The following is a 54,605-nucleotide window of genomic DNA, read 5'->3' on the forward strand; positions in this document are numbered from 1 at the left end:
GGCTTCCTGGCGGCCTGCAGAGGTGCGGTAGCGCCGAGCCATGCTCGGCGGCTGTGCCGGGATCAGAAGCTGGCCTGCAGGGCCACCTCCAGGCGGGAGCCGGCATTGCCGGGGAACAGCTGGCGTGCGGCGTTGTCGGTGGCGTGGCCGGTGGCACGCAGCTCCCACTTCGGGGCGATGGCGTGGATCACGCTGAGCTGCACGTGCTGGTAATCGGCGGCCTGTGCGCTGGCCAACCGGTAATGGCCGTAGGCCGCTTCCAGACGCGTCGCGTCTGACAACGGCAGGCGCATGCCGATCTGTGCATAGGTGCCGGGATGGCCGCCGGCCAGCGCGTCGCGCGAGTGCGCCAGTTGCAGCCAGGCGCGCTGCTTGAAGGTCGCGGTGGCGGACAGCTCGGTCCAGTCCAGCGCGCGTCCCGTTCCCGGATACAGATAGCGCGTGGCGTTGGCATCCAGGCTCCAGTCCGGGGCCAGCTCGCCACTCCAGCCCAGCACCGCATCGAACTCGCTGCGTGCGCCGCTGTCCGGTTCGAACGATACGTTGGATCCCCACAGGCTGGCATACAGCCCGCTGCCATGCGTGGCACGTACGCCTGCCTGCACGGCGGCCTCTTCGCCGGTCTGGGAGCTGCCACGCCAGATGTAATCGCTGGCAAGCGCGAGGGTGCCGGTGACATCGGCCTTGGCGTCCCCCACGGCCACCAGGTTCATTGCCATCACGCCGGCCATGCCCACGCTGCCCATTGCCTGCCACTTCATCCCATCACCTTTGTCTGCTGGGTGGCCCTGCCACCGGAGCTGCGCAGTGTGGGATCCGGCGGCGTAAATGATCGAGGGCGTCAGCGGCGGTTGCGCGCAAAACCTGCGTAAACCGTGGCATCGCATCGGCATGGCGGCTGCGCGCTATCATGCAGGCCTGTTGAACGGAGCACCTGCGTGGACGCGATCCTGACCCCTGTATCGATCGGTGAGCTGATCGACAAGATCACCATCCTGGAAATCAAGGCCGAGCGTATCGACGATGCGGCCAAGCTGGCCAACGTGCGCACCGAACTGGACGGCCTGCTGCCGCTTTACGCGACGCAGCGCAGCAACCAGCCGGCGTTGGAGGCACTCAAGCAGCAGTTGAAGGTGATCAACGAACGCATGTGGGACATCCAGGACCAGCTGCGCGACAAGGAAGCAGCGCAGGTGTTCGACGATGCCTTCGTGCAGCTGGCGCGCGGGGTGTACCGCACCAACGGTGAGCGCGTGCAGGTCAAGAACGAGATCAACCGGGTGGCCGGCTCGGCGCTGGTGGAAGAGAAGCAGTACCAGGGCCAGTAAGCTGGCGTACGCGCCGCGCGGAATCGGAAACCAGACAGGCCCGGCAATGCCGGGCCTGTCTGTTCAAGCAGGCTGCATGCGCGGGGCATGCAGCGGCGGTATTACCAGCTGAAGCGCGGGCCGACCGACCATTCCTTGTCGCCGTCACGGTTCATCTTGATGTCACCGTTGATGCCCCAGTTCTGGTTCAACTTGACCTGCGCACCCAGACGACCGTACCACTCGCCTTCCGGGCTGATGCCGTGCTTCTTGCTGTAGTCTTCGTAACCGGCCAGTGCGTAGACTTCGGCGTGCTGGCCGAACGCGGTGCGAATACCGGCTTCAGCGCTGTAGCCGTTGAAATCCAGGCCGTGCTTGGCGTCGAACTTGTTGTATGCAGCGCGCGCGACGAAGTCGGTCGACGGTGCGATCTCAACGTTGTAGCCCACGCCCACGCGCCACTGGTCGACGTCCTGCTTGGTCGCATCCACTTCCTGCTGGTTGAACTCACCGAACACGTGCATGTTCGGCAGCACGCCGTAGGAACCCTTGACGCCCCAACCATCGGCCTTGCCGCCATCGGCATCGGTCTTTACGTAGTTGCCTTCGGCGTAGTTGTAGGACAGGTTCTCGGCAGCCGAAGCAGCGAACGGCAGCGCGGAAGCCAGGGCCAGGGCAATCAGGGACATCTTCATGGGAACAACCTCTTGTCTTTCTGGTTTTGTTGCAGCAGCGCCGGAACGCCGTCGCATCGGGGGATGTAAAGTTTCCGTTTTTTGACCTAACCCCATCCTGAAAGCAGGAAAGCGATTTTTGGCTGCTATTCAGCTGTTTTCAGGCATACGCGCGCGCTTTCCCTTTCCTGGTGTGCATACGGCATTCACGCGCATCGAGGGTGTCCGGGCGTAAACAGCCAGGACACGGTGGATGACGTCGCAGCATGTCGTTCTGGAGACCACTCGTTCGTCGTACCCATGAAGGCCCTGCATCCGCAGGCCATCCGGAGAACAGGCAATGAGCTACATCGACGGGTTCGTCCTGGCGGTACCCACGGGCAAGAAACAGGCGTTCATCGACCACGCGCGCAGCATGGATCCGGTATTCCTGGAGCTGGGCGCGACGCGCGTGGTCGAGTGCTGGGCCGACGACGTACCGCACGGCAAGACGACGGATTTCTACGGGGCAGTGAAAGCCAAGGACGAGGAGACCGTGGTGTTTTCATGGGTGGAGTGGCCGGACAAAGCCACCCGCGACAGCGGCATGGCCAGGATGATGGACGATCCACGGATGGATCCGACCAACAATCCCATGCCGTTCGACGGGCAACGGATGATCTTCGGCGGCTTCACGCCGATCGTCGAATTACCGTAACGCGGACGGGTCAGGGAGCGTCCGGCGTGTCGCCGGGGGCCTGGGTGCCGACTGCCATGCCGGCACCCAGGCCGCCCATCGCGCCCATGCCGGCGCCGCCACCGCCACCGCCGCCACCAGCCTTGCCGCCGCGCTCGCCTGCATCGGCGCGGCCCTTGGCGGCGCCGCCGGATGCAGGACGTGTCGGCCCTTGGTGCGGAATCTCCAATCCGCTGGGAATGGGCGCCAGGTCCAACGCGCCACGGATGAAGTCACGCAGCGAAACCACCAATGCATGGGTGTGCACGGGGCGGCCCTGGGCCAGTTCGGTGGCGGCATGCGCAGCCAACCGCACCTGGTCGTCGGTGCCCAGCAGCAGGATGTCCGACAACGCCGCTTCCACGGCATCGCGGATGCGCCGCGCCCGATCCGAACCGGGCTCGCTGATGCCGTGCTGGTGTGCGCGCTCGCGCAGCTGGCGCAGGTGCGAAGGATCGACATCGAGATCGCCGGTGAACGATCCGCCCAGCACTTTGTAGGCCGCCATCAAGGTACGCAGCCGTTCATTGATCTGGCGGTTTTCGCGCTCGCGGCGCGCTTGCAGGGTCTGCATCACCAGCAGGCGGATACCCACGCCCAGCAGGGTGATGAGGGCCAGTCCACCGAGGGTGGACAGCACGGCCTGCCATGAACTGAAATCGAGACCACGCATGAGGGGCACTCTTTGGCGAGGCCCCCATGATGCCCTGCCACGTGTGTGCAGGCGCGTCATCATCGACATCCCCTGGCGCCAGCCGGCGACAGGGGTGCCCGGCGCGCTTACTTGCCGCGCTTGGTCACGGCCTTGCGGGTGGCGACCTTCTTGGCAGGCGCCTTGCGGGCGGCCTTCTTCACCGGCGCTGCCTTCTTGGCAACGGCCTTGCGGGCGACAGCCGACTTCTTGGCCACGGTCTTCTTGGTAACCGCGGTCTTCTTGCCGACGGCCTTCCTGGCGACGGCGGTCTTCTTGCCGACGGCCTTCTTGGCAACGGCGGTCTTCTTGCCGACGGTCTTCTTGGCAACCGCGGTCTTCTTGCCGACGGCCTTCTTGGCAACCGCGGTCTTCTTGCCGACGGTTTTCTTGGCAACCGCGGCCTTCTTGCCGACGGTCTTCTTGGCAACCGCGGCCTTCTTGCCGACGGTCTTCTTGGCAACAGCGGCCTTCTTGCCGACGGCCTTCTTGGCCACCGCGGCCTTCTTGCCGACGGTCTTCTTGGCAACCGCGGTCTTCTTGCCGACGGTCTTCTTGGCAACAGCGGCCTTCTTGCCGACGGTTTTCTTGGCAACTGCGGCCTTCTTGCCGACGGTCTTCTTGGCAACAGCGGCCTTCTTGGTCGCGGTCTTCTTGGCCACGGCAACCTTCTTGGCGACGGGCTTCTTGGCTACGGCAGCTTTCTTGGTTGCGGTCTTCTTCACTGCGGCAGCCTTCTTGGCAACGGTCTTGGTGGCGGCGGCCTTCTTCTTGGCGACGACCTTCTTCAGCGCGGCCGATTCGGCCTGTGCGTTCTGCTTGGCGGCTTCCAGCTTCTGCTTGGCCTTGGAGATCGACTTGCCCACCGACCTGGCGGCCTTGTCAGCCTGCTTGGCGACGGTCTTCTCGACCTTGGCAACGGCGTTCCTGGCGGCATCCACGCGGGTGGTGGCGGCCTTGCGCACGCGCTTGGCGGTGGTCTTGACCGCAGCCACGGCGTCTTCGGCGGTGTGGGCGATGGTCTCGCCAACGTTGGTTGCAGCTTCCTTTACAGTCTCGACGGTCTCGCTCAATGTCGTCGTCACACCATTACCGTTGCTCATGATTTGCCCTCCTGAGGGGCTGGAATGTCAAAACGGAGGCGATGCTATACCGGCAGGGTGCATCGTGGAACGGGAAACTGCGCAGGCGCAAGCGCGCGCCACCACGATGGCTGCGACCAGGCACGACCATCGACGCGCATGGCAACTCGAAAACCTGCGTTTTCAAGTGGTTTGGCGCCAGGCGTCCTGCACGGCGGGCGTCATCGTGGGCAGCCGCCGCGATCCTGCAGGACCGCTTGCCGATACGACACCGGCAGCGGAGTTTGCGCGGAACTGCGCAACTTTCCATGTGCCGGACCGCATCTTTCATGGCATGTTTATCCAGCGCGGGAGACACTTCTGCGGCCCTGCCGCAGCTCCCTGCGGGCCTCGCCTGCAGCATCGAGCGCGCCCTACTCCACCTTCCTGCCCGGACACCGATTCCCATGCGACCGATTCCGACCCTGCTTACGCTCGCACTGGCCGCAGCCTTCGGCGGCTTCGTCGCCAGCGGCATCAATGCACACCTGGACAACCGCGCCGAAGCAGCGCCGGCGCCGATCACCATCCCGGCCACCAGCGCGCTGCCCGCTGCGGTCGCCGGGCAGCCGGTTCCCTCGCTGGCACCGATGCTGGAGAAGGTCACCCCAGCCGTGGTCAGCGTCAACACCAAGCAGGTGGTGCGCGTGCGCAATCCGTTTTTCGAAGACCCGTTCTTCCGCCGCCTGTTCCCGGACGTACCGCAGGAACGCATCAACGAATCGCTGGGTTCGGGCGTGATCATCGACGCCGCCGAGGGCCTGGTACTGACCAACCACCACGTCATCGACAACGCCGACGACGTGCAGGTCACCCTGTCCGACGGGCGCACGGTGAAAGCCGAATTCCTCGGCTCGGATGCGGACACCGACATCGCGCTGATCCGCATCCCCGCGCAGGGCCTGACCGGCATCACCCTCGGCAACAGCGACCAGCTGCGCGTAGGTGACTTCGTGGTCGCCATCGGCAATCCATTCGGTTTCACCCAGACCGTGACCTCGGGCATCGTGTCGGCCGTCGGCCGCAGCGGCATCCGCGGGCTTGGCTACCAGAACTTCATCCAGACCGATGCATCGATCAACCCCGGCAACTCCGGCGGCGCGCTGGTCAACCTGCAGGGGCAGCTGGTGGGCATCAACACCGCCAGCTTCAACCCGCAGGGCAGCATGGCCGGCAACATCGGCCTGGGCCTGGCCATTCCGTCCAACCTGGCGCGCAACGTGGTCGACCAGCTGGTCAAGCATGGGGTGGTGGTGCGCGGCACGCTGGGCATCGAAAGCCAGAACCTGACCCCGCAGCTGGCGCAGGGCCTGGGCCTGAGCGAGGCGCGTGGTGCGCTGGTCACCCGGGTGCTGGCGGGATCGGCGGCAGCGGCGGCCGGCGTGCGTGCCGGCGACGTGGTGGTGACCGCCAACGGCCAACGCGTGGACAGCGCGCAGGCGCTGCACAACATCGAAGGACTCGCGGCGGTCGGCAGCACGATGACCCTGGGACTGCGTCGCGATGGCAAGCCGGTGCAGGTCAAGGCCACCCTGAAGGAGCAGGCACGCGCGATCAGCGGGGACACGCTGGATCCGCGCCTGGGCGGTGCCACCTTCGTTGACCTGCCCGAGTCGCTGCGCCAGTCCGGGCTCAGCGGCGTGATGGTCAACGAGGTCACCCGCGGCAGCCGCGCCGCCGCTTCCGGCCTTGCCAAAGGCGACATCGTGACCGAGGCCAGCGCAGGTGAGTTCGCCGACCTCGCCAGCTGGCGGGCCAATTTCCAGCAGCCTCCGCAGCAACTGGTGCTGCGCATCGTGCGGGGCAATGCCAGGGGGCAGTTGGTCATGCGCTGACGGCATGACGTACCGTAACGCCCCCTATACCCGGGCGATGGTATCCATGTCGTCCGTGGCCATCCCGCATGTCGGGATGGCGGCCGCCTTATTCACTGAAGCAGGAGATTGCGATGAGCCCCACCAACACCGAAAACCTGAAGGACCACCTGGGCGAAGCCTCCACCCACCTGAAGTCGGCCGCCAACGCGGCTGGCAGCGCCATCAAGGGTGCCACGGGTGCGGCCGGCGATGAACTGCGGATCGGCAAGGCCAACGTCAAGGCTGAACTGTCCGATACCGCCCTGTCCGGCCTGGCTGCTGCCGAGTTCGGCGGTGCCGCTGCCAAGGAACAGGTCGATGCACTGATGGACAAGGGCAAGGACCTGGTCGACAGCGCCGCTGAACTGATCCGCGAGCGTCCCCTCGCTTCGTTCGGCGTCGCCTTCGCTGCCGGCTGGCTGATCGCCAAGCTGGCCCGTAGCGGCGGCGACAAGTAAGCCGCGGCGTGAGCGAAAGCGACAACACCGCCAACGGGCCTGATCCAGCGGCTACCCCGCCGCTGGATGAGAGCATCCGGCAGGTCAGCCAGGCCAGCCGCGCAACGGTGGATGCCGCAAAGCATTCGTTCCGTTCGCTGCGTCGGTTGGCGTCAGCGGATTTTGCCCTGGCACGCAGTGCCTTCGGCCGTGCCCTCGCGTGGGCGGGGGTGGCGATCGTGTTCGGCGCGTCGGCGTGGCTGCTGATGGCGGCCACGTTGATCGCCCTGCTGCAGAGCTGGGGCATGTCCTGGCTGCATGCGCTGCTGATCACTTCACTGCTGAGCCTGGCGACAACCGGCCTGGCCGCGTGGCGGGTGTCCTACTTCTTCCACCACACCGGCATGCATTCCACCCGCCGACAGCTGTCCAAGCTGGGCCTGTTCGACGAGCCCGGCGATGAAGAAGACCCCGACGCCGGCGTCAAGATTCCGGAGGGCAAGCCATGAAGTTCAGCGTATTGCGCAGCCGGGTGAAGCGCTGCGAACAGGTGGTTGCGGTACGGCTGGCCGATACCCAGGACAACTGGGGCGTGCTCAGCCAGGTGTGGCGCAGTGGCTGGTCGCCGCTGCGCATCATCATTGCCGGCGTGGCCAGCGGCTTCGTGGTCGGCAAGCTGGAAGTGCCCGGCAAGATCAATGGCGCACGCTGGCTGCAGATGATCGGCTCGGTCTCCAACCTGCTGGCCAGTGGCCAGGCCGCGTTCGCTTCGGCGATGGCCGCGCACGCGGCCGGTGCGGCAGACGATGCCGCCGAGCAGGCCGATGCTGCCGCCGACAAAGTCGATGATGCAGTCAGTCCCGGGGCAGCCGCTGCTGCGGGTGCGGCCGCTGGCGCGGCGGCCGCGGCATCCGTGCAGCGGTCCCCTGCGCCGCAGGCCGGCCCGGGCCGCCAGCAACCACAGGACGCCAACGGTCCCCGCCCGGCCGAAGCCGCTACGGAATTGTCCGAGCGTTGACACGGTGAACCCGCCGCGTTGATCGCGGCGGGCAGATAATGGGCAACTTTTCCCCTGTCGGTGCGACGATGAGCGAGTCCCTTTCCAGCGTCCCCGTCGAACCGATCGCGTCCGCGCCACTGCCCGCGCGCCCCCGCGCGCCGGTGTCATTGGTCGTGCTGGCAACGCTCGCCGTGGCATTCACGCTGTGGGCGGCGCAGCCGGTGGTGCTGCCGATCCTGTTGGCGATGTTCTTCGCATTGGTGGGCAACCCCATCCTGCGCATGCTGGAACGCATCTGGGTACCGCGCGCGCTCGGTGCCATCCTGGTGATCGTGGTCGGCCTGGGTGCCACCACTGCACTGGCCGTGCAACTGGTCGTGCCGACCATGGAGTGGGCGCAGGAAGCCCCGCAGCAGCTGCGCAAGATCGGCCGCCAGGTGCAGAACCTGACCAAACCGGTGCAGCAGGCCAACCAGGCCGCCGAGAACTTCGCACGCGTGGCCGCCGGTGAAGGCAACCGCCGCGTGGAGGTGGTGCGCACCCAGCTGGATGACCCGTACCGGGCGATCACCCAGGCCCCGCGCCTGCTCGCCTCGGTGCTGGCGGTGGTGCTGCTGACGCTGTTCTTCATGATCTACGGCCAGGACCTGCAGCGGCATGCCATTGCCTTGTTCCCCAGCCGCCAGCAACAGCGCTTCACCACCGATATCCTGCGTTCGATCGAACGCGAAGTGTCGCGCTATGTGCTGACCATCACCGTGATCAACAGCCTGGTGGGCCTGGTGTTCGCCGGCACGCTGATGCTGCTGGGCCTGGAAATGCAGGATGCCCTGCTGTGGGGCACGATGGCCGCACTGCTCAACTTTGCCCCGTACGTGGGTCCGCTGATCGGCGTGGCGCTGATGCTGCTGGTCGGCTTCGTCGAATTCCCGGATCCGCTCAAGGCGATCCTGCCGGCCGCCTGCTACCTGGCCCTGCACGCGCTGGAGGGCCAGCTGATCACCCCGATCGTGCTGGGCCGACGGATGAAACTTTCGCCGCTGGTGCTGATCCTGGCGCTGATGATCTTCGGCTGGCTGTGGGGCTTCGTCGGCCTGCTGCTGGCGGTGCCGCTGCTGGTCTGCGTCAAGCTGGTGCTGGCACGACTGGAGGGCATGCAGGGCTGGTCGCGGCTGCTGGAATGAAAGCCGATAGCGACGGGCGTAGAATGACCGGGTGAACTTCCCCATCCAAGCCATCACCCTCGACCTCGACGACACCCTGTGGCCCTTCGCTCCGATCGGCGCACGCATCGAGCAGGTCCTGCACGACTGGATGCTGCAGCACAGTCCCGCCACGGCCGCGATGTTTCCGCAGGCCGCGATGCGTGAACTGCGCGAGCGCGCCTACCTCGACAATCCCCACCTGCACCATGACCTGAGTGCGCTGCGCCGGCTGGCACTGCAGCAGGCGCTGCAGGACAGCGGCGCCGATGCGGCCCTGTTGGAGCCCGCTTACGAAGCCTTCTTCGCCGCGCGCAACCAGGTGGAGTACTACCCCGATGCGCTGGATGCCCTGCAGCGCATCGCCGCCCGGGTGCCGGTGGCGGCGCTGAGCAATGGCAACGCCGACCTGGAACGGATCGGCGTGGCGCACTTGTTCGCCTTCCAGCTGGGAGCCCGCGAACACGGTGCGGCAAAGCCGGTCGCCAGCATCTTCCATGCCGCCTGCGAGCGCCTCGGTGTTGCACCGGAGCACGTGCTGCACGTGGGCGACCACATTGAAATGGACGTGGCCGGGGCGATGTCCGCCGGCCTGCGCGGCTGCTGGATCAACCGCGAAGCGGCCCGCTGGAACCATCCTTCGCTGCAGCCCGACCTGCAGTTCGACACCCTCACCGGGCTGGCCGACTGGCTTGATGCCAACCCCGCCGCCAGCGCAACCAGGAGCGCCTGACCCCATGACCGAGATCACCGGTTTCGTTGCCACCTCCGACCAGGCACTGCCGCTGCACGTGCTGGACCGGGCGCAGTTCATGGCATGGAATGCCGCCCAGCCACCCACGCTGCAGGCGTGGCTGCAGTCGCAGAATTTCACCGCCAGCGGCCACAGCGTGGCACTGCTGCCGGGCGAAAACGGCATTGCCGGTGCGGTGATCGGGATCGGCGATGCAGGCGATGCGTACAGCTATGCCCATGCACCGCACGCGCTGCCCGAAGGCACCGTGTGGAAGGTGGCCACCGCACTGGAACCGGCGCAACAGGACCTGCTGCAGCTGGGCTGGGGACTGGGCAGTTACCGCTTCGACCGCTACAAGGCGCGCAATCGTGCACCGGCCCAGCTGCTGGCCAGCCCGTCGGCCGAGGTGGCCGCGCTGGTCGCCGCCAGCCTGCGCGTGCGCGACTGGGTCAACACGCCCGCCGAAGACATGGGGCCGCAGCAGCTGGAAGACGCCGCGCGCGCACTGGCGAACGCACATGGCGCGCAGCTCGAGGCGATCACCGGTGAGGCGCTGCTGGAGCAGGATTTCCCGGCCATCCACGCGGTGGGCCGTGCCTCCCACCGTGCGCCGCGGCTGATCGTGCTGCGCTGGGGCAAGGACACCGATCCGTCGCTGGTGCTGGTCGGCAAGGGCGTGTGCTTCGATACCGGCGGGCTGGACATCAAGCCGGCCGACGGCATGCGCAACATGAAGAAGGACATGGGTGGGGCGGCACATGCGCTGGCGCTGGCCGGGCTGGTGATGGCCCAGGCCCTGCCGGTGCGGCTGACGCTGCTGGTGCCAGCGGTGGAAAACGCGATCGGCCCGGATGCATTCCGTCCGGGCGAAGTGATCGCCACCCGCAAGGGCCTGAGCGTGGAGATCGACAACACCGACGCCGAAGGCCGGGTGATCCTGGGTGATGCCCTGACCTTCGCCAGTGAACAGCAGCCGGACCTGGTGCTGGACTTCGCCACCCTCACCGGCGCGGCACGCATCGCGCTGGGCCCGGACCTGCCGGCGCTGTTCAGCAACGATGACACGGTGGCCCAGCAGTGGCTGCAGGCCGGCGAGCAGACCCGTGACCCGGTGTGGCGGATGCCGTTGTGGCGGCCGTACCTGCGTTACCTCCACAGCGGCGTCGCCGACCTGGCCAATGCCGGTTCGCGGATGGGTGGCGCGGTCACCGCAGCGCTGTACCTGGAACGCTTCCTGGCCGACGGCCAGCGCTGGGCCCACCTGGACGTGTATGCCTGGAACGACGGCGAACGCCCCGGCCGCCCCGCCGGCGGCGAAGCCCTGGCCCTGCGTTCGGCCTGGGCCATGCTGAAAACACGCTACGCCTGACTCCTGAAAAAGGGGACGGAGGGGATTTAAGTCGCGGGTGACCAGATAGGGTCGTTTGCGACTTAATCCCCTCCGTCCCCTTTTTTGCTTAGGATGTGGGCACCGCGCATTTCCATGCCAGGCAGGAACCGTCGATGCCCTTGTTCCGCTTCACCCGCAAAGGCGGCTTATCGCGCGGCCCACGGCCGCATTCGCCGCTGCCCTGGATCGCGCTGATTGCGTTGATCGTGGGCCTGATCGCGCTGGCCTTTGCATGGCTGGCCGGCTGGATTGGTCGTGATCGGCCCACGGCGCAGCGCTTCACCGACACCATCGAAGCCACCGGCCCGGCGCATCCCGGCTTCCGCCGCGCGCATAGCAAGGGCGTGTGTGTGAGTGGCTGGTTCGAACCCACGCCGCAGGGTGCGGCGCTGTCCCGCGCCCAGGTGTTCCACCAGGAACGGGTGCCGGTGCTGGGGCGGTTGTCGATCGGCGGCGGCGATCCGCACGGTGCCGATGCGCAGGCACGGGTGCGCAGCATCGCCCTGCAGCTGGTCAGTGACAACGGGCAGGAATGGCGGATGGCGATGAACAGCTTCCCGTTCTTCGCCGTGCCCAGCCCGGAGGCCTTCCTGGAACAGACGCAGGCGCAGCTGCCCGACCCGTCCAGCGGCAAGCCGGACCCGGCGAAGATGGCCGCCGTGCTGCAGAAGTATCCCAGCGCGCGCGCCTTCCAGCAGTGGGCAAAGACCGCGCCGTGGACCACCAGCTGGGCCAACACGCAGTTCAACAGCGTCAACAGCTTCTGGTTCACCGCCGCCGACGGCACCCGCCAGGCGGTGCGCTGGAGCTGGGAACCGCAGGCTGCGGTCGAGGTGCTGGACGAAACGGCGCGCGCCGGTGCCGGTCTGGACCATCTGGCCGACGAGTTCGCCACGCGGCTGGCCAGCGGGCCGGTGCGCTGGAACCTGGTAGTGACCCTGGCAGGACCCGGCGACGTGGTGGAAGATCCCTCCACCCCGTGGCCCGCCGGACGCCCCCGTGTGCAGGCCGGCGTGCTGTCGCTGGCGCATATGCAGCCGCAGGCCGGGGGGCCCTGCAACGACCTCAACTTCGATCCGCTGATCCTGCCCGATGGAATCAGCGGCAGCGACGATGCGGTGCTGGCGGCACGCTCGGCGGTGTACTCGCATTCGTTCAACCGCCGCGAACGCGAGACCGCGCGTGGCGAAGCCGGCGATGGCGCAGGGGTATCGAAATGAACGCACCGAATCGCACGACCGGCCATTTCAACCTGTTGGCCCGCGTGCTGCACTGGACGATGGCCGTGATGATCCTGGCGATGCTGTTCATCGGCGTGACCATGATGGCCTCGTTGCACCTGCGGCCGACCCTGGTGGACATCCACCGTCCGCTGGGCATCGCCATCGGGCTGCTGGTGCTGCTGCGCCTGTACAACCGCCTGCGCCACCGGCCACCGCCGCTGCCGGCCGATCTGCCGTGGTGGCAGGCGCTGGCCGCGAAGGCGTCGCACTGGCTGCTGTATGCGTTGATGCTGGCGATGCCGCTGCTGGGGTGGTCGATGCTGTCCGCCGGCGGCTATCCGATCGTGCTGTGGAGCGGCTTCAACCTGCCCCCGATCGCCCCGCATTCGGCAGCGCTGTATACCGCGCTGCGCAGCGCCCACAGCCTGCTGGCCTATGTGCTGTTCGCCACCGTGCTGATGCACCTGGGTGCTGCGCTTTACCACGCCTGGGTGCGCCGCGATGGTGTGTTCGAGTCGATGGCGAAGAAGTAGCCAGCGTCAGAGCCAGCCCTTCTGGCGGGCCAGCCGGTAAGCTTCGATGCGGTTGGCCACGCCCAGCTTGCCGATGCATTCGGACAGGTAATTGCGCACCGTGCCATGCGACAGGCCAAGCTCGGTGGCGATCTCCCCGGCCGTCTTTCCTTCGCCTGCCAGGCGCAGCACGCGGCGCTCGCGGTCGGTCAACGGATCGGCCTGCGACCAGGCGTCCAGTGCCAGTTGCGGGTCGATGGCGCGGGCGCCCCGTTGCACGCGGCGCAGGGCATCGGCCAGGTGGTCGGCCGGCGCGTCCTTGAGCAGGTAACCGAGGACGCCCGCGTCCAGGGCGCGGCGCAGGAAGCCGGTACGGGCGAAGGTCGTGACGATCACCACCTTGATCGGCAGTTGCTGCCGCGCAATCCGCTGCGCCAGTTCCAGCCCGGTCAGCCCGGGCATTTCGATGTCGGTGACCAGGATGTCCGGCCGCACCTGCTGCAGCAATCGCCACGCCGCTTCGCCGTCGGCTGCGGTGCCCAGCACCTCGATGTCCGGCTCCAGCCCCAGCAGCGCCGACAACGCGCCACGCACCATGGCCTGGTCTTCGGCCAGCACGATCCGGATCATGGGGTTCCCTTCAGCAGGCTGGCAGGCAATGGATCCGGCGCCCGGTCCCTGGGCGTCGATACGGCCGGCATCGGCACGCGCACGGTGATGCAGGTGCCGCCCTGCGGCAGCGGCTCCAGTTGCAGCGTACCGCGCAGTGCGGCGATGCGTTCGCGCATTCCAGCCAGGCCGTTGCCTTCGGTGGTCACGCCGCCACGGCCGTTGTCGCGGACCTGCATCATCAGGGCATGGCCGTCGCGTTCGAAGTGCACCTGGGCATTGCCCGCAAGCGCGTGGCGGGCGATGTTGGTCACCGCCTCGCGCAGCACCAGCGCCAGCGCGCGCTCGATCTCCAGCGGCATCGGCGGCGGCGGCTGGTAGTCCAGGTGGACCTGCTGGCATTCCAGCAGCAGCCGGGCCGAGGCAAGCTCACCGGCAAGGTCGCTGGAGCGGAAACCGGTGACCGCACTGCGGACCTGCGCCAGCGCCTGCCGCGCGATGTCTTCCGCTTCGCCGATCTCCTGCCGTGCACGCGCATCGCCGCGGTCATACAGCTTGCGCGACAGCTCCAGCTTCAACGTGATCAGTGACAGCGTGTGCCCGAGCAGGTCATGCAGGTCGCGGCCGATGCGCTCGCGCTCGGCCGTGGCCGCCAGCCGGCGCACCTCATCCTGTGACAGCTGCAGCTGTGCGTCGCGGTCCTTGTTGACCGCCTCCATGTTCGATATCAGGCCGATCACCACCGACATGAAGGGAATCCAGACCAGGTTCTGCCAGGCCCAGCCCGCAAGCCACGCGGTGCTGACATACACCGCATTGAGCAGCAGCAACTGCAACAGATAGCGCCAGGTGCTGCCGTTGCGGCACACGTGAAGCATCACGCAGCCGAACACGAAATAACTGATGCCAGACGGATACCACGGCACCAGCACCAGGCTCATCACCACCATCGCCAGCGCATAGCGCGGTGCATGGTGGCGCGGCGCCAGCATCGCGCGCGCGTACAGGAACAGGAAGGTGGGATAGCTGAGCAGGGTCAGCAGCGCCCAGCGCGCGGTATACCCGCCACCGAACAGCGGCGTCAGGAACACCCATGAGGTCCACAGCAGGTGGACGTAATCACTCCAGCCGGACTGGCCGCGCCGCCGATGGTCGGCTGCAGCGGAATCCGGCGCGGGGCGCAGCAGGGTGGCAAACCCCTTGGACAGCACGGTGGATTCCAGCAGGCGGCGGGCGCGGGCGATCATGGACTCAGCCGATGCGGCGCAGGCGACGGGTCGCCAGCAGCGCGCCGATCACCGTCACCAGGGCCAGCACCCCCACGTGCACCGGCATGCTGCCGCTGGCCGGCTCGTCGATGGTATGCAACGCCAGCTGGGCCGCATGCCAGGTCGGCCAGAGCGGAGCGAGCCGGGTGAACACGTCCGGGAGCATCGACAGCGGTACCCACAGGCCCGACAGCAGCGCCAGGGGCAGATAGAACAGGTTCACCATCGCCGGTGCCGCATCGGCACCGACATGGCTGCCGATCAGCAGGCCGACCGCGCCCAGCGGCAGTGCGACCAGCGCCGAAACGCCGATCAGGCCAGCCATCTGCGAGGGGGTCAGCACGACCTCGCCCACCGCGTGCGCGGCGATGATCAGCAAGGCCGCCACGACCACGGCGAAGATCAGGGCCATCAGCAGCCGGGCCAGCATGGGGGCCAGCGGCGGAACCGGCAGGGCGCGCTTGAGGGTCAGCAGGCCACTGGCCCGGTCCACGGCCAGCTGTACGCCGAAACCGAACAGGGCAGGCCCCATGGCGCCGAAGATGCAGTAGGTAGCGAGCAGGTAGCGCCCCGCTTCGCCACGCCCCAGCAGCACGCCGAACATCAGGTAGAACAGCACCGGGAACAGCAGACAGGGCAGCACGAAGGCCGGCGTGCGCCAGGTGCGCCGCAGCTCGGCCTTCAACTCGGCGACGTACGGTGCGAGCCGCCGCGCCACCGGACGGCGCACTGCTTCGCTGTCGGCCCGGGGCAGGCTCATGCGGCCTCCCGGGTCATTTCAACGAATGCTTCGGCCAGTCCCCCGCCGCGCACGTCCAGCTCGCGCAGCTGGGGATCTTCGGCAAGCAGGCGGGCCACCACCGCCTCGGCCGGTTCGGCCAGCAGCTGCAGGTGGTCGCCTTCGCGGCGGGCATCGATGACGCCCTCCCAACCGCGCACGTGGGCCACGTCCAGCCGGCTGCGGCATCGGATCCGCCGCGGAGCCAGCTGCGGCAGGAACGTCGCCAGTGGGCCATCGGCCAGTACCTGCCCCCGTTCCATGACCACCACGCGCCCGGCGAGCGCTTCGGCTTCTTCCAGGTAATGGGTGGTCAGCACGATGCCGCATCCTTCCTGGCGCAGCGTCGCGATGGCGTCCCAGATGGCCTGCCGGGCCTCGATGTCCAGGCCGGTGGTCGGCTCATCAAGGAACAGCAGGCGCGGACCGCCGCACACGGCGATGGCGAACTGCACGCGCCGCTGCTGGCCGCCGGACAGCGCGCCGTAGGGCCGCTCCCGCAGGTCTCGGACACCGGCGATGGCAAGGCATTCGGCCAGCGGGCGAGGCCGCGGGTAGCTGGCCTGGAACTGCTCCACCAGCTCACCGACCCGCAGGTTCGGCGGCAGCGCGGTGCTCTGCAGCATCACCCCGACCTGCTCGCGCTGGGCACGGTGTTGCGGATCGCCACCGAGCAGCTGCACCTGTCCGCTGTCCGGCCGCCGCAGCCCAAGCAGCACTGCGATGGCCGTGCTCTTGCCGGCGCCGTTGCGACCGAGCAGGGCCAGCACTTCGCTTCCCTGTACCTGCAGGCTGACTCCAGCCAGCGCCTGCACGTTGCGATATCGCACGTGCACCTGCTCAAGGACCGCAAGTGGAGGGGCATCGAGGTGCATCGCGAACTCCCGGGAAAGAGGTGGCCAGTGTGCGGCAGGTCGCAGCGTACACGCACTGGCGCACGTCAGCAGCAGAGGGTGACAGCTGTCACTGCCCGTTTCCGGTACCAAGCGTGCATCCTTGCCGACGCCGGAACCCGGTTTGCCCCCGGTCGGTGTTGGGGTCACACTCCGCTCGATCCATCGTCATGGTCCCTATGAACGCCTCTGCTGAACTGTTGAAGGAACTTCGCATCGACCGCAAGACGCCGCCGCCCGCTCCGGGCAGCCGCCGTTGGCTGTGGATCGTGATCATCGTGGTGGTGCTGTTCGCCGCCGCCATCGCGGCATGGCGGCTGCGTCCGCAGGCCATCGAAGTGCAGACCGCACCCGCGGTGGCACTGGGCGAGGCAGGCAGCAGCGCATCGGTGCTCGATGCCAGCGGCTACGTGGTGGCCCGGCGCATGGCGACCGTATCGGCCAAGATCACCGGCAAGGTGCGCGAAGTCATGATTGAAGAAGGCATGCGGGTCGAAGAGGGCCAGGTCATGGCCACGCTGGACCCGATCGATGCCGGCGCCCAGCGCGATCTCTATGCTTCGCAGGTGCAGGCCGCGCGCAGCCAGGTCGCCGGCCTGCAGGCCCAGCTCACCCAGGCCGATGCCGAGGCGACCCGGCTGCAGGCGCTGGTCGGCCAGCAGCTCGTATCGCGCTCGCAGTTCGACCAGGCCGTGGCCCAGCGTGACAGCCTGCGTGCGCAGCTGGATACCGCCCGGCGCAACGTGCAGGTGGCCGGCAACCAACTGGCGATCGCCGACCTGGGCGTGGACAACAACATCGTCCGCGCCCCGTTCTCCGGCGTGGTCACTGCCAAGGCCGCGCAGCCGGGCGAGATCGTCTCGCCGCTGTCGGCCGGCGGCGGATTCACCCGCACCGGCATCGGCACCATCGTGGACATGGATTCGCTGGAGATCGAAGTCGATGTCGGCGAGGCGTTCATCGGCCGCGTACAGCCGAAGATGCCGGTGGAAGCCACGCTCAACGCCTATCCCGACTGGAAAATCCCGGCCGAGGTTATCGCCATCGTTCCCACCGCCGACCGCGGCAAGGCCACGGTGAAGGTGCGCGTGGCGATCAAGACCCGCGACCCGCGGATCGTGCCGGAAATGGGCGTGCGGGTGAGCTTCCTGGAACAACCCAGGGCCGATGCAGCGGCGAAGCCGCAGGGCGTGCGGGTGCCGGCCAATGCCGTGGTGGAACGCGAGGGTGGCAGCGTGGTGTTCGTGCTGGTGGACGATGCCGTGCAGCAGCGCAGCGTGAAGCCAGGCCTGGCGTTGAATACGGATCGACAACTGCTGCAGGGCGTCCGCCCGGGTGAGCTTGTGGTGACCGGCCCAGCAGATACGTTGCGCGATGGCAGCAAGGTGAAGGAACAACCGTAGGTTTTCTGTCTGACGGCCAGCGGCCGTCACCAAACGCATTCGGAGAATCGGCATGTCGACCCTGGTTTCATTGCGCAGCATCACCAAGACCTACCAGCGGGGCCCGGAGCAGGTGAAGGTGCTGCACGGCATCGACCTGGACATCGAGAAGGGCGACTTCGTGGCGTTGATGGGGCCCTCCGGTTCCGGCAAGACCACCCTGCTGAACCTGATCGGTGGACTGGACTCGCCCAGCGGCGGCGAGATCACCATCGAAGGCGAGCGCATCGACCAGATGAGCGGCGGCCAGCTGTCCACCTGGCGCAGCCACCACGTTGGCTTCGTGTTCCAGTTCTACAACCTGATGCCCATGCTGACAGCACAGAAGAACGTCGAACTGCCGCTGCTGTTGACCCACCTGGGTGCTGCGCAGCGCAAGCGCAACGCAGAGATCGCGCTGACCCTGGTCGGCCTGGCCGACCGCCGCAGCCACCGGCCCAACGAACTGTCCGGCGGCCAGCAGCAGCGCGTGGCAATCGCCCGCGCGATTGTTTCCGATCCCACCTTCCTGATCTGCGATGAGCCGACCGGCGACCTGGACCGCCAGTCCGCCGAAGAGATCCTGCAGCTGCTGCAGCAGCTCAACCGTGAACACGGCAAGACCATCATCATGGTGACCCACGACCCGAAGGCCGCCGAGTACGCGACCCATACGGTGCACCTGGACAAGGGCGAACTTGCCGACGCGCCGCTGGCGCACTGACCGAGGGCACGGCGATGAAGTATTTCTCCCTGGTGTGGGCGCAGCTGTTCCGCAGCCGCACCCGCACCCTGCTGACCCTGCTGTCGGTGGTGGCCGCGTTCCTGCTGTTCGGCATGCTCGATTCGGTGCGCGTGGCCTTCATGTCCGGTGGCAGCGTGGAAGGCGCCAACCGGTTGATCACCGCCTCGCGGCTGTCGATCACCCAGTCGCTGCCGATCCGCCTGGAAGCGCAGATCCGCCAGGTAGCCGGCGTGCGCGACGTCACCTACGGCATGTGGTTCGGTGGCATCTACCGCGACCCCAAGGACTTCTTCCCGAACTTCTCGGTAGCACCGAACTACTTCGACGTCTACGGCGAACTCGAGGTCGCCCCGGACCAGCTCAAGCGCTGGCAGGATACCCGCACCGGCGCCATCGTCGGCGAGTCGCTGGCCAAGGATTTCGGCTGGAAGATCGGCGACACCATCCCGTTGCAGGCCACCATCTTCCCGCGCGGCGGCAGCAACGACTGGCCGCTGGAAATGGTCGGCACGTTCCGCTCCAAGGACCGCGCAGTGGCCGGGAACGAGGAGCGGCAGCTGATGATGAACTGGAAGTACTTCGATGAGTCCAACGACTACATCAAGAACCGGGTCAGCTGGTACACCATCACCCTGGACAACCCGGACCATGCCTCGCGGGTGGCCCAGGCCATCGACGCGATATCGGCCAACTCCGACCACGAAACCAAGACGCAGACCGAATCGGCGTTCCAGCAGGCCTTCGTCAAGCAGTTCGCGGACATCGGCATGATCGTCACCTCGATCATGGGCGCGGTGTTCTTCACCCTGCTGCTGCTGACCGGCAACACCATGGCCCAGGCGGTGCGCGAACGCATCCCGGAACTGGCCACGCTGAAGACGCTCGGCTTCCAGGACCGTACCGTACTGGCCCTGGTGATGGTGGAATCGATCCTGCTGGTGGGGTTGGGCGGTGCGATCGGCATGGGCCTGGCGGCGACCATCCTGCCGGTGCTGGCACCACAGACACGCGGCCTGTTGCCACCGCATGTGCCGACCACCACCTGGCTGGTGGGCATTGGACTGATCATCGTGATCGGCATCGTGGTCGGACTGCTGCCGGCGTTGCGCGCCAAGCGGCTGAAGATCGTCGACGCCCTGGCCGGACGCTGAGGACCCGCACATGAAGAACACACTGAAGAAGTGGCTGCTCAACGGCGCGATGCTGGTGGTGCTGGCGGTGGGCCTGGCGGGATGGATCTGGCTGCCGTGGCAGGGCGTGCTGATCGTGGCGGTGCTGGTCGCGCTGTGGCTGGTGCTGACCCGCGGCGGACGGCTGGCGTTGGCTGCCACCCGCATCGGTATCGCCAGCCTGCCGCAACGCTGGGGCGCCTCCTCGGTGATCGTGGTCGGCATCGCCGGCGTGGTGGGCGTGCTGGTGGCGATGCTGGCGATGGGCGCAGGGTTCCAGTCCACGCTCAACAGCACCGGCGATGACACCACCGCCATCGTGCTGCGCGGGGGCTCGCAGGCGGAAACCAACTCGGTGATCACCCGCGACCAGATTCCGCTGTTGTCCACCCTGCCCGGCGTGGCACGCGACGAAAAGGGGCGCGCACTGCTGTCCGCCGAACTGTCGCAGGTGGTCAACCTGGTGTCCCGCTCGGACGGCACCGATGTCAACGCGCAGTTCCGCGGCGTCGGCGAAATGGCCTGGGCGGTGCATGATCGCGTACGCATCATCGAAGGCCGCAGGTTCGCCAGCGGCAAGCGCGAGATGGTGGTGGGCCAGGGCGCGAAGACCCAGTTCCGCGACATGGACGTGGGCAGCACGCTGACCCTGGGCAACCAGGCATGGACGGTGGTCGGCGTGTTCGCTTCCGGCGATGCGCACGACTCGGAGCTGTGGACCGACGTGGATACGCTGGCCACCACCTACCAGCGCGACTCGCTGCAATCGGTGACGGTGCGCACCGACGGCAAGCCGGGCTTCGAGCAGTTCAAGGCCGCCGTCGCCGGCGACCCGCGCCTGAAGCTGGAGGTGGAAACTACGCGGCTGTACTACAGCAAGCAGGGCGGCGGACTGACCACGCTGATCAACATCCTGGGCAAGGTCATCGGCACCATCATGGCCATCGGCGCCGTGTTCGGTGCGCTCAACACCATGTATGCCGCCGTGGCAACGCGGGCGCGCGAGATCGCCACGATGCGCGCGATCGGCTTCCGCGGGCTGCCGGTGGTGACCGCGGTGATGCTGGAGACCATGCTGCTGGCCCTGCTGGGTGGGCTGCTGGGCTGCGCGATCGCCTGGCTGCTGTTCAACGGCTACAGCGTGTCCACCATCGGCAGCAATTTCAGTGCGGTGGTGTTCAAGTTCCACGTCTCCCCGGAACTGCTGTGGAGCGGGCTGAAGTGGGCGCTGGGCATCGGTCTGGTCGGTGGCCTGTTCCCCGCCCTGCGCGCCGCCCGCCTGCCGATCACCACCGCCCTGCGCGAGGTCTGACTAGCGGCGGGCGCGGCGCAGGCCGTCGAAGACGAACAGGCCCAGGCCAATCCAGATCGCGATGAAGCCGGTGGCGCGTGCGCCATCGAAGGGTTCGTTGAAGAAGAACACGCCCAGCACCAGGCCCAAGCTGGGCGCGATGAACTGCAGCACGCCTACGGTGGACAGGGCGATGCGCTTCACGCCGTAGGCGAAGCCGATCAACGGCGCGGCAGTGACCACGCCGCCGAAGACCAGCAGCAGGTCGTTGCGCCAGCCCCAGCCCCCGAAGAAGGCGCCGCCGTGGCCGTTTTCGCTCCACAGCGCGAAGCCCAGCGCCGGCAGGAACAAGTACAGGCTTTCCACCGCCAGGCCGGCCACCGGATCGACCGATATCAGTTTGCGCAGCAGGCCATACAGGCCGAACGAGCCGGCCAGCCCCAGCGCGATCCATGGCGGTGCACCGGCCTGCCACGTGAGCCAGCCCACGCCGGCCGCCGCGCAGGCCACCGCCAGCCACTGCAGGCGACGCAGGCGTTCCTTCAGCACCACCACGCCCAGTACCACGCTGACCAGCGGATTGATGAAGTAGCCCAGGCTGGTATCGATCACGTGGCCCGCGTTGATCGCCCAGATGTACAGGCCCCAGTTGAACGCGATGGCCAGGCTGCTGACCGCCAGCGTGGCCAGCGCACGCGGCTGCGCGGCAATCGCTTTCCACCACCGCAGGCGGCTGCTCAACAGCAGCCAGCCCACCACCAGTACCGTGCTCCAGATGATGCGGTGGGCGATGATCTGGAACGAAGGCACTTCGCGCAGCAGGTGCCAGTACACCGGTACCAGTCCCCACAGCACGAAGGTGAAAGCGGTGACAGCGAAGCCACGGCGCTGTTCCTGCTCCTGCTCGCTGGTGGGCATGGCGCTCACTTGCGCGTCCTCGCCAGTGCCAGCACCAGCACGCCGGACAGGATCACCGCCATCGCCACCAGGTCGCGCCAGCCGAAGTGTTCGCCGTTGAGCAGTACGCCGAGCAGCACGGCGATCACCGGATTGACATAGGCATAGCTGCCGGCCAGCGCGGGACGTACGTTGTGCAGCAGCCACACGTAGGCGGTGAAGGCCACGATCGAGCCGAACACGCATAGGTAAGCCACCGCCAGCAGGCCGTCCAGGCTCGGCAGCGCGGTCGGCCGCTCACCCACCGCCAGTCCGGTGATGACCAGCAGGATGCCGCCGCAGATCATCTGCCCGGCAGCGGTCATGAACGGTCCCGGCAGGTCCTGGCCACGTACCCAGACCGAGCCGAATGCCCAGCCGACCGGTGCCACCAGCAACAGCACCAGACCGGTCGGCGAGGCCGCCAGGCTGCTGCCCGCGTTGAGCCAGACCACGCCGAGGAAGCCGATGGCAATGCCCAGCCATTCCCCGCGGCTGGCGTGCTGGCCGCGCACCGCCGAGAACAGCGCCATCCACAACGGCACCGAGGCCACCGCGGTGGCGGCCAGGCCTGAGGACACGTCACGTTCGGCCAATACCACCATGCCGTTGCCCAGCAGCAGCATGGTGAAGCCCATGATGGTCAGGTTGCGCCACTGGCGCAGGGTCGGACGCGGCATCTTCCTGAACAACCGAAGCACGGCGTACATCAGGCTGCCGGCGATGATGAAGCGCGCACCGGAGACCGAGGTCAGCGGCAGCACGCCGGCCTGCAGCGCCTTGGCGATGCCCAGGTAGGTCGAGCCCCAGACCACGTAGACCAGCAGCAACGCCAGGGCGACGGCACCGGGACGCGGTGCGGCGGGGGATTCAGGAACGACGGCCATGGGCCACCAGGGTGCGGGGGAAGGAGGATTCTAGGCCTTTGCGGTGCCGCGCAGCAGTCAGGAACGCGGCATGCTGTTTTCGGCGCGCCGCGCATGCTGGCGACGCGTCTCCAGCGGAGCGCGGACAAGGCCTATATCATCCACCCCGCCCCTGCCGACGAAGTGGTTGCCGGCGCCTACCCAGGAACTCCCGACGATGCAGGATGAATTCAACGACCCGCTCTGGCGCCAGGCGCTGTCCGGCGCGCAGATGCTGTTCGTGGCCTTCGGCGCGCTGGTACTGATGCCGCTGATCACCGGGCTGGACCCGAACGTGGCGCTGTTCACCGCCGGGCTGGGCACGCTGCTGTTCCAGTTGATGACCGGCCGCCAGGTGCCTGTGTTCCTGGCTTCCAGCTTCGCCTTCATCACCCCGGTCATCCTCGCCAAGCAGCAGTTCGGCCTGGCTGAAACCATGGGCGGGGTGATGGCTGCTGGCTTGGTCTACACCTTCCTGGGCCTGGCGGTGAAGATCAAGGGCACCGGTTTCATCGACCGGCTGCTGCCGCCGGTGGTGATCGGCCCGGTGATCATCTCGATCGGCCTGGCGATGGCGCCGATCGCCGCCAACATGGCCATGGGCAAGGACGCCGATGGGGCGCAGTTGATTCCGTACCAGACAGCGATGCTGATTTCGATGCCGGCCCTGTTGACCACGCTGGTGGTGGCGGTGTTCGGTCGTGGCATGTTCCGGCTGCTGCCGATCATGTTCGGCGTGCTGGTGGGTTTCGGGCTGTCCTTCGCATTCGGCGTGGTCGATGTCGCGCGCATCGCGGCGGCACCGTGGTTTGCCCTGCCACGGTTCACCGCCCCGGCGTTCGACTGGCAGGCGATCCTGTTCATCGTGCCGGTCGCGCTGGCGCCGGCGATCGAACACATCGGCGGGGTGATCGCCGTCGGCAGCGTCACCGGGCGCGACTACCTGAAGAAGCCCGGCCTGCACCGCACCCTGTTCGGCGATGGCGTGGCGACCACCGCGGCGGGACTGTTCGGTGGACCCCCCAACACCACCTATGCCGAAGTCACCGGCGCGGTGATGCTGACCAGGAATTACAACCCGAAGATCATGACCTGGGCGGCGGTCTTCGCCATCAGCCTGGCCTTCATCGGCAAGTCCGGTGCGCTGCTGCAGAGCATCCCGGTACCGGTGATGGGCGGCATCCTGTGCCTGCTGTTCGGCTCCATCGCCGCAGTCGGCATGAACACCCTGATCCGCCACCGGATCGACCTGGGCGAAGCACGCAACCTGGTGATCGTGTCGGTAACGCTGGTGTTCGGTATCGGCGGCGTACTGGTCGGCACCGGCACCGGTCCGGATGATTTCGGCCTGAAGGGCATCGCGCTGTGCGCGGTGGTGGCGATCGCGTTGAACCTGCTGCTGCCGGGAAACGATCACTGGAAGCAGCCCGGTCCGCCGGTGGTCTGAGGCTGCGGGAGAGGCGTGACGACCAACGGTCGTCACCCACCAGATCAGCGGCGTGCCGCTTCGCTGGCGTCGCGCGCCTTGCGGAACTCCGAGCCTTCTTCCCACTGCGGCCAGCTGCGGCCGTTGGCCAGCTCCAGGCCGAGGTCATAGACCAGCAATGTATCGGCAGCGTGGCCGGCCGGGTCCCAGCTCGGGGTCCATGCATCGCAGGCCTGGTGGTAACAGTCCTTGAAGTATTTCTCGCGCAGCGCACGGCCCGCTTCGATGCCACCGTCCAGCTTGTCCAGCCCCGGACCGATGGTGATCGCCGGTACGCCCAGGCGGGCGAACGCGAAGTGGTCGGCACGGTAGAAGAAGCCCGCTTCCAGGTTCGGATCCGGGCTGTAGCCGCGGCCGCGGGCCTTTGCCACGCGCTCCAGGTCGCCTTCCAGCGATACCCGGCCCTTGCCCCACGAGGCGATGTCACGGGTCGCGCCATCCGGGCTGAACATCTCGATGTTCAGCACTGCGGCCGTCTTTTCCAGCGGTGCCAGCGGGTGCCTGGCGTAGTAGCTGGCGCCGAGCAGGCCCTTCTCTTCAGCGGTCAGCGCGACGAAATACAGCGAACGCTGCGGCTGCGGGCCGGCGGCGAAGACGCGGCCCAGTTCCAGCACCGTGGCCACGCCGGTGGCGTTGTCGATGGCGCCGCGTCGCACGCGATCCCCCTTCGCATCAGGCTCGCCGATGCCGAACGCATCCCAGTGGGCAGAGAAGATCACCGCCTCGTCGCCGTGCTCGGCACCGGGCAGCTTGGCCACTACGTTGCGGGTGACCACCTCTTCACGCTTGAGCTTGAAGGCAGCACTCAGGCGGGCGTTGTCCAGCGGCACCGGCTTGAAATCGGCGCGCTGCGCCTTGCGCTTTTCCGCCTCGAAGTCCAGGCCGGCATCGGCGAAGATCGCCTCGGCCAGGGTGCGCTGCATCCAGCCACGCAGTGGCGTGTGCTGGGCCATGGCTTCGTCCTGGCTGCGCTGGATGTCGAACAGCGGCGAGGTGCCCGAGCTCTTCACCGTGGCCCAGCCATAGGCCGCCGGCGCGGTCTCGTGCACGATCAGCACGCCTTCGGCACCACGGCGCGCGGCCTCTTCGAATTTGTAGGTCCAGCGGCCGTAGTAGGTCACCGCCTTGCCATCGAAGGCGCCGGGTGCGTCGGTCTCGAAGTCAGCGTCGTTGATCAGCACCACCGCGATCTTGCCGCGCAGGTCCACGCCCTTGTAATCGTCCCAGCTGCGCTCGGGCGCATCGATGCCATAGCCGATGAACACCAGCGGCGCATCCTTGATCTGTACCCGCGCGCGCGGCTGCAGGCTCTGCAGGGTCACGTCCGCGCCGTTGGCGAGGGTGCGCTTGCCGCCCTTCAGCGACAGCGTGGCGGTGGCCGCGCCGTCCAGCTGCGCGCGCACCAGCGGCACCGGCTGCACCCAGCTGCCGTCTACGCCGCCCGGCTGCAGGCCGTAGCTGCGGAACTGCTCGATCAGGTACTGCACCGTGCGCTCTTCGCCTTCGCTGGCCGGTGCGCGGCCTTCGAACTCATCGGAGGCCAGCACGCGCACGTGGCGCGACAGCGCCTGCGGATCGATGCCGCCGCCGGGAAGATCATTGGCCGCATGTGCAAGGCCACCGACGAACAGGCAGGACGACAACAACAGCACGCGCATCGGGTTCACGGATCACCGGGGGACAGGGAAACAGGGATGCCCCGAGTGTACGTGACAGCACGATGACGCGGAATGATCAGCGCCGTCCGCGGTCCAGCCAGCACGCCAGGCCCTGCGCATTGAGCTCGATGTCCATCGCCAGCACCGCAGCTACCGCATCCTGGTCCAGCGCACAGCCATGCGCCAGCGCGCGTTCCAGGTACAGCGCGCGCAATGCCGCAAGCAGATGGCGATGGCGGTCCGGGCGGCCGTCGCACTGGCGCCCGATCGCCACCATCGCGTCGATCTGCTCGAACAGGTCCGCAGCGCGCGCTTCCACTGCGTCCACCCGCCCGTAATGGGTGAGGTACATGGCGACAGGCTGGTAAGCCAGCATCCGGCGGATGGAGTCCTTCAACGGCTCGGGATCGAACTGGACCGGTGAAGACGTGGGGATGATGAAGGCCCCCTGCGCACTGTCCAGTTCGCGGTAGGACAGACCGAAGGTATCGCCGGTGAACCAGCTGCGGCTGCGTGCGTCCCATACGCAGTAATGGTGCTGCGCATGGCCGGGCGTGTGCATCAGCACCAGCGCGCGCCCGGCCAGGTCGATGCGCTGGCCATCTTCAGCCACCACCACCCGCTCTGCCGGAATCGGCTCGATGCGGCCGTAGCTGCGCGCGATTTCCTCCTCGCCGTACACCGCCGTGGCACCGGCGATCAGCCGTGCGGGATCGATCATGTGCGGCGCACCGCGCGGATGCAGTACCGCGCGCGCATTGGGCAGGTGCTGCATCAGCGTGCCGGCGCCACCGGCGTGGTCCAGGTGCACGTGGGTCAGCAGCAGCCAGTCCACCGCCTGCGGTTCCAGCCCGGCATCGGCCAGGGCCTGCAGCATCGCCGGTACCGCCAGCGAGGTGCCGCAGTCGATGAAGGCGGCACGGCCGTTCTCCACCACCAGGTAGGCCGCGTCGAAGTCGGCGCGCTGGAATCCGGTATCGATGGTTTGGATGCTGGGATCGGCGGTCATCGACGCGCACCTGGCAGGATCAAGGACAGATGCCCATGGTAGGCGCGCGGGCGAAGGTGTTCGATGCGGCTTTGGTCGAGGGCCGCGTTAGGGCGCGCGCAGCAGCCAGCGCGGGCGCAGCAGCAGCGCGGCCGCCATCACCGCCAGGAACGCGCCGTAGGCATACAGCACCGCCAGCACCTGCGGCCAGACAGGGCCGGCATCGGGCTGGGCCCGACCCAACTGGAAACCCCAGTGCATGGAAAGCACGCTCAACACCAGGGCAAGCAGCAGCGCGACCGCATCGAAGGCACGCCGCCGCGGGCAACGCGGCTGGCGTGGGTAGCACCAGAACAGCCCGCCGAGCAGCATGAACCAGGGCAGGAACAGCAGCAGCGACAACCAGGCCATCAGCAGATCCTCGGTTGAAAGGGGTCGCGCGTTATCCGGCGTCGCGCAGGGTGGCCAGGGCAGCCAGCACGGCGTCCACTTCGGCTTCCAGCGTGAACAGTTCGCTCTGCAGCGCGTCGCCCTGTTCGGCCTGCTTGAGCACGGCGATCAGCTGCCCGGCGTCGCGCGGTGAATCAAAGCCCGCACTCTGCACCAGCAACCTGCCTTCGCCGTCGGTGAGCTTGAAGTAGAACCGGCCGTCCTTCTCGCGGTACTGCTTGAACACCGGCGGTGCGCTGCGGGCCAGTTCGGCGGCGGCCTTCGGCACGTCGGCCAGGTCGCGCAGGCCTACCGCATGGCGCAGCTCCTTCAGCAGCGGCACCGCGTACTGTTCGCGCAACTGCTGGCCGCGCCGGCGCAGCAGCGCTTCGATCTTCTCCGGTTCGGCCATCAGCGCTTCGTAGCGCTCGCGCAGCGGCGACAGTTCGGCATCGATGCGCTCGAACAACTGCTGCTTGGCATCGCCCCAGCCGATGCCCTCGGCGAAGGCCCTGGCAAAGCCGGCGGTCTGTTCCGGGGTGGCGAACGCCTGGTACATCTGGAACAGGGCCGAGCCTTCGGTGTCCTTCGGCTCACCCGGCGTACGCGAATCGGTCAGGATGGAGAACACCAGCTTTTTCAGCTCTTCGCGCGGGGCGAACAACGGAATGGTGTTGCTGTAGCTCTTGCTCATCTTGCGGCCATCCAGGCCTGCCAGCGTAGCGACCTGTTCGTCGATCACCACCTCCGGCAGCGGGAAGTACTCCTTGCCGTAGACGTGGTTGAAGCGCTGGCCGAAGTCGCGGGCCATCTCGATGTGCTGGATCTGGTCACGGCCCACCGGCACCCGGTTGGCCTTGAAGATCAGGATGTCGGCGGCCATCAGCACCGGGTACATGAACAGCCCGGCGCTCACGCCGGCGTCCGGGTCCAGCCCCTCGGCCTCGTTCTTGTCGATTGCCGCCTTGTAGGCATGCGCACGGTTGAGGATGCCCTTGCTGGCGACCACGGTCAGGAACCACATCAGTTCGTTGGTTTCCGGGATGTCGCTCTGGCGGTAGAACCACACCTGTTCCGGATCCAGCCCGCAGGCCAGCCAGCTGGCGGCGATTTCCAGCGTGGAACGCTGGGTGCGCGCCGGCTCCTGCGCCTTGATCAGGCTGTGCAGGTCGGCCAGGAAGAAGAAGCTCTCGATGCCCTGCGCACGGCTGGCGGCAATGGCGGGACGGATGGCCCCGACATAGTTGCCCAGGTGCGGGGTGCCGGAGGGGGTGATGCCGGTAAGGACTCGGGTGGTCATGACTGCTCGACGGGAAACCTTCGGTGAACGGCTGCAGTTTACCCTTGCTGGCCCAACCCCGTCGGCCCCGCTCGGGCGTTTGCGCTGTAGACCCCGCCGTGGAGAACCCGGATGAAGCGCCTGTTGCTGCCCCTGTTGAGTGTTGCCCTGCTGGCCGGCTTCAGGCCGGCGCCGCCGATGATCACTCCCCCCCCCTCGCGGATCGCGAGTGGACCGGTATTGCTGACCCTGCTGGACCGCGATACCGGCGGGCTGCTGCCGCAGTACGCGCACGACGGCCAACGCTGGACCCCGGGCGAGCACGGACACCGGTACAGCGTGCGCCTGCGCAATGCCAGCCCGCAACGCGTGCTGGTGGTGCTGTCGGTGGATGGCATCAACGCGATCAGCGGCGAGCAGGCCACTCCCGACCAGACCGGTTACGTGCTCAACCCCTGGCAGACCACCGACATCGCCGGCTGGCGGAAGTCCAACGATGAAGTGGCGCAGTTCGTCTTCAGCAGCCCGCGCGACAGTTATGCCGAACGCACCGGGCGCGGTGACAACCTGGGCGTGGTCGGCATCGCGGTGTTCAACCAAGCCAATGCCGTGCGCTGGGAGCATCGGCCGGCCACGTCGCCGCGCCGCGCCGCGCCTGTCCCGGCCGCGAGCCAGGATGCCGCCAGGAGCGAGTCGCGGGTGATGGCCGAATCCGCGCCGGCGCCGGTGCAGCGGCTGGGCACGGGACATGGCGAACGCGAGGCCTCAGCGGTGCGCGACACCGCCTTCGAACGCGCGACGTCCGCTCCGGCCCAGGTTACCCAGCTTCGCTACGACAGTGCGCGCAACCTGCGCGCGCGTGGGATCGTTCTCGATCGTCCCGCGCGTGTCCCCGAGCGCGAGCCGCAAGCCTTTCCCGATCAGTACGTGCCCGACCCGCCGCGTCGCTGAGCCTGGATCACCCATAAAAAAACGGGCCGCGAAGGCCCGTTTTTCTACCGGTTTCAACCGCCCGACTTACTTGAAGTCCGGGTAGTCCTTGCGCAGCGAGGAATCGAACTCCTTGACCTGCCTGTCCGCTTCGTCGCGGGCGATGCCGTAACGTTCCTGCACGCGGCCGGCCAAGTATTCCGCGTTACCTTCGGCAACATCGAAGTCGTCATCGGTAAGCTTGCCCCACTGCACCTGGGCCTTGCCCTTGAGCTGGGTCCACTTGCCGGAAATGATGTCTTTGTTCATGTGCGTTGGCCTCTTGATGAAGTGCGTCATGTGTTACCGCATCTGCAGCATGCGTCATCGGATGTTGGGCAGCAGTCAAGCAAAGATGAAACCACTGCTCATCTCGTTGAACGGATGCCATCGCGCAGGCACAAAAAAGGCCGGGAAATCCCGGCCTTTTCATCACTGAAACGCTTGCGCGGATCAGTTGCCGCGGGCGGCGTCTTCGACCTTCTCGCCAGCACCCTGCACGTCCTTGCCGGCACCGGCAACGGTATTGCAGCCGGCCAGCATGGCGACCGAGAACATCGACAGCAGCATCAGGGAAATTACACGCTTCATAGGGACTCTCCAGTTTGATTTAAAAAACCACCGCGGCCGCGGTGCAGACGGCGGGAAAGCCGTTGATCAGCACTTGCCGTCCTTGCAGTCCTGCGCCGTATCGTGGACGGCCTCGCCTGCTCCCTGCATGTCCTTGCCGGCTCCGGCAACGGTATTGCAGGCAGTCAGCGAACCAGCAGTGCACAGCGCCAGCAGCAGTACGGAAAGAATGCGTTTCATCGACTTCTCCTTCTCAGGTCACGGCGCCCGGAACGACCCGGGCGTGCCGCGTGAAGTGCAATCTGGCGCGCGGCGCGTGGAGCGAGTGTGAACGAGCAGTTGATCGGTTCATGTGCGCCAGCGGGACGCCGCAACTGGACCTCAATCGCGCATCAGCGTGGACTTGCCGAACAGGCTCTCCACCAGGTCCACCGCCAGCTTCGCAGTGGCGTTCTGGTTGTCCAGCAGCGGGTTGAGTTCGACGATGTCCAGCGACCCCATGCGCCCGCTGTCGGCGATCATCTCCATCACCAGCTGCGCTTCGCGGTAGTTCACCCCGCCCGGCACTGTCGTGCCCACCCCGGGGGCGATGCTGGGGTCGAGGAAATCGACGTCGAAGCTGACGTGCAGGTGGGTGTTGTCGTCGATGCCGGCGAGGGCGGCTTCCATGGTGCGTTTCATGCCGGCCTCGTCGATGTAGCGCATGTCATACACGTCCACGCGGTGGGTCTTGATCAGCCGTTTCTCTTCCGGATCCACCGAGCGGATGCCGATCTGGCGCACCTGCGAGGGCAGGATCGCCGGGGCGTCACCGCCGAGCCGGGTCAATGCATCCGGGCCCAGCCCGCACAGGCAGGCCACCGGCATGCCGTGGACGTTGCCGGACGGAGTGACATCGCTGGTGTTGAAATCCGAGTGCGCGTCCAGCCACAACAGGCGCAGCTGCTTGCCCTGTTGGCGGCACCAGCGCGCCACGGCGGTAACCGAACCGACGCCCAGGCAATGGTCACCGCCGAGCATGATCGGCATGCGACCGGCGCGCAGCTCGGCCAGGCTGGCCTCCATCAGCACGCGGTTCCATTCCACCACCTGGTCCAGATGCCGGTAGCCCTGCACCGGCGCAGTCCACGGGTTGCGCGGTCCATCCAGGTTGCCCAGGTCACGCACGTCCACGCCGCGGGCAATCAATGCTTCGGCCAGGCCGGCAATGCGCAACGCTTCGGGGCCCAAGCGTGCACCGCGATCGCCGGCGCCGATATCGGTAGGCACGCCAATCAGCGAGACAGGTTGATGCGACATGGAGACCTCGTTCTGGACAAAAGAAGCAGTCTAGCCAGCGCACCCGGCGTGTACTCGCGGCGGTGCAGCAGGCGCGATGTCCGCCGCACCCACGTCATCGGTCTGGTCCGATAGAATTCCATGGGCGTCAAACACTTGACACGCCTGCAAGGTGAAGATCCATTACGAAAACGGTCAGATATACTGTGCTACGGTTCACACTTTCGACCCTCTGCGGTTGATAGAAAAGCATCGCTCTGGGTCGTGCCGACCCAGGTTCCAGGGGGAAACCAGTGCAGCGCAGTGCCATCAACCAGATCGTTCGCAGCGCGACCGGCGAAAGCCTGCCCGCGCGCCATCTTTACGATGCGTCCCGTATCGAAGACATCTTCCGCCAGGCGCGCGAACGCGAGTCGGGCCTGACCCTGCTCCTGCTGTCCACCGCCGATGGCCGCGCGGTGGCCGAGGATTCGGTGCTGGGCGTGGACGGCCGTCGTTTGGCTGCGATGGCCAACTCCTTCCTCACGCTGGGCGAAACGGTATCGCGCGAGTTGTCGCTCAGCGAAGCCGAACACGCCACCGTGTGCACCCGCCAAGGCAACGTCGTGCTGATCCGGGTCAACGCGGACAAGCCGATGACGCTCACCGCCGTCGCGGCGGTGGAGGTCAACCTGGCCGTGCTGCTGTTCCATGCGCGCGAATGCGCCGCCAAGCTGGAAACCGCGCTGCGCACCCGCGCCGCCTGATCGTAGCGCCTTTGTTTTTTCACCTTGCAGGCCTTGCTGGCCTGTTTCCCTCTGCACGACCCAAGAAAGGACGACTGTGTCTAAGCTCAACCTGGAAAACCTCAATACACTCGCCGGCTTCGTCGGTGCCGCGCTCGTCGACAGCGACAGCGGCATGGCGCTGGCCATGACCGGTGGCGGCGACATCAACCTGGAACTGGCTGCGGCCGGCAACACCGAAGTGGTGCGCGCCAAGCGTCGCGTCGCCCAGCAGCTGGGGCTGTCGGACACGCTGGAAGACATCCTGGTCACGTTGAGCTCGCAGTACCACCTGATCCGCCCGCTGGAAAGCAATCCGATGCTGTTCCTGTACGTGGCGCTGGACCGCAGCCGTTCGAACCTGGCGATGGCGCGCCACGAACTGAAGTCCTTCGAAAAGACGCTGGACTTCAGCTGAGCCGCGCTCGCCCCACGCCCGCCGTCGTTGCCTGACGCGGGCGTGGCCGGCGACCTGCACTGACCGCCCATGAACACACCGATACGACATTTCCGGGTCGCCCACGCCGGGCTGGACCTGCTGCACGGTACCCGGCTGAAACTGGCCTGCTCGCTGTTGCTGGCCGAACGCATGGATATCCGTCTGCAGCCGTGGAGCGGGGAGCAGGCCGATCTGCTGGTGGTGGGCGGCGATCCGTCGGCCATGGCCGTCCTGCAGCAGCAGGCACGCACCCAGGGCGTGGCGACGCTGCGCATCGTGCGTGGCGCGACGGCTGCGACGGGCGTGCTGCCGCACGGCGCCAGCGTGCGTGACATCAACCAGGCACTGGCCGGGCTGCTGGCCACCGTGGGCGAAGCGCCGGACCCGGCAGCGGAACAACCGACGCAAGCGGGCACGCCGCTGCTGCTGCGCGCGATGCAGTCAGCCGATGATGCCAGCCTGTACCTGCTGCAGCGTGGCGCTACGCGGGTGGTGGTGGATACCGCGACGCGCAGCCTTGCACTGCCGGTTGGCGCGTCCCTGTCGGAGATCGTGCCGCTGCTGGATGACCTCACCTGGTCGTCGACGGCGCTGGACATGGACACTTTCCAGCATCAGTACGTGTACCTGCTGCCGCGCCGCCATTCGTTCGAATCGCTGTATTTCTGCATCGCGCGTCATCGCCCGCAGCTGCTGCCGGCGGTCGCCGCGGGCACCTCCCTGCAGCTGCTGCATTGGCCCGACCTGGACCACCGCGATGTGCCCGCCAGCTGGCTGCTGCCCATCGCACGCCTGCATGCCGCGTCGTGGACCAGCACCGCGCTGGCCGCGGCGAGCGGTTTGCCGCACGATACCGTGCAATTCCTTTTCTCGGCCGCTGCCAGCAGTGGCCTTGCCAAGCACCAGGAGAACGCCGTGCCCCCCTCAGCGCGCCCCGCGGGCCTTCGCGACTCACGGTTCCTGACCTGGGTCGCACGTCGATTCGGACTGGACCTGCAGGCGGGTCGCGCATGAGCGGTCCGGCCAACAAACTGGTGTTCGTCGGCGGCATGGGCGCGGGCAAGACCACCGCGGTGCGCGCGATTTCCGATGTCGAACCGATCAGCACTGAAATGCCGCTGAGCGAGGACGCCACCGCCGACAAGGTGGAAACCACGGTGGCGCTGGATTACAGCTCGATCGAACTGGACGACGGCGAACTGCTGCACCTGTACGGCGTGCCCGGACAGCGCTACCTGGACTTCATGTGGCCGATGGTGTGCGAAGGCGCGCTCGGGGTGATCGTGCTGGTCAGCGCCGGATCACCCGACCCGGTCGCCACCACGCTGGAACTGCTGCAGGAGTTTTCCCGCATCGCGCCCGATGCCAGCCTGGCGGTCGGCGTCACCCGCACCGACGAGCACCCGCAGCTGTTGATTCCCACCGTGCGCGATGCCCTGTTTGCTGCCGGCTTCCGCATTCCGGTCCTGCGCGTTGATGCACGCTCGGCCGCGCAGGTGACCTTCCTGGTGCGCTCGCTGCTGTCGCACCGCTACGCCGATTCCTGATCACGGTGCGCCGTCGCCTGCGGGGGCGGCGGCTGGGCATTGAAAGATGGTGCCGCTTATCCGAATCGAACGGATGACCTACTGTTTACAAGACAGTTGCTCTACCAACTGAGCTAAAGCGGCACGGGGTACGACGCGTTCGTGGCCAGGCCGCGAAGCACGGCGATTCTACCGCAGACCAGCGCAGTCCAGCGAGCGTTGCTGCGCCGCCCCGCTACGCTGGCGCAGGCCGGGATCGGTCTTGCCATCGGCCAGCGCGCCCTGCAGCCACCACGTGGAGGCGCCTTCGCCACCACTGAGCTGGGCCTGGAATCCGGCCGCGCGCAGTGCCGCCAGCCGGCGCTCGGCCCCTTCGCGGTTACGGTACTGGCCCAGCGCGATGGCGTTGGCGTCAGGTCCCTGGCCAATCACGTAGTAGTCGCTCAGGCCGGCGGCGATGATCCGCTGCACGGTGACCTGGGCCGCTTCGCGGTTCTCTGCCGGCGGCATCATCACCCGGTAGCGCGAGGTGGCGCCGGGCGTTGATTGTTCGCGCAGGCGCGTTCGGGTCAGTGCCGCACCGACCTTGGCCAGGGCGCCTTGGGCGGCGGCCTGGTCCGCGAACGGACCCAGCGCGACGCAACGCTCGGGCGCTGCGGGGGCGGGCACGGTTTCCGGCGCGGGTGCAGGCGGTGCCACCACTGCGGCGGCAACCGGGGCCGGACGCGCTTCGGCCACCGCGGGCGCTTGGCCGGACGGTGAATCGGCCACCGCCGCGGCAGGTTCGGCCGCGGTGGGCGTGGTATCGGTCAGCGGCGCAGTGGACGCCGTTGGCGAGGGCGCCGTCACCGGTACGGCCGCATCCACCAGTTGCAGTTCGGCCACGCCGGAAGGCAGCTTCACGTCCGGGACAACCGGCTCACCGCGCAGCATCCACCACAGGGCGACGCTTACGTTGAGCAGCACGAGGAACACGATCAGGGCACGGGTCAGCATCTGCCGATCCTAGCCTGTCGCCGTCGGCAGGTGAACGGCCCAGCGTGCCAGCCCATCGAGCACCAGCAGCGGCTGGTGGCCCGCATCGGCCGGTAGCTGCGGCAACAGCGCCGGTGCGCCGCCGCCATGCAGCAGCAGGTCCACCGGTGCCTGCAGCCGCTGCCTTGCCTGCTCACGGCTGCGTTCGATCAGTGCGATCGCCGCGCCGTCGCAGCCGGAAGCCAGCGCATCATCGGTGTCATCGGCGAACTCGCGGTAGTGCCCGCCACTGGCCGGCAACTGCACCGCGCGCGCATGCAGGGCTTCGCGCATGGTGGTCGGAGAGGCCGCGATGCGACCCCCGTGGTGCTGGCCGTGGGCGTCCAGCAGGTCGATGGTCAACGCGGTGCCGACGCCAGCCACCAGCACGTGGCGCTGCGTGCGCGCGGCTGCCAGCAGGGCCAGGAAACGATCCACGCCGAAGCGCGCGGGCGTGGCATAAGCGATGCGCACATCGGCGAACGCCGCTTCGGTGCGGGCCACGTGTACGTGCTGGAAGCGCATGCGCAGGATCTCCAGCATGGTGGCGGTCAGTCCGGCGGCGGCTACGCTGGCCACGTAGGCGGTGCCGCCCTGCGGCAGCGTGCGCAATGCTTCGCCGCGCAGGTCTTCGGCGCCGTGCGTCCATGCCTGCACCTCACCGGCACGGTCGCCGAGCAGCGGGGCATACTTGAAGCGGGAATTTCCCAGATCGAACAACCAGTCGCTCATCGTGCCCTCACGCTCACTTCGCCGGCGTGCACATGCTGCTCGCGGCCCTCGATTTCCACCCGCAGCGCGCCATCTTCGGCCAGCCCCAGCGCGCGGCCGTCCAGCCAGGCGCCGCCCAGTTGCACCCGCACCTCGCGCCCGGCCAGGCTGTCCAGCGCGGCATAGCGCGTCAGGAACGGGGCCAGGCCCTCGGTTTCAAACTGCTCCAGCGCCGGCAGCAGCGCGGCGAGCACCGCAGTCGCTACCGCAGTGCGCTGCACCGGCTCGCCCGCCAACTGGTCCAGATCGGTCCACGGCTGGTCGATGCGCTCGGCAAAGGCCGGCGGCATGTGTACGTTGAGACCGATGCCGATCACCGCGCGCGCCGGCCCGGCGAACTCGCCGCCGCCTTCCACCAGCAGGCCGCCCAGCTTGTGGCCGTCCACCACCAGGTCGTTGGGCCACTTCAACTGCACCTTCGCATGGCCGAGCCCGCGCAGGGCTTCGGCCACCGCCACGCCAGCCACCAGGCTCAGCCCGCCCAGCTGGGCCAGTCCGCCGGCGAATCCGCGCAGCACCGAAAGGTAGATATGCGCGGCCAGCGGCGATGCCCAATCCCGCCCACGACGGCCGCGGCCACCGGTCTGGCGCTCGGCCAGCATGACGCGACTGCCGCGCTCCGGAGCGCTGCAGCGCAGCAATTCGGTGTTGGTGGACACCGTGCTCCAGACCACCTGCAGCTCGTCCAGCAGCGCAGCGGCGGCGGCAGGCAGCGCGGCGCGGATGCCGCCAGCGTCCAGCAGGTCGACCGCCTGGGCAAGCGTATAGCCGTCACCGGCGCGGCCTTCAATCGCCACCCCGGCTGTCCTAAGTCCTTGAATGCGCTTCCATATGGCCGCCCGGGTCTGGCCAAGCTCGCGCGCCAGGGCATCACCGGACAGCGGTCCGGCGGCCAGTTTTGCCAGCAGTTCGCGGTCGTCCACGGCAGCTTCCGTCAGATAAACAGGGAAAGTATGCGGCAAAGGAATTGCCCCTGCCCGGCGGGGCTTCCAATAGGCGACCTGATTCGGGCTAGAATCGGGAACTCACCCGCCCTTAACCACGGATGTCGTCGATGCGCTGTTCTGCCCATTGCCTGGTCCTGTTGATGGCCCCGCTGCTTGCCAACGCGTCTACCGTGATGGCCAGTGAAGGGCGTGGTGACTGTGTCTATTCCACGCCCGATGCCGAACGCCCGCCGACTGCACGCAGTGCTGCCGCTGCGGTGCCCAGCACGCCCAAGCCGGTGCCTGCGCAGGCCACCAGCAGTGGCGGCGGCGGTGGCGAGGATGACGTGCTGCAGCGCCTGCGCGCACCGAAGTGGCACAGCTTCCTGCCGGGTATGTTCCGCTGATCCAGGCGTTGTCGCGCTGGCTGCGGCCGGCCCCCCGTCCCATTCCCGAACCGCTGTGGCAGCAGGCCTGCCGGGATGTCCCGTGGCTGCACGGCCTGCCTGCTGATCGCCTGGACGCGCTGCGCGCCCTGGCCACCCGCTTCCTGCACGAGAAGACCATCAGCCCGCTGGGCGATCTGGTGCTGCGCGATGAAGACATCGTGCTGCTGGCGGCGGTGTGCTGCCTGCCGCTGCTGGGGCTGGGCGAAGCCGGCCTGCGTGGCTGGTCGCAGCTGATCCTGTACCCGGACGCTTTCCGGGTACAGCGCAGCCATGTGGATGCCGCCGGCGTGCTGCACGAGTGGGACGATGAGCTGATCGGCGAGAGCTGGGACAGCGGCCCGTTGATCCTGTCGTGGGCGGATATCCAGGCCGACCTGCAGGCGCCGTTCGATGGCTACTGCGTGGCGGTGCACGAGATGGCGCACAAGATCGATGCGCTGGATGGCGCGATCGACGGCACGCCGCCGTTGCCACGCGCCTGGCAGCGTGAGTGGGCGGCCGATTTCCAGCGCGCCTACGATGCGTTCTGCGTGCAGGTGGATGCGGGCGAGGAAACGCTGATCGATCCGTATGCGGCCGAGGCGCCGGAAGAGTTCTTCGCGGTGGTCAGTGAATACCATTTCTCCGCACCGGACGTGTTGGCCGAGGCGCTGCCCAGCGTGGCCGCGCACCTGCGGCGGTTCTACGGTGAGCCGCCGGTACTGTCGGCGCTGGAGCACGTGGCGCGGTGATGGCTTCCGCCGAGCATGGCTCGGCGCTACCGGAAGATCATGCGGCGATGCCGCCGTGGTAGCGCCCCGCGCGGCGCTTACGGGCCGGCCGGCAGCCGCACTTCGAAGCGCGCGCCACCCAGTTCGGAAGAGCGCGTCACCAGCAGTTCACCGCGGTAATCCTTGATCAGGTCCTGCACGATCGACAGGCCGATGCCGTGGCCCTGCACGCGCTCATCGCCGCGCACGCCGCGCTGCAGCACCTTGGCGATGTCTTCCGGAGCGATACCGGGGCCGTCGTCGTCCACCGCCAGCAGCAGGCCAGGACGGCGCGTGTTCGGCGCCGGCTGCGGCTGCGCGGTCAGCAGCACGCGGCGGTTGGCCCATTTGAAGGCGTTTTCCAGCAGGTTGCCGAGCAGTTCCTGCAGGTCGCCGGGTTCACCGTGGAAGCGCGATCCCGGATCGATGTCGAACTCGCACAGCACGCCCTTGGCGGCGTAGACCTTCTCCAGCCCGCGCACGATTTCTTCGGCATTGGATTCGATCGGCAGCGGGGCGGAGAACAGCTTGTGCCCGGACGACGCAGCGCGTGCCAGCTGGTAGGACACCAGGTTGTTCATGCGCTGCAGCTGCACGTCCAGTTCCTCGCGCAGCGCATCGTTGCTCGATCCACTGTCCATCTGCGTGCGCAGCACGGCGATCGGGGTCTTCAGGCTGTGCGCCAGGTCGGCCAGCGTGTTGCGCTGGCGCTCCAGGTTCTCGCGCTCGCTTTCAATGAAGGCGTTGATGCTGTCCGTCAGCGGTTCAAGCTCGCGCGGATGGCGTTCGCTCATGCGCTCGCTTTCGCCGCGCTGCACGCGGGTCAGCTCGGTGATCACCCGGCGCATCGGACGCAGGCTCCACTGCAGGATGACCGTCTGCAACAGCAGCAGGATCAGGCCGATGCCGCCCAGGTAGAACCACACCCGGCCGCGGAACACGCGCAGCTGCGCGCCCAGTGCACCGGAGTCTTCCATCACGTAGATGGTGTACGGGAATTCGGTCGCCGGGTCGGCGTCGGCATCCCACACCAGGCCCAGCCCGTAGCGGTAGACCGAGCCCTCGCTGCCGTCGATCTGGATGATCGGCAGCGGGCCTTCGAAGATTTCCTGGCGCGGTGCCAGCAGCCCGCCGCCCTGGGTAGGCAGCATCGGGCCCTCGGCGGACATCGAGTTGACCTTGCCGTCCGGCGTGACGACCTGCAGGTACAGGCCACTGCCGGGCACGTCGAAGCGCGGATCCGGCGGCTGCTCGCGCAGGTACAGCGAGCGGTCGCGGGTGAAGTCACTGCCCGCAGCGTAGGCCGTGGCGTAGTTCTTCAGGCGTTCGCGCAGGTTGGCGCGCGCGGTATCGGCGAAGGCCGCATCCAGCGCGTAGCCGGCCAGTGCCAGGAAGGCCACCAGGCCCACGGACGCAGCCAGCAGCTGGCGCGCCTGCAGGGAGCGCGGCCGCCAGCGTCGGAAGAACCACAGACGGCCGGACATCATCTTCTCGCCTGCAGCAGGCTCAGCCCTCGTTGCGCGGGATCGCGAAACGGTAGCCGCGGCCACGCACGGTCTCGATCGGCTTCAGTTCGCCGTCCGGATCCAGCTTCTTGCGCAGGCGGCCGATGAACACTTCAAGCACGTTCGAGTCGCGGTCGAAATCCTGCTGGTAGATGTGCTCGGTGAGGTCGGCCTTGGAGACCAGTTCACCGGCATGCATCATCAGGTATTCCAGCACCTTGTACTCATAGCTGGTGAGGTCGACGTTGCTGCCGGCCACGCTGACCGTCTGTGCCGCCAGGTCCAATGCCACCGGACCGCATTCCAGGGTCGGCTTGCTCCAGCCCGCAGCGCGGCGCAGCAGCGCATTGACGCGTGCCAGCAGCTCTTCGACATGGAACGGCTTGACCAGGTAATCGTCGGCGCCCTGCTTGAGCCCTTCGACCTTGTCCTGCCAGCTGGAACGGGCGGTGAGGATCAGGACCGGGAACTTCTTGCCCTCGTCGCGCAGCGCCTTGATCAGCTCCATGCCGGACATCTTCGGCAGGCCCAGATCGATGATGCCAACGTCGAACGGCACTTCGCGGCCCATGTACAGACCTTCCTCGCCATCCTGCGCCGCGTCGACGGCAAAGCCTTCGCGCTTGAGCCGGGCTGCAAGGGTCTCGCGCAGCGGGGCTTCGTCTTCGACCAGAAGGATACGCATGAACTCTCCCTAGTGTGCTGGGGTCGGCCGGTTGGGCCGGTGGAAATCGGGTGTGATGCGACAATGATCCCCGTTCAGGGGTTATCGCCGCGTAGTGAAGACATATCCGATCGGGGCGGGCGGGCCTGTGAACGCTGCTGCACCGGATCATCCATGTAGCGGACGCGGCCACGCTCATCCATGTATTTCACGCGGTTGATGTCGCGCCCATCGAACGGCACCCGCTCTGCGCCCAGGATGTGTCCACCGGTGGATCGCTGCACCCGCCGCACGGCGTCGGACAGGGAGCGCTCATCACCGCGTTGGGACCCCCGCATGACCACTTCAGGACGTTCCCGCATCTGCGCCCGCTGCGCCATGGTCTGCTGCATCTGGCCCTGCATCGGTGCCTGCGCGACGGCGTGCAGCGGCGCGAACGCCACCAGCACCACGACCGTGGCGAGGGCAAGCTGGCAGGGGGAAGAACGGGAGGACATCGTTGGATCCTAGCCGAGGCCGGCAATTCGTTCAAAAATTGTGAAGTCCGCGTCCGGACGCGAGGTCCGGGGCTTTACAAATCTTTTGCAAATTTCGGCTTTTGCCAGTGAATCCGGTCTGAACTTTCCTGAAGATCGGATGTCTATATTCAGGTAAGTGAACATACTAACAGCATTCGGGGCCGTCTGCGGCCCCCCGGCGCGCACTGCGTCAGGCCGCCTCGCGCCCGCCATCACGTTCGGTGGCCGACAGGGCCTGCTCCACCAGGCTCCAGTCCGCGCCCGGGCGATGTGCGCCCTCGCTCAGGATCTGGCGGAACGCGCGGCCCCCCGGTTGCCCGTGGAACAAGCCCAGGATGTGCCGGGTGATGTGCTTGAGCGCCGACCCTTCGGCCAGCCGCGCTTCCACGTAGGGACGCAGCGCGCGCAGCAGCGCCTGCCGTGCCTGCAACGGGGCGCCGGTCTGCAGCGCCTCCAGCTGATGCAGAAGGTAGGGATCGTGGTAGGCCGCACGGCCCAGCATCACCCCGTCCACCTTGCCGCCCTGGGCCTGCACCGCCTCGATGCTGGCCAATCCACCGTTGAGCACCACCGGCAGCTCCGGACGCTCCTGCTTGAGCCGGTAGGCCCAGTCGTAGCGCAGCGGTGGCACTTCGCGGTTTTCCTTCGGCGACAAGCCCTTCAGCCAGGCATTGCGCGCGTGCACCACCACCATCGGTGCACCGGCGGCGACCTGCTGGTCGACGAACGCAGCGAAGGCCTGGTAGTCGTTGTCATCGTCCACCCCGAGCCGGCATTTGACCGTGACCGGGATATCCACCGCGGCCACCATCGCCGCTACGCAGTCGGCCACCAGGGCCGGTTCGCGCATCAGGCAGGCGCCGAAGCGGCCGGCCTGGACACGGTCGGATGGGCAGCCGCAGTTGAGATTGACCTCGTCATAGCCCCAGTCCTGGGCAATGCGCGCGGCCTGCGCCAGCAGGGCCGGATCGCTGCCGCCCAACTGCAGGGCCAGCGGCGTTTCGGCCGCATCGAAGCCGAGCAGGCGCTGGCGATCACCGTGGATCACCGCATTGGCGTGCACCATCTCGGTGTACAGCCGCGCGCCGGGCGCCAGCAGCCGATGGAACACACGGCAATGGCGGTCCGTCCAGTCCATCATCGGGGCGACGGAAAGGCGCAGGGAATCGGCGTAGCGGGACGCGGCGGTGGCGGTTGGCTGGGTCATGGGGACGCTGGAGAATCAGGGGCGGCAGGCAATGCCTGCATGATCAATAGTTTACACCGGGCGGCTGAATGATCCGGTGGGCACGGGCGTGACGACCAATGGTCGTCACCCACCACCCGCTTGACGGCCAGCGGCCGTCACTACCGGCAGGGATCAATGCGCGCTGCCGGCCGGGCCCTTGCGCCCTACCCGCTCGATCAGCGTTTCGCTGGCCGCGTTCAGGCCCACCACCTCCACCACCGCGCCATGCGCGCGCAGCTTTTCCACCGCGCGCTCCAGCGCACCCACCGCGGTGAGGTCCCACAGATGGGCATGCTGCAGGTCGATCTCAACGCGCGGCGCCACGTCCTGGTAATCGAAGGCCGCGCCGAACTGCCCGGCCGATGCGAAGAATACTTGTCCACGCACCACATACCGTTGCGCGCCCTCGTGGTCATCACGCTGCACGTCCAGCATGCCGCCGACCTTGCACGCGAAGAACAGCGCTGACAGCAGCACGCCGCTGAGTACGCCCTTGGCCAGATCATGCGTCGCCACGGTCACCACCACCGTCAGCAGCATCACCATTGAAGAGCTGCGCGGATGGGTGCGCAGGTCACTCAGCGAGCGCCAGCTGAAGGTGCCGATGCTGACCATGATCATCACCGCCACCAGGGCAGCCATCGGGATCTGCCGCACCAGCTCGCTGCCGTATACCACCAGCATCAGCAACACGCTGCCGGCGATCAGGCAGGACAGGCGCCCGCGCCCGCCGCTGGTCACGTTGATCACCGACTGCCCGATCATCGCGCAGCCGGCCATGCCGCCGAAGAAGCCGGTCACCGTGTTCGCCAGGCCTTGTCCGGCACACTCGCGATTGCGCTCGCTTGGGGTTTCGGTGATGTCCTCTACGATCTGCAGGGTCATCATTGATTCCAGCAGCCCCACCACCGCCAGGGTGGCCGACACCGGCAGCAGAATGCGCAGCGTCTCCCAGTTAAGCGGCACGTCCGGCAGGAAGAAGGACGGCAGGCTGTCCGGCAGTTGGCCCATGTCGCCCACGGTCCGTACGTCGATGCCGAAGCCGATCACCACTGCAGTGAGGATGCCGATGGCGACCAACGGCGAAGGCACCGCGCGGGTGATCCGCGGCAGCAGATAGATGATCGCCAGCGCCGCCGCACACAGCAGATAGACCATCGGGCCGCGGCCGACCAGCTCCGGCAGCTGGGCCATGAAGATCAGGATCGCCAATGCGTTGACGAAGCCGGTGATGACCGAGCGCGAGACGAAGCGCATCAGCGAACCGAGCTTCAGCGCGCCGGCGGTCATCTGCAGCAGACCGGTCAGGATGGTGGCGGCGAACAGGTACTGCAGGCCGTGGTCCTTGACCAGGTCGACCATCACCAGCGCCATCGCACCGGTGGCGGCCGAGATCATGCCGGGGCGACCGCCGGCGATGGCGGTGATGACCGCGATGGAAAACGACGCGTACAGGCCGACCTTGGGGTCGACCCCGGCGATCAGCGAGAACGCGATCGCTTCGGGGATCAGCGCGAGGGCGACGACGATGCCGGACAGCACGTCGCCACGGACGTTGCCGAGCCACTGCTGGCGCAGCGGGTAATGGGTCTGCATGGGGGGTTCCTGGTGACCGCGGGCAGGGCCACGCATACGCGGCGGCGGTAAGCGCGCAAGTTTACGGCAGGCGACGGCGGCAAGGTAGTGACGACCGCCGGTCGTCTCGCTGTTGCCCTTGCTCTGGCGGGTGACGACCGCTGGTCGTCTCGCTGTTGCCCTTGCTCTGGTGGGTGACGACCGTTGGTCGTCCTGCTGTTGCCCTTGCTCTGGTGGGTGACGACCGTTGGTCGTCACGCTGTTGCCCTTGCTCTGGTCGGTGACGACCGTTGGTCGTCACGCCGCTGCGCTCGCCGAGCGTGGCTCGGCGCTACCAGGGCCGGGCGCTACAATCCCGGCATGGCTTCCGTTGCCCCCCGCTTCTTCGATCCGCGCACCGAACAGGGAGTGCTGCGCCTGTCCATCGCCGGCACCCTGGTGATGGCGGCCACGGCCGTGGGCTTCGGGCTGTACGCCAACTCCTCGCTGATCATCTTCGACGGCATCTACGGCGTGATCGACGTGGTCATGACCTGGCTCTCGCTGCTGGTGGCCCGGCTCATCGCCCAATCGACCAATACCGATACGCTGCAGTCGCGGCTCAACCAGCGTTTTTCGATGGGCTTCTGGCATCTGGAGCCGATCGTGCTGGGGGTCAGCGGGACGCTGATGATCGGTGCGGCGCTGTATGCCTTCGTCAACGCCGTGGATGCGCTCACCTCGGGCGGGCGCTTGATCGCGCTGGGTCCGGCGATCACCTTCGGGGTGATCTCGCTGCTCGCCGAAGGCGCGCTGGCCGCGTTCGTGCTGCGCGCCAACCGGCGCATCGGATCGGACTTCATCGCTTTGGATGCGAAGAACTGGATCATCGCCGCCAGCATGTCGGCCTGCTACCTGCTGGCCTTTGTCGGTGGGGCGCTGGTGCGCGGCACGCCACTGGACTGGATCGGCCCGTACATCGATCCGGGCATCCTGGCGGTCGTCTGCCTGTTCGTGATGGTGGCCCCGTTGGGAACCGTACGCCAGGCGCTTGCGGGCATCCTGCTGGTCGCACCGCAGGAGCTGCGCAGCCACGTGGATACGGTGGCGCGCGATGTGGTGGCGCGGCACGGTTTCCTCGACTACCGCAGCTACGTGGCGCAGGTGGGCCGCGGCGAGCAGATCGAACTGTTCTTCGTGGTGCGCGCCGACGATCCGCCACGCGCGCTGGCCGAATGGGATCGGCTGCGCGATGAGATCGGCGACCTGCTGGGCGAAGAGTCGCCGGATCGCTGGCTGACCATCATGTTCACCACCGACCTGGAATGGGCGGTATGACCCGGTAGCGCCTGGCCGTGCTCAGCGGAAGGCTGCACCGCGCGGGGCGCTCGCCGAGCATGGCTCGGCGCTACCAGGGCGGGACGCTCGCCGAGCATGGCTCGGCGCTACCTTGCAGCCTGTTTCCACTCGCGCGGCGACTGCCCGGTCTGCGCCTTGAACGCGCGCGACAACGCCGCTTCGCTGCCGTAGCCCACGTCACCGGCGATGCGCTTCAACGGCTGGCCACGACGCAGCGCCTGCTGCACCAGCCTGGTCCGCCACGCCTGCAGGTACTGCCCGGGGGTACTGCCGATGACCTCGCGGAAGCCTTCGGCAAAAGCGCTGCGTGACATCCCGGCACGTTCGGCCAGCGCGTGCAGCGACCACTCTTCCGCCGGCTGCTCATGCATGGCCACCAGCGCATGGCGCAGCCGTGGATGGCCCATGCCGGCCAGCAGCCCGACCTGGATCTGGCCGTTTTCCATCAGCGTGCGCAGCACCTGGATGATCACCAGTTCGAACAGACGATCGAGCATCGCCTGGCGGCCGCAGCGTTGTGCGAACGCTTCTTCGAACAGCACGCCAAGCACCGCGTTGCTGCCCAGCAGGTCGGCCAGCGGCAGGCAGACCGGGCTCGGCAACGCATCGGCCACCGGGCTGCCTTCGCCGGCTTCGAAACGCAGCCCGGCGGTCACCAGCGGCACCCGCAATCGGTCATCGACGTTGAAGTGATGGTCGCGCGGGCGGGCGTGCAGCAGCACACTGGGCTGGTCGATGCGCAGGCAGGTGCCATCGCGGTCCACCAGTTCCACGCCGCCCTGGCTGAGCAGGTGCAGCAGGGGTTGGCTGGCGGCCTGTGCGGGCACCCAATGGCCGCTGATCTCGCCACCCTGCAGCAGCCGCGCACTGACCGGGAAGCGGTCGAGCAGGGATTCGAGTCGATCAAGCATGGCTGGACGATCCATCAAGTTTTCCGGACTCCATGTTGCCACACGTCCAACCAAGGCGCGCAAAGTACACCTCACCGGCCAACCGGCCACCCCAACAAGGAACTCCGCCATGTCGATCGAAAAGGTTCTCTACACCGCCCAGGCCACCGCAACCGGCGGCCGCGAAGGCCGCGCTGTTTCCTCCGACAACGTGCTGGACATCCAGCTGTCGACCCCGCGCGAACTCGGCGGCGCCGGCGGCCCGGGCACCAACCCGGAGCAGCTGTTCGCTGCCGGTTACTCGGCCTGCTTCCTGGGCGCGCTGAAGTTCGTCGCAGGCCAGGCCAAGGTTGCGCTCCCGGCCGACACCACCGTGGCCGGCAAGGTCGGCATCGGCCAGATCCCGACCGGTTTCGGCATCGAAGCCGAGCTGACCATCACCGCCCCGGGCGTGCCGCGCGAGCAGCTGGAAGAGCTGGTGCAGAAGGCCCACGTTGTCTGCCCGTATTCCAACGCGACCCAGGGCAACATCGACGTCAAGCTGATCGTGGCCTGAAAAAAAAATGGGCGGATGCCGGTCGTGACCGTGCATCCGCCCATCCCACCGCGGTTGGTAGCAGGGCGACCGCTGGTCACCCCCTACCCCTTCATGCCCGCCAGCGCTCGCTGGCCGTGGGCTATTTTTCGTTGCTCACCAGCTGCACCACGCTGGAGAAATCAAGCTTGCCGCGGCCTGCCTGGTGGTTCATCGAATACAGGTTGCGCGCCAGTTCGCCGAGCGGAATCGAGGCGCCCACGCTCATCGCCGCTTCCACCGCCAGGCCCATGTCCTTGAGCATCAGGTCGCTGCCGAAACCGCCGCTGTAACCGCGCGAAGCCGGTGCGTTTTCCAGCACGCCGGGCCACGGGTTGCACACTTCGGTTGCCCAGCTGCGGCCGGTGCTGACCGCCATCATCTGCGACAACACCTTCGGGTCCAGCCCGTGTGCCACGCCCAGCGCGATGGATTCACCGGTGACCGCCATGATCACGCCCAGCGCCATGTTGTTGCACAGCTTGGCGACCTGGCCGGCACCGTTGGCACCCACGTGGAAGATGTTCTTGCCCATCGCCTGCAGGTAGGGACGCGCGCGTTCCAGCGCATCTTCTTCGCCGCCGACGATGAAGGTCAGCGTGCCGGCGCTGGCGCCGGCGGTACCGCCGGAAACCGGCGCGTCCAGCATCTGCAGTCCGCGCGCGGCGGCGGCTTCGGCGACCTTGCGCGCAGTGGCCGGGGCGATGGTGCTGCAGTCGATCACCAGCGCACCGCCCGGGATATCGGCCAGCAGACCGTCATCACCGAGGTACACGCCTTCGACGTGGCGGCTGGCCGGCAGCATCGAAATCACGACTTCGGCATCGGCCAGCGTATCCAGTGCGGAGCTGGCTGCGGTGGCGCCTGCGTCGACCGCGGCCTGCACGGCGGCCGGCACCAGGTCGAACACCCGCACGGCGTGGCCGGCCTTGGCGAGGTTGGCGGCCATCGGCCCGCCCATGTTGCCCAGACCAATGAATGCGATGCGACTCATGCGGGGGTCCTTTCAGGAGTGGTGGCTTCCAGATCGGCCAGCGGATGCTGGTCGGCCGGCCACGGGGAAATGAAGAAATCTTCGGCCCACGCCGCGCTGGCGTCGGACAGCGTGGCCGGGTTCCAATGCGGGGTGCGGTCCTTGTCGACCAGCAGCGCGCGGATGCCTTCGGCGAAATCGCCGTGTGCCGCGCAGTGCAGTGCCGCTACGTACTCCAGTCGATACACATCGGCCAGCGGTTCGTCCGCGCAGCGTGCCTGCAGGGCGAACGCAAGTCGCGCCGAGCCGGGAGCCCCGGCTGCCAGCGTCTTCTGCGCGGCCTGCAGCCACGCATCCTCGCTTTCCATGGCGGTGATACGGTCTACGATCTTCTGCAGATCATCGCCGTCACACAGCACGTCCACCAACCCGGCGTTGCGCTGCAGGGGCCCGGGCGCAGCCTCACTGGCGAAGCGTTGCAGCACGGTGGTGAGGTGGTGATGGTTGGCATTGCAGTCGGCTTCCCAGCCTGCCGCCAGCAGCGCATCCAGCACATCGCCCCGGTGTGATTCAGCGACGTGCAGGTCCGCCAGCCCGGCAAAGAGGGCATCGCCGGGGTTGAGCAGCGCGCCAGTCAGCGCCAGGAAACGCCCTCCGTTACCGGGCACGCGCGGCAGCAGCCAGCTGCCCCCCACATCCGGGAACAAGCCGACGGTGATTTCCGGGAACGCCAGCTTGGAGCGCTCGGTGACCACGCGATGGCTGGCACCGGACATCAGGCCGATGCCCCCGCCCATCACGATGCCATGACCCCAGCACAGGATCGGTTTGGCATAGGCATGGATCAGGTAATCGACGCGATACTCGACGTCGAAAAACTCGGCGGCGTAGGCGTTCTGGCGGATGTCGGCGTGGCCTGCCTGACGGTACGCCAGCATGCTCTGGTACAGGCTGTGCAGGTCGCCACCGGCGCAGAACGCCTTCTCTCCGGCACCCTGCAGCACCACCATCGCAACGCCGTCGTCAGTTGCCCAGGTGCGCAGTTTTTCAAGCAGCAGATGCGCCATCGGTAGCGAGAACCCGTTCAACGTCCGCGGTGCGTTGAGCGTGGCGATGCCGATGCGCATGCCGTTGGCCGTCACGCGCTCTTCGAACAGCACCGGTGCCTCATCGACCACGATGTCGGTTTCCCGGCTCATGCGTTCTTCCACTGCGCGCTGCGCTTTTCCAGGAAAGCGCTCACGCCTTCCACCTGGTCAGCGCTGTCGAACAGGTCCACGAACGCTTCGCGCTCGGCCACCAGCGCGGCGGCGTGGGTACCGGTGCGCGTGGACTGCACCAGCGTCTTGCAGGCGGCAATGCTGGTCGGGCTCTGCTTGCCGGCCTTCTTCGCCCATTCCAGTGCGAGGGCCTTGGCTTCGCCCTTGCCGGCCTTCTGTTCGGCCAGGCCGATACGCACGGCAGTGTCGGCGTCGATCCGCTCACCGAGCAGGATCATCCGTTTGGCCCAGCCTTCACCGACCAGGCGCGGCAGGTTCTGGGTGCCACCGGCGCACGGCAGCAGGCCGACGGTGGCCTCCGGCAGCGCCACCTGGGCATGTTCTTCGATGATGCGCAGGTCACAGGCCAGCGCGCATTCCAGCCCGCCGCCCATCGCATAGCCGTTGATCGCGGCGATGGACACGCCACGGAAGCCGGACAGCGCCTCGAAGGCTTCACCGAAACGACGTGCGGCTTCACGGGCAGCGCCCTTGTCACCCGATGCGAACTGGTTGAGATCGGCGCCGGCGGAGAAGAACTTCTCGCCCTCGCCACTGATCACCAGCGCGTAGATGGAACGGTCCGCGTTCAGCGCGGCGACGAGGTCGCGAAGTGCCGCCAGGCTGTGCACGGTCCACGTATGCGCAGGCGGGTTGTGCAGGGTGATGACTGCGACGTGGCCATCGGCCTGGACCTTCAGGCCGAGGTGATCGTGGGTGCGCCAATCGTTCATCGCAGTTCCTCTTCGGTGTTGAGCAGGTGGCGGGCGACGATCACCCGCATGATTTCGTTGGTGCCTTCCAGGATCTGGTGCACGCGGCTGTCGCGCAGCAGTCGCTCGATCGGGTATTCGCGGATGTAACCGTAGCCGCCGTGGATCTGCAGCGCTTCGTTGCAGATGGTGAAGCCGGCATCGGTGGCGAACCGCTTGGCCATCGCACACCAGATATTGGCATCGCTGGCGCCGGCGTCGAGCTTGCGCGCCGCCGTGTGCACCATCTGGCGGGCCGCCACCAGTTCGATGGCCATGTCGGCCAGCTTGAACTGCAGGGCCTGGAATTCGGCCAGCGCCTTGCCGAACTGGCGGCGTTCGCCCATGTAGCGGCGGGCAGCATCCAGCGCCCCCTGGGCGGCGCCCAGCGAGCAGGCCGCGATGTTGATGCGGCCACCGTCTAGGCCCTTCATCGCCAGCTTGAAGCCGCCACCTTCCTCGCCCAGCAGGTTGCCGACCGGCACCCGCACGTTCTCGAAGGTGATGCCGCGGGTCGGCTGGCTGTTCCAGCCCATCTTCTCTTCCTTGCGGCCGTAGCTGATACCCGGCAGGTCGGCTGGCACGGCGATCGCACTGATCCCGCCCGCGCCCGCGCCACCGGTACGCGCCATCACCACCAGCAGTTCGGTGGCACCGGCCCCGGAAATAAAGGCCTTGGAACCGTTGAGCACGTAGTCATCGCCGTCGCGCAGCGCCGTGGTCTTCAGCGACGCCGCATCGGAGCCGGCGCCGGGTTCGGTCAGGCAGTAGGAGGCCAGCTTGATGCCGGCCGCCAGGTCCGCACCCCAGGCCGCGCGCAGCGCCTGCTGGCCCCACGTGGATACCATCCACGAAGCCATGTTGTGGATGCTCACGTACGCTGCGGTGGACGGATCCACGTTGGCGAGTTCCTCGATGACGACGGCGGCGTCCAGTCGGCTCAAGCCGCTGCCACCGACCTCGGGATCCATGTACAGGCCACAGAACCCGAGCTCCCCTGCCTTGGCGATCGCCTCGCGCGGAAAGATGCCCTCCGCATCCCACCGCGCCGCGTGTGGCGCCAATTCCGCCTGGGCGAAGTCACGCGCTGCCTCACGATAGGCCTGCTGCGCTTCTTCGAGTTCCGTCGTCATCGAGTTACTCATGGCTGGAACTCCGTTGTTACTTGAGGCTGATGGTGGTGTTGACGCCGTGGCTGAGCGTCTCGTCATCGAACCAGCGTGCGGTGATGGTCTTGGTCTGGGTGTAGAACATGACCACCTGCTTGCCGTACGGGCCGAGGTCACCCAGCTTGGACGCGCGCGAACCGGTGAAGGAGAACAGCGGCACCGGCACCGGGATCGGCACGTTGATGCCGACCTGGCCGACGTCGATGTCTTCCTGGAACCTGCGGGCGGCGGCGCCGGACTGGGTGAACACCGCCGTGCCGTTGCCATTGGGGTTGCTGTTGACCAGCGCGATGGCGTCATCGAGCGTTTCCGCTTCGAGGATCACCAGCACCGGCCCGAAGATTTCTTCCTGGTAGATGCGCATGTCGGTGGTGACGCCGGAGAAGATCGTCGGACCGACGAAGTTGCCCTTCTCGAAGCCGTCCACCTGCGGATTGCGGCCGTCCAGGTCCAGCGTGGCGCCCTGCTCCACGCCCGAAGCGATCAGCCCTTCCACGCGCTCACGTGCGCTGCAGGAGATGACCGGGCCGACATCGGTGCCGGCGACCGAACCGGCGCTGACCTTCAGCGTCTTCGCCTTGGCCACCAGGTCAGGCACCCACGAACGCGCCTCGCCCACCAGTACCAGCGTGGAGGCCGCCATGCAGCGCTGGCCGGCGGCACCAAAGGCGGCACCGACCATCGCGTTGAGGGTCTGTTCCTTGTTGGCATCCGGCAGCACGACGGCATGGTTCTTGGCGCCCATCATGCATTGCACGCGCTTGCCGGCCAGCGAGGCGCGGTTGTATACGTGGGTGCCGACGCGGGTGGAACCCACGAACGAAACCGCCTTGATGTCGGGGTGGTCGCAGATTGCGTTGACCACTTCTTCGCCACCGTGCACCACGTTCAGCACGCCCTTGGGAATGCCGGCTTCCAGCGCCAGTTCGACCAGCCGCATGGTGACCATCGGGTCCTGTTCGGACGGCTTGAGCACGAAGGTGTTGCCGGTGGCGATGGCCATCGGGAACATCCACAGCGGGATCATCGCCGGGAAGTTGAACGGGGTGATGCCCGCGCACACGCCCAGCGGCTGCATCAGGGTGTAGGTGTCCACGCCGTTGGCCACGTTGTTGGCCAGCTCGCCCAGCTGCAGGTTGCCGATCGCCGCGGCGTGCTCGACCACTTCCAGGCCGCGGAACACATCGCCTTCGGCGTCCGGCACGGTCTTGCCCTGCTCGGCGCTGAGGGTGTGGGCCAGCTCGCTCATGTTCTCGCGGATCAGCTGCTGGTACTTCAGGAAGATGCGCGCGCGGGTGCCGATCGGCGTCTTGCGCCAGCTCTTGAAGGCTTCCTTGGCCGCGGCCACCGCATCATCCACTTCGCTGGTGGTGGCGAAGGGCACCTGGGCCAGCACGTCCTGGGTGGCCGGGTTGACGACGTCCTGCCAGTGGGCGGTGGACGATTCGATGAACTGGCCATCGATCAACAGGCGGATACGGGGCGCTGCAACAGTCATGGCGGTACCGTGGGGTCTCAGGGATGCTTGGCATTATTCACAAGCGACCACTCGATTTCCGGGCTGTCTACGCTTAATCTGGCCAACCGGAACGACGAAAGTTGTTAATCCTGTGAATACGGAGTCACCCCAACGCCAGCTCGGGCTCCGCTTGGCCAAGCTGCGCGAGCAGCGCGGTTATACCCAGGTGCAGCTGGCACAGCAGCTTGGCGTATCAGCCAGCTACCTGAACCAGATCGAGCGCAACAAGCGGCCCTTGACCCCGGCGGTCCAGCAGCGACTGCGCGCGGTGCTGGGTGAGCTGGGCGATCTGTTCGACGCCGGCGGCCCCGCCGCGCTGCAGGAGGCACTGGGGCAGACCCTGCGTGATCTCGGCCTGGCCGATGTCAGCGCCAATGAACTGCGGGCACTGGCCGGCAACCTGCCACAGGTCAGCCAGGCCCTGCTGGACCTGCACCGGCGCCATCTGGCGCTGCGCGAGCACGCCGCCGCGCTGGAGTTCCAGCTGGGTGAGCCCGGCGCTGGGATGAGCCTGCCGGCCGGTGACCAGGTGCGCGATTTCTTCAACCGCATGCACAACCACATCCCGGAACTGGACGCGTTGGCCGAGCGCCTGTTCGCCGAGTGGGGCCTGACCGTGGGCCACATGGCGCCGCGGCTGCGCCAGCTGCTGGCTGACCGCCACGGGGTGATGGTGGAAGTGGCCCCGCTGCAGGCCGGGCGGGAGAAGCGCGTGATGGACCGGCAGGCACGCACGCTGTGGCTGCCGGACTACCTGGAACCGGGCCAGCAGGCGTTCCAGATGGCCGCCGAACTGGCGCTGCGCGGCCATGCCGAACAGGTGGATGCGGTGATCGAGCGGGCTGGTTTCGGCGATGACGAGCGCATCGCACAGGCACGCATCGGCCTGTCCAACTACTTCGCCGGCGCGCTGGTGATGCCGTACGGCCCGTTCCTGCGTGCGGCCGAGTCCAGTGGCTATGACATCGAACTGCTGGCACACCAGTTCGGCGTGGGCTTCGAGGCGGTCTGCCACCGCTTGAGTACGCTGGCGCGGCGCAGTGCGCCCGGCCTGCCGTTTTTCTTCATCCGCGTGGACCGGGCGGGCAATGTGTCCAAACGGCATTCGGCCACCGATTTCCACTTCTCGCAGGTCGGCGGCTCGTGTCCGCTGTGGATCGTGTACGAGGCGTTCAACCAGCCCGGGCGCATCCTCACCCAGACCGCGCGCATGCCCGATGGGCGACGCCATTTCTGGCTGGCGCGGCAGGTCAGCAGCGGGCCGGTCGGCCACGGCCAGCCGCGCAAGACCTTCGCGGTGGCGCTGGGCTGCGACCTGCAGCACGCCGAGCGGCTGGTGTACACGCGTGGGCTGGATATCCAGAGCCCGGGCAATTCGGTGTCGATCGGCCCCGGCTGCCGGGTGTGCCCGCGCGAAGACTGCATGCAGCGCGCGTTCGTGCAATTGCCTGGGCGCTAGCGCGCCGGGCAATTGCACGGACGGCCGCTGGCCGTCCAACGGGAATGACGGCCAGCGGCCGTTGCTACCTAGTAGATCGGGGTGACCTTCATCTGCGGCAGCGGGCGCGGGGCGCCGTCGGTGAGGTCCGGACCGCAGTCGTCCCAGCTTGCGCCCTGCTCCACCATCAGCGCATACAACGCCTGCGATGCGCGACGCTTTTCCTGCGATCCCAGCGGATACGATGGCGGTGCCGGCTGCCCTGCCGCGACGCTGGCATACGCGGCGCGGTAGGCCACCACCTGCTGGCCCGCGTCATCGGTGCGCGACACTTCCAGCGTGTAGCGCTGATAGGCCGAAGCGGCATTGCGCCAACGTATCCAGTAGTGGTTCTCGAAGGAGAAACGGCAGAAACGCTCGCCGGCCAGCGTGCCCTTCTGCGCGATGCGACCGAGCACCTCCTGCGGCATGTCCAGGTTCATGCCGCCCTCGTCGCCTTCCAGGGCGACATGCACGATGCGGTCGCGGTAGCCGGGCGCGCGGGCCTGCAGCAGATCGCGCCAGTTCTGCATGGTGGCGATGATGGCAAACAGGAAACGGGTCAGCTCGGTGGCGGCCATTGGCGAGGCGATATCGCGGTAACCGCGCTGCCAGCGTTCGCGATTGCCGGTTGGCAGTACCACCGCGCGTTCCAGCGCCTGCTGCGCATCGCCGGCTTCGGGCACTTCCCGCGCATCGCCGGGGTATACCAGATTGATGGCGAAGGTCGGCCAGCGCGGCAGCGCGGCGTCGAACAGATGGATCGGGAAATTGCTGCTGATACCACCATCGGAGAACCAGCAACGGCGGTAGCTGGCGATCGATGAGCCTGCCGCGGTCGTTCCCTGCTGCCCCCCGCTGGCCAGACCCTCCATGCTGTCGGCCACGTTCTTCCGGCCACGTCCGGGCTCGGCACGGTTGCTCTGGGCGGGTACAAGGTGGCGCGCCGGCTCATGCAGCGGCACCGCGCTGATCAGCAGCGGAAAGCTG

Annotated in this window: 59 protein-coding genes and 1 tRNA gene (1 of these 60 running past the window's edge); 26 read left to right on the plus strand and 34 right to left on the minus strand. The window is 67.3% G+C overall.

What is annotated here, in order from left to right; all coding sequences use genetic code 11:
- Positions 1 to 62 precede the first annotated feature (62 nt).
- Positions 63 to 746: a TorF family putative porin gene (locus CXG43_RS08095; protein WP_101099511.1), complete on the minus strand. Its 684-nt coding sequence runs from the start codon at positions 744 to 746 to the stop codon at positions 63 to 65.
- 192 nt (positions 747 to 938) lie between these two features.
- Between CXG43_RS08095 and CXG43_RS08100 the strand changes: the two genes are divergently transcribed.
- Entirely contained in the window at positions 939 to 1,328 is a 390-nt protein-coding gene (locus CXG43_RS08100) for a DUF6165 family protein (RefSeq protein ID WP_101099512.1), read from the plus strand.
- Positions 1,329 to 1,429: 101 nt separating this feature from the next.
- On the opposite strand, the gene CXG43_RS08105 is transcribed toward CXG43_RS08100, so the two are convergent.
- Positions 1,430 to 2,002, minus strand: coding sequence for an Ax21 family protein (locus CXG43_RS08105; RefSeq protein WP_101099513.1), 573 nt, complete (start codon positions 2,000 to 2,002; stop codon positions 1,430 to 1,432).
- Between the two features lie 319 nt (positions 2,003 to 2,321).
- Here CXG43_RS08105 and CXG43_RS08110 point away from each other — a divergent pair, with 319 nt between their 5' ends.
- Positions 2,322 to 2,678, plus strand: a complete 357-nt coding sequence (locus CXG43_RS08110; protein ID WP_101099514.1) for a DUF1428 domain-containing protein — start codon at positions 2,322 to 2,324, stop codon at positions 2,676 to 2,678.
- Positions 2,679 to 2,688: 10 nt separating this feature from the next.
- Here CXG43_RS08110 and CXG43_RS08115 read toward each other — a convergent pair whose 3' ends face one another.
- Both CXG43_RS08115 and CXG43_RS08120 read right to left on the minus strand, forming a co-directional pair.
- Complete coding sequence (locus CXG43_RS08115; RefSeq protein WP_101099515.1) at positions 2,689 to 3,369, minus strand: hypothetical protein; 681 nt, start codon at positions 3,367 to 3,369, stop codon at positions 2,689 to 2,691.
- 107 nt (positions 3,370 to 3,476) lie between these two features.
- Positions 3,477 to 4,490, minus strand: a complete 1,014-nt coding sequence (locus CXG43_RS08120; RefSeq protein WP_101099516.1) for a histone — start codon at positions 4,488 to 4,490, stop codon at positions 3,477 to 3,479.
- A gap of 425 nt (positions 4,491 to 4,915) precedes the next feature.
- Here CXG43_RS08120 and CXG43_RS08125 point away from each other — a divergent pair, with 425 nt between their 5' ends.
- The 9 genes from CXG43_RS08125 (at position 4,916) to CXG43_RS08165 (ending at position 12,885) form a co-directional block, all read left to right on the plus strand.
- A complete protein-coding gene (locus CXG43_RS08125) occupies positions 4,916 to 6,343 on the plus strand; it encodes a Do family serine endopeptidase (protein ID WP_101099517.1) in 1,428 nt (475 codons plus the stop codon).
- 113 nt (positions 6,344 to 6,456) lie between these two features.
- Complete coding sequence (locus CXG43_RS08130) at positions 6,457 to 6,822, plus strand: hypothetical protein (RefSeq protein WP_042613320.1); 366 nt, start codon at positions 6,457 to 6,459, stop codon at positions 6,820 to 6,822.
- A gap of 8 nt (positions 6,823 to 6,830) precedes the next feature.
- Complete coding sequence (locus tag CXG43_RS08135) at positions 6,831 to 7,310, plus strand: phage holin family protein (protein ID WP_101099518.1); 480 nt, start codon at positions 6,831 to 6,833, stop codon at positions 7,308 to 7,310.
- On the plus strand, positions 7,307 to 7,819 hold the full coding sequence (locus CXG43_RS08140; RefSeq protein ID WP_101099519.1) for a protein sip-5: 513 nt from the start codon (positions 7,307 to 7,309) through the stop codon (positions 7,817 to 7,819). Before CXG43_RS08135 ends, CXG43_RS08140 begins: the two co-directional genes overlap by 4 nt.
- A gap of 68 nt (positions 7,820 to 7,887) precedes the next feature.
- Complete coding sequence (locus tag CXG43_RS08145; protein WP_101099520.1) at positions 7,888 to 8,985, plus strand: AI-2E family transporter; 1,098 nt, start codon at positions 7,888 to 7,890, stop codon at positions 8,983 to 8,985.
- 31 nt (positions 8,986 to 9,016) lie between these two features.
- Positions 9,017 to 9,736 (plus strand): HAD-IA family hydrolase, encoded by a 720-nt coding sequence (locus CXG43_RS08150; protein WP_101099521.1) that lies wholly within the window; start codon positions 9,017 to 9,019, stop codon positions 9,734 to 9,736.
- Positions 9,737 to 9,740: 4 nt separating this feature from the next.
- Positions 9,741 to 11,108, plus strand: coding sequence for a leucyl aminopeptidase family protein (locus CXG43_RS08155; RefSeq protein ID WP_101099522.1), 1,368 nt, complete (start codon positions 9,741 to 9,743; stop codon positions 11,106 to 11,108).
- A 134-nt stretch (positions 11,109 to 11,242) separates the two neighbouring features.
- Positions 11,243 to 12,349, plus strand: coding sequence for a catalase family peroxidase (locus CXG43_RS08160; RefSeq protein ID WP_101099586.1), 1,107 nt, complete (start codon positions 11,243 to 11,245; stop codon positions 12,347 to 12,349).
- Positions 12,346 to 12,885 carry a cytochrome b gene (locus CXG43_RS08165; protein WP_101099523.1) on the plus strand — a complete coding sequence of 180 codons (540 nt, stop codon included), beginning with the start codon at positions 12,346 to 12,348 and terminating at the stop codon, positions 12,883 to 12,885. The genes CXG43_RS08160 and CXG43_RS08165 overlap by 4 nt, the downstream gene beginning before the upstream one ends.
- 6 nt (positions 12,886 to 12,891) lie before the next feature.
- Here CXG43_RS08165 and CXG43_RS08170 read toward each other — a convergent pair whose 3' ends face one another.
- Genes CXG43_RS08170 through CXG43_RS08185 form a run of 4 tightly spaced genes read right to left on the minus strand, consistent with a single transcriptional unit; the run spans position 12,892 to position 16,394 of the window.
- The gene (locus tag CXG43_RS08170) at positions 12,892 to 13,494 is read right to left on the minus strand and encodes a response regulator transcription factor (protein WP_101099524.1); all 603 of its coding nucleotides are present in this window, start codon (positions 13,492 to 13,494) and stop codon (positions 12,892 to 12,894) included.
- Complete coding sequence (locus CXG43_RS08175; RefSeq protein WP_101099525.1) at positions 13,491 to 14,720, minus strand: sensor histidine kinase; 1,230 nt, start codon at positions 14,718 to 14,720, stop codon at positions 13,491 to 13,493. The genes CXG43_RS08170 and CXG43_RS08175 overlap by 4 nt, the downstream gene beginning before the upstream one ends.
- A 4-nt stretch (positions 14,721 to 14,724) precedes the next feature.
- Positions 14,725 to 15,501 (minus strand): ABC transporter permease, encoded by a 777-nt coding sequence (locus tag CXG43_RS08180; protein ID WP_101099526.1) that lies wholly within the window; start codon positions 15,499 to 15,501, stop codon positions 14,725 to 14,727.
- The gene (locus CXG43_RS08185) at positions 15,498 to 16,394 is read right to left on the minus strand and encodes an ABC transporter ATP-binding protein (RefSeq protein WP_101099527.1); all 897 of its coding nucleotides are present in this window, start codon (positions 16,392 to 16,394) and stop codon (positions 15,498 to 15,500) included. Before CXG43_RS08185 ends, CXG43_RS08180 begins: the two co-directional genes overlap by 4 nt.
- Positions 16,395 to 16,591: 197 nt before the next feature.
- Here CXG43_RS08185 and CXG43_RS08190 point away from each other — a divergent pair, with 197 nt between their 5' ends.
- From CXG43_RS08190 to CXG43_RS08205, 4 genes are read left to right on the plus strand one after another with little or no spacing between them, the layout of a single operon-like run.
- Positions 16,592 to 17,815, plus strand: a complete 1,224-nt coding sequence (locus CXG43_RS08190) for an efflux RND transporter periplasmic adaptor subunit (RefSeq protein ID WP_101099528.1) — start codon at positions 16,592 to 16,594, stop codon at positions 17,813 to 17,815.
- 52 nt (positions 17,816 to 17,867) lie between these two features.
- Complete coding sequence (locus CXG43_RS08195; protein WP_042613307.1) at positions 17,868 to 18,557, plus strand: ABC transporter ATP-binding protein; 690 nt, start codon at positions 17,868 to 17,870, stop codon at positions 18,555 to 18,557.
- Between the two features lie 14 nt (positions 18,558 to 18,571).
- Positions 18,572 to 19,729, plus strand: a complete 1,158-nt coding sequence (locus CXG43_RS08200; protein WP_042613306.1) for an ABC transporter permease — start codon at positions 18,572 to 18,574, stop codon at positions 19,727 to 19,729.
- A gap of 10 nt (positions 19,730 to 19,739) precedes the next feature.
- Positions 19,740 to 21,059 carry an ABC transporter permease gene (locus CXG43_RS08205; RefSeq protein ID WP_101099529.1) on the plus strand — a complete coding sequence of 440 codons (1,320 nt, stop codon included), beginning with the start codon at positions 19,740 to 19,742 and terminating at the stop codon, positions 21,057 to 21,059.
- Here the strand turns inward: CXG43_RS08205 and rarD are convergent, their stop codons facing one another.
- Complete coding sequence (rarD, locus tag CXG43_RS08210; protein WP_101099530.1) at positions 21,060 to 21,956, minus strand: EamA family transporter RarD; 897 nt, start codon at positions 21,954 to 21,956, stop codon at positions 21,060 to 21,062.
- 5 nt (positions 21,957 to 21,961) lie between these two features.
- Entirely contained in the window at positions 21,962 to 22,861 is a 900-nt protein-coding gene (yedA, locus tag CXG43_RS08215) for a drug/metabolite exporter YedA (RefSeq protein WP_101099531.1), read from the minus strand.
- Positions 22,862 to 23,057: 196 nt separating this feature from the next.
- Here yedA and CXG43_RS08220 point away from each other — a divergent pair, with 196 nt between their 5' ends.
- Entirely contained in the window at positions 23,058 to 24,326 is a 1,269-nt protein-coding gene (locus CXG43_RS08220) for a uracil-xanthine permease family protein (RefSeq protein WP_101099532.1), read from the plus strand.
- A gap of 44 nt (positions 24,327 to 24,370) precedes the next feature.
- Here the strand turns inward: CXG43_RS08220 and CXG43_RS08225 are convergent, their stop codons facing one another.
- From CXG43_RS08225 to CXG43_RS08240, 4 genes are all read right to left on the minus strand, one after another.
- A complete protein-coding gene (locus CXG43_RS08225) occupies positions 24,371 to 26,023 on the minus strand; it encodes a M28 family metallopeptidase (protein WP_101099533.1) in 1,653 nt (550 codons plus the stop codon).
- A 76-nt stretch (positions 26,024 to 26,099) separates the two neighbouring features.
- Positions 26,100 to 27,032 carry an MBL fold metallo-hydrolase gene (locus CXG43_RS08230; protein ID WP_101099534.1) on the minus strand — a complete coding sequence of 311 codons (933 nt, stop codon included), beginning with the start codon at positions 27,030 to 27,032 and terminating at the stop codon, positions 26,100 to 26,102.
- 87 nt (positions 27,033 to 27,119) lie between these two features.
- Positions 27,120 to 27,422, minus strand: a complete 303-nt coding sequence (locus tag CXG43_RS08235; protein WP_101099535.1) for a hypothetical protein — start codon at positions 27,420 to 27,422, stop codon at positions 27,120 to 27,122.
- A gap of 31 nt (positions 27,423 to 27,453) precedes the next feature.
- Positions 27,454 to 28,740, minus strand: a complete 1,287-nt coding sequence (locus CXG43_RS08240; protein WP_101099536.1) for a tryptophan--tRNA ligase — start codon at positions 28,738 to 28,740, stop codon at positions 27,454 to 27,456.
- Positions 28,741 to 28,851: 111 nt separating this feature from the next.
- On the opposite strand from CXG43_RS08240, the gene CXG43_RS08245 reads away from it, so the two are divergent.
- Positions 28,852 to 29,670 (plus strand): hypothetical protein, encoded by an 819-nt coding sequence (locus CXG43_RS08245; RefSeq protein ID WP_101099537.1) that lies wholly within the window; start codon positions 28,852 to 28,854, stop codon positions 29,668 to 29,670.
- A gap of 66 nt (positions 29,671 to 29,736) precedes the next feature.
- Here CXG43_RS08245 and CXG43_RS08250 read toward each other — a convergent pair whose 3' ends face one another.
- The 4 genes from CXG43_RS08250 to rocF form a co-directional block, all read right to left on the minus strand.
- The gene (locus CXG43_RS08250) at positions 29,737 to 29,958 is read right to left on the minus strand and encodes a CsbD family protein (protein WP_042613761.1); all 222 of its coding nucleotides are present in this window, start codon (positions 29,956 to 29,958) and stop codon (positions 29,737 to 29,739) included.
- Between the two features lie 183 nt (positions 29,959 to 30,141).
- Positions 30,142 to 30,279, minus strand: coding sequence for an entericidin A/B family lipoprotein (locus tag CXG43_RS08255; protein ID WP_042613760.1), 138 nt, complete (start codon positions 30,277 to 30,279; stop codon positions 30,142 to 30,144).
- A 66-nt stretch (positions 30,280 to 30,345) separates the two neighbouring features.
- Complete coding sequence (locus CXG43_RS08260) at positions 30,346 to 30,498, minus strand: entericidin A/B family lipoprotein (RefSeq protein WP_042613759.1); 153 nt, start codon at positions 30,496 to 30,498, stop codon at positions 30,346 to 30,348.
- A gap of 141 nt (positions 30,499 to 30,639) precedes the next feature.
- Positions 30,640 to 31,557 carry an arginase gene (gene rocF / locus CXG43_RS08265; protein ID WP_101099538.1) on the minus strand — a complete coding sequence of 306 codons (918 nt, stop codon included), beginning with the start codon at positions 31,555 to 31,557 and terminating at the stop codon, positions 30,640 to 30,642.
- A 272-nt stretch (positions 31,558 to 31,829) separates the two neighbouring features.
- Here rocF and CXG43_RS08270 point away from each other — a divergent pair, with 272 nt between their 5' ends.
- The 4 genes from CXG43_RS08270 to CXG43_RS08285 all read left to right on the plus strand — a co-directional run bounded on the left by CXG43_RS08270 (position 31,830) and on the right by CXG43_RS08285 (position 34,286).
- Entirely contained in the window at positions 31,830 to 32,282 is a 453-nt protein-coding gene (locus tag CXG43_RS08270) for a hypothetical protein (RefSeq protein WP_101099539.1), read from the plus strand.
- Positions 32,283 to 32,358: 76 nt separating this feature from the next.
- Positions 32,359 to 32,718: a roadblock/LC7 domain-containing protein gene (locus CXG43_RS08275; protein ID WP_101099540.1), complete on the plus strand. Its 360-nt coding sequence runs from the start codon at positions 32,359 to 32,361 to the stop codon at positions 32,716 to 32,718.
- Positions 32,719 to 32,787: 69 nt separating this feature from the next.
- Positions 32,788 to 33,753 (plus strand): hypothetical protein, encoded by a 966-nt coding sequence (locus CXG43_RS08280; RefSeq protein ID WP_101099541.1) that lies wholly within the window; start codon positions 32,788 to 32,790, stop codon positions 33,751 to 33,753.
- Positions 33,750 to 34,286 (plus strand): GTPase, encoded by a 537-nt coding sequence (locus tag CXG43_RS08285; RefSeq protein WP_101099542.1) that lies wholly within the window; start codon positions 33,750 to 33,752, stop codon positions 34,284 to 34,286. Before CXG43_RS08280 ends, CXG43_RS08285 begins: the two co-directional genes overlap by 4 nt.
- 47 nt (positions 34,287 to 34,333) lie before the next feature.
- Here the strand turns inward: CXG43_RS08285 and CXG43_RS08290 are convergent.
- From CXG43_RS08290 to birA, 4 genes are all read right to left on the minus strand, one after another.
- Positions 34,334 to 34,409: transfer RNA gene (locus CXG43_RS08290), tRNA-Thr, on the minus strand.
- A 45-nt stretch (positions 34,410 to 34,454) separates the two neighbouring features.
- Complete coding sequence (locus CXG43_RS08295) at positions 34,455 to 35,261, minus strand: SPOR domain-containing protein (RefSeq protein WP_101099543.1); 807 nt, start codon at positions 35,259 to 35,261, stop codon at positions 34,455 to 34,457.
- 9 nt (positions 35,262 to 35,270) lie between these two features.
- Positions 35,271 to 36,011 (minus strand): type III pantothenate kinase, encoded by a 741-nt coding sequence (locus CXG43_RS08300; protein ID WP_101099544.1) that lies wholly within the window; start codon positions 36,009 to 36,011, stop codon positions 35,271 to 35,273.
- Positions 36,008 to 36,973: a bifunctional biotin--[acetyl-CoA-carboxylase] ligase/biotin operon repressor BirA gene (gene birA, locus CXG43_RS08305; RefSeq protein WP_101099545.1), complete on the minus strand. Its 966-nt coding sequence runs from the start codon at positions 36,971 to 36,973 to the stop codon at positions 36,008 to 36,010. The genes CXG43_RS08300 and birA overlap by 4 nt, the downstream gene beginning before the upstream one ends.
- A gap of 131 nt (positions 36,974 to 37,104) precedes the next feature.
- On the opposite strand from birA, the gene CXG43_RS08310 reads away from it, so the two are divergent.
- Positions 37,105 to 37,383, plus strand: coding sequence for a hypothetical protein (locus CXG43_RS08310; protein ID WP_101099587.1), 279 nt, complete (start codon positions 37,105 to 37,107; stop codon positions 37,381 to 37,383).
- Positions 37,350 to 38,156: a M90 family metallopeptidase gene (locus CXG43_RS08315; protein WP_198551404.1), complete on the plus strand. Its 807-nt coding sequence runs from the start codon at positions 37,350 to 37,352 to the stop codon at positions 38,154 to 38,156. Before CXG43_RS08310 ends, CXG43_RS08315 begins: the two co-directional genes overlap by 34 nt.
- A gap of 77 nt (positions 38,157 to 38,233) precedes the next feature.
- On the opposite strand, the gene CXG43_RS08320 is transcribed toward CXG43_RS08315, so the two are convergent.
- The 5 genes from CXG43_RS08320 to CXG43_RS08340 form a co-directional block, all read right to left on the minus strand.
- Positions 38,234 to 39,658 (minus strand): sensor histidine kinase, encoded by a 1,425-nt coding sequence (locus CXG43_RS08320; RefSeq protein ID WP_101099588.1) that lies wholly within the window; start codon positions 39,656 to 39,658, stop codon positions 38,234 to 38,236.
- 22 nt (positions 39,659 to 39,680) lie between these two features.
- Positions 39,681 to 40,364 (minus strand): response regulator transcription factor, encoded by a 684-nt coding sequence (locus CXG43_RS08325; RefSeq protein WP_004136763.1) that lies wholly within the window; start codon positions 40,362 to 40,364, stop codon positions 39,681 to 39,683.
- Between the two features lie 74 nt (positions 40,365 to 40,438).
- On the minus strand, positions 40,439 to 40,840 hold the full coding sequence (locus CXG43_RS08330) for a hypothetical protein (RefSeq protein ID WP_042613748.1): 402 nt from the start codon (positions 40,838 to 40,840) through the stop codon (positions 40,439 to 40,441).
- 211 nt (positions 40,841 to 41,051) lie between these two features.
- Entirely contained in the window at positions 41,052 to 42,068 is a 1,017-nt protein-coding gene (gene dusA / locus CXG43_RS08335) for a tRNA dihydrouridine(20/20a) synthase DusA (protein WP_101099547.1), read from the minus strand.
- A 153-nt stretch (positions 42,069 to 42,221) separates the two neighbouring features.
- Complete coding sequence (locus CXG43_RS08340; RefSeq protein WP_101099548.1) at positions 42,222 to 43,685, minus strand: SulP family inorganic anion transporter; 1,464 nt, start codon at positions 43,683 to 43,685, stop codon at positions 42,222 to 42,224.
- 339 nt (positions 43,686 to 44,024) lie between these two features.
- Between CXG43_RS08340 and CXG43_RS08345 the strand changes: the two genes are divergently transcribed.
- Positions 44,025 to 44,981 carry a cation transporter gene (locus tag CXG43_RS08345; protein WP_101099549.1) on the plus strand — a complete coding sequence of 319 codons (957 nt, stop codon included), beginning with the start codon at positions 44,025 to 44,027 and terminating at the stop codon, positions 44,979 to 44,981.
- A gap of 107 nt (positions 44,982 to 45,088) precedes the next feature.
- Here CXG43_RS08345 and CXG43_RS08350 read toward each other — a convergent pair whose 3' ends face one another.
- Entirely contained in the window at positions 45,089 to 45,913 is an 825-nt protein-coding gene (locus CXG43_RS08350) for an AraC family transcriptional regulator (RefSeq protein WP_101099550.1), read from the minus strand.
- Positions 45,914 to 46,022: 109 nt separating this feature from the next.
- On the opposite strand from CXG43_RS08350, the gene CXG43_RS08355 reads away from it, so the two are divergent.
- Complete coding sequence (locus tag CXG43_RS08355; protein WP_042613743.1) at positions 46,023 to 46,448, plus strand: organic hydroperoxide resistance protein; 426 nt, start codon at positions 46,023 to 46,025, stop codon at positions 46,446 to 46,448.
- Between the two features lie 121 nt (positions 46,449 to 46,569).
- On the opposite strand, the gene mmsB is transcribed toward CXG43_RS08355, so the two are convergent.
- The 5 genes from mmsB to CXG43_RS08380 are packed head-to-tail and all read right to left on the minus strand — an operon-like array spanning position 46,570 to position 52,117.
- Entirely contained in the window at positions 46,570 to 47,460 is an 891-nt protein-coding gene (gene mmsB / locus CXG43_RS08360; protein ID WP_101099551.1) for a 3-hydroxyisobutyrate dehydrogenase, read from the minus strand.
- Positions 47,457 to 48,638, minus strand: coding sequence for an enoyl-CoA hydratase/isomerase family protein (locus tag CXG43_RS08365; protein WP_101099552.1), 1,182 nt, complete (start codon positions 48,636 to 48,638; stop codon positions 47,457 to 47,459). Before CXG43_RS08365 ends, mmsB begins: the two co-directional genes overlap by 4 nt.
- On the minus strand, positions 48,635 to 49,432 hold the full coding sequence (locus CXG43_RS08370) for an enoyl-CoA hydratase (RefSeq protein ID WP_101099553.1): 798 nt from the start codon (positions 49,430 to 49,432) through the stop codon (positions 48,635 to 48,637). Before CXG43_RS08370 ends, CXG43_RS08365 begins: the two co-directional genes overlap by 4 nt.
- A complete protein-coding gene (locus CXG43_RS08375; protein WP_101099554.1) occupies positions 49,429 to 50,595 on the minus strand; it encodes an acyl-CoA dehydrogenase family protein in 1,167 nt (388 codons plus the stop codon). The genes CXG43_RS08370 and CXG43_RS08375 overlap by 4 nt, the downstream gene beginning before the upstream one ends.
- Before the next feature lie 16 nt (positions 50,596 to 50,611).
- Complete coding sequence (locus CXG43_RS08380; RefSeq protein ID WP_101099555.1) at positions 50,612 to 52,117, minus strand: CoA-acylating methylmalonate-semialdehyde dehydrogenase; 1,506 nt, start codon at positions 52,115 to 52,117, stop codon at positions 50,612 to 50,614.
- Between the two features lie 112 nt (positions 52,118 to 52,229).
- On the opposite strand from CXG43_RS08380, the gene CXG43_RS08385 reads away from it, so the two are divergent.
- Positions 52,230 to 53,597, plus strand: a complete 1,368-nt coding sequence (locus CXG43_RS08385; protein WP_101099556.1) for a short-chain fatty acyl-CoA regulator family protein — start codon at positions 52,230 to 52,232, stop codon at positions 53,595 to 53,597.
- 68 nt (positions 53,598 to 53,665) lie between these two features.
- Here the strand turns inward: CXG43_RS08385 and CXG43_RS08390 are convergent, their stop codons facing one another.
- Positions 53,666 to 54,605: the end of a patatin-like phospholipase family protein gene (locus CXG43_RS08390; protein ID WP_101099557.1), read on the minus strand. It continues 950 nt past the right edge of the window; 940 of the gene's 1,890 nt are visible here — the last part of the coding sequence; the start codon falls outside the window, past its right edge; its stop codon occupies positions 53,666 to 53,668.

This window comes from Stenotrophomonas sp. Bg11-02 (assembly GCF_002836635.1).
GTDB classification, from domain to species: domain Bacteria; phylum Pseudomonadota; class Gammaproteobacteria; order Xanthomonadales; family Xanthomonadaceae; genus Stenotrophomonas; species Stenotrophomonas lacuserhaii.

Bases quoted from the DNA above. Each gene is read 5' to 3' on its own strand.
- CXG43_RS08095 (WP_101099511.1), bottom strand. From the start codon at position 746: ATGGGCAGCGTGGGCATGGCCGGCGTGATGGCAATGAACCTGGTGGCC.
- CXG43_RS08105 (WP_101099513.1), bottom strand. From the start codon at position 2,002: ATGAAGATGTCCCTGATTGCCCTGGCCCTGGCTTCCGCGCTGCCGTTC.
- CXG43_RS08110 (WP_101099514.1), top strand. From the start codon at position 2,322: ATGAGCTACATCGACGGGTTCGTCCTGGCGGTACCCACGGGCAAGAAA.
- CXG43_RS08115 (WP_101099515.1), bottom strand. From the start codon at position 3,369: ATGCGTGGTCTCGATTTCAGTTCATGGCAGGCCGTGCTGTCCACCCTC.
- CXG43_RS08120 (WP_101099516.1), bottom strand. From the start codon at position 4,490: ATGAGCAACGGTAATGGTGTGACGACGACATTGAGCGAGACCGTCGAG.
- CXG43_RS08125 (WP_101099517.1), top strand. From the start codon at position 4,916: ATGCGACCGATTCCGACCCTGCTTACGCTCGCACTGGCCGCAGCCTTC.
- CXG43_RS08130 (WP_042613320.1), top strand. From the start codon at position 6,457: ATGAGCCCCACCAACACCGAAAACCTGAAGGACCACCTGGGCGAAGCC.
- CXG43_RS08140 (WP_101099519.1), top strand. From the start codon at position 7,307: ATGAAGTTCAGCGTATTGCGCAGCCGGGTGAAGCGCTGCGAACAGGTG.
- CXG43_RS08145 (WP_101099520.1), top strand. From the start codon at position 7,888: ATGAGCGAGTCCCTTTCCAGCGTCCCCGTCGAACCGATCGCGTCCGCG.
- CXG43_RS08155 (WP_101099522.1), top strand. From the start codon at position 9,741: ATGACCGAGATCACCGGTTTCGTTGCCACCTCCGACCAGGCACTGCCG.
- CXG43_RS08160 (WP_101099586.1), top strand. From the start codon at position 11,243: ATGCCCTTGTTCCGCTTCACCCGCAAAGGCGGCTTATCGCGCGGCCCA.
- CXG43_RS08165 (WP_101099523.1), top strand. From the start codon at position 12,346: ATGAACGCACCGAATCGCACGACCGGCCATTTCAACCTGTTGGCCCGC.
- CXG43_RS08170 (WP_101099524.1), bottom strand. From the start codon at position 13,494: ATGATCCGGATCGTGCTGGCCGAAGACCAGGCCATGGTGCGTGGCGCG.
- CXG43_RS08175 (WP_101099525.1), bottom strand. From the start codon at position 14,720: ATGATCGCCCGCGCCCGCCGCCTGCTGGAATCCACCGTGCTGTCCAAG.
- CXG43_RS08180 (WP_101099526.1), bottom strand. From the start codon at position 15,501: ATGAGCCTGCCCCGGGCCGACAGCGAAGCAGTGCGCCGTCCGGTGGCG.
- CXG43_RS08185 (WP_101099527.1), bottom strand. From the start codon at position 16,394: ATGCACCTCGATGCCCCTCCACTTGCGGTCCTTGAGCAGGTGCACGTG.
- CXG43_RS08190 (WP_101099528.1), top strand. From the start codon at position 16,592: ATGAACGCCTCTGCTGAACTGTTGAAGGAACTTCGCATCGACCGCAAG.
- CXG43_RS08195 (WP_042613307.1), top strand. From the start codon at position 17,868: ATGTCGACCCTGGTTTCATTGCGCAGCATCACCAAGACCTACCAGCGG.
- CXG43_RS08200 (WP_042613306.1), top strand. From the start codon at position 18,572: ATGAAGTATTTCTCCCTGGTGTGGGCGCAGCTGTTCCGCAGCCGCACC.
- CXG43_RS08205 (WP_101099529.1), top strand. From the start codon at position 19,740: ATGAAGAACACACTGAAGAAGTGGCTGCTCAACGGCGCGATGCTGGTG.
- rarD (WP_101099530.1), bottom strand. From the start codon at position 21,956: ATGCCCACCAGCGAGCAGGAGCAGGAACAGCGCCGTGGCTTCGCTGTC.
- yedA (WP_101099531.1), bottom strand. From the start codon at position 22,861: ATGGCCGTCGTTCCTGAATCCCCCGCCGCACCGCGTCCCGGTGCCGTC.
- CXG43_RS08220 (WP_101099532.1), top strand. From the start codon at position 23,058: ATGCAGGATGAATTCAACGACCCGCTCTGGCGCCAGGCGCTGTCCGGC.
- CXG43_RS08225 (WP_101099533.1), bottom strand. From the start codon at position 26,023: ATGCGCGTGCTGTTGTTGTCGTCCTGCCTGTTCGTCGGTGGCCTTGCA.
- CXG43_RS08230 (WP_101099534.1), bottom strand. From the start codon at position 27,032: ATGACCGCCGATCCCAGCATCCAAACCATCGATACCGGATTCCAGCGC.
- CXG43_RS08235 (WP_101099535.1), bottom strand. From the start codon at position 27,422: ATGGCCTGGTTGTCGCTGCTGCTGTTCCTGCCCTGGTTCATGCTGCTC.
- CXG43_RS08240 (WP_101099536.1), bottom strand. From the start codon at position 28,740: ATGACCACCCGAGTCCTTACCGGCATCACCCCCTCCGGCACCCCGCAC.
- CXG43_RS08245 (WP_101099537.1), top strand. From the start codon at position 28,852: ATGAAGCGCCTGTTGCTGCCCCTGTTGAGTGTTGCCCTGCTGGCCGGC.
- CXG43_RS08250 (WP_042613761.1), bottom strand. From the start codon at position 29,958: ATGAACAAAGACATCATTTCCGGCAAGTGGACCCAGCTCAAGGGCAAG.
- CXG43_RS08255 (WP_042613760.1), bottom strand. From the start codon at position 30,279: ATGAAGCGTGTAATTTCCCTGATGCTGCTGTCGATGTTCTCGGTCGCC.
- CXG43_RS08260 (WP_042613759.1), bottom strand. From the start codon at position 30,498: ATGAAACGCATTCTTTCCGTACTGCTGCTGGCGCTGTGCACTGCTGGT.
- rocF (WP_101099538.1), bottom strand. From the start codon at position 31,557: ATGTCGCATCAACCTGTCTCGCTGATTGGCGTGCCTACCGATATCGGC.
- CXG43_RS08280 (WP_101099541.1), top strand. From the start codon at position 32,788: ATGAACACACCGATACGACATTTCCGGGTCGCCCACGCCGGGCTGGAC.
- CXG43_RS08285 (WP_101099542.1), top strand. From the start codon at position 33,750: ATGAGCGGTCCGGCCAACAAACTGGTGTTCGTCGGCGGCATGGGCGCG.
- CXG43_RS08295 (WP_101099543.1), bottom strand. From the start codon at position 35,261: ATGCTGACCCGTGCCCTGATCGTGTTCCTCGTGCTGCTCAACGTAAGC.
- CXG43_RS08300 (WP_101099544.1), bottom strand. From the start codon at position 36,011: ATGAGCGACTGGTTGTTCGATCTGGGAAATTCCCGCTTCAAGTATGCC.
- CXG43_RS08310 (WP_101099587.1), top strand. From the start codon at position 37,105: ATGCGCTGTTCTGCCCATTGCCTGGTCCTGTTGATGGCCCCGCTGCTT.
- CXG43_RS08320 (WP_101099588.1), bottom strand. From the start codon at position 39,658: ATGTCCGGCCGTCTGTGGTTCTTCCGACGCTGGCGGCCGCGCTCCCTG.
- CXG43_RS08325 (WP_004136763.1), bottom strand. From the start codon at position 40,364: ATGCGTATCCTTCTGGTCGAAGACGAAGCCCCGCTGCGCGAGACCCTT.
- CXG43_RS08330 (WP_042613748.1), bottom strand. From the start codon at position 40,840: ATGTCCTCCCGTTCTTCCCCCTGCCAGCTTGCCCTCGCCACGGTCGTG.
- dusA (WP_101099547.1), bottom strand. From the start codon at position 42,068: ATGACCCAGCCAACCGCCACCGCCGCGTCCCGCTACGCCGATTCCCTG.
- CXG43_RS08340 (WP_101099548.1), bottom strand. From the start codon at position 43,685: ATGCAGACCCATTACCCGCTGCGCCAGCAGTGGCTCGGCAACGTCCGT.
- CXG43_RS08345 (WP_101099549.1), top strand. From the start codon at position 44,025: ATGGCTTCCGTTGCCCCCCGCTTCTTCGATCCGCGCACCGAACAGGGA.
- CXG43_RS08350 (WP_101099550.1), bottom strand. From the start codon at position 45,913: ATGCTTGATCGACTCGAATCCCTGCTCGACCGCTTCCCGGTCAGTGCG.
- CXG43_RS08355 (WP_042613743.1), top strand. From the start codon at position 46,023: ATGTCGATCGAAAAGGTTCTCTACACCGCCCAGGCCACCGCAACCGGC.
- mmsB (WP_101099551.1), bottom strand. From the start codon at position 47,460: ATGAGTCGCATCGCATTCATTGGTCTGGGCAACATGGGCGGGCCGATG.
- CXG43_RS08365 (WP_101099552.1), bottom strand. From the start codon at position 48,638: ATGAGCCGGGAAACCGACATCGTGGTCGATGAGGCACCGGTGCTGTTC.
- CXG43_RS08370 (WP_101099553.1), bottom strand. From the start codon at position 49,432: ATGAACGATTGGCGCACCCACGATCACCTCGGCCTGAAGGTCCAGGCC.
- CXG43_RS08375 (WP_101099554.1), bottom strand. From the start codon at position 50,595: ATGAGTAACTCGATGACGACGGAACTCGAAGAAGCGCAGCAGGCCTAT.
- CXG43_RS08380 (WP_101099555.1), bottom strand. From the start codon at position 52,117: ATGACTGTTGCAGCGCCCCGTATCCGCCTGTTGATCGATGGCCAGTTC.